Below are 57,671 nucleotides of genomic sequence, written 5' to 3' on the forward strand. Positions count from 1 at the left end.
GTCCGATGGAACTTAGGGAGCTTGCGGAAGAGCGGGGCATTCCGGTATTTCAGACCGAGCATCCGACGACGCGGTTTTCGGGCATGCTGACAAATTTCCTGGAAGGCCAGTTGGCGCCGATGACGACAGTTCATGGAGTGCTTGTCGATGTGTATGGGATCGGTGTTTTGATTACGGGGAAGAGCGGTGTAGGGAAAAGTGAAACCGCTTTGGAGCTCGTGAAACGCGGCCATCGTCTCGTCGCGGACGATGCCGTTGAAATCAGGCAAGTCGCGAAGAACGTATTAATTGGAAATGCGCCAAAAATTCTGACCCATATGCTTGAAATACGGGGTGTCGGCATTATCGATATGATGACGTTGTTCGGTGCGAGTGCCGTGAAGGATGACAAGCGGATACTGATGGTCATCGACTTGGAAGTGTGGGATCCGGATAAAGTGTATGACCGCTTAGGCATCGACGAAGAGAAGATGAAAATTATGGATTCGGATTTGACGAAGCTCACCGTTCCTGTAAGACCAGGACGGAATCTATCGGTCATCATTGAAGTTGCCGCGATGGATTATCGGATGAAGCGATTAGGCATCAATGCGGCAGAAACATTTTCGAAAAAGCTGGATTTGGCAATCAGCCAACATGCAGGGAATTCTGATACAGAGGGGATAGAGTAGACTTATGTTCGATTTACTGACGATTGACCCGACGGCCTTCAGTCTGGGGCCGATAGATATCCGGTGGTATGGAATTTTAATCACAACCGGAATTATCCTCGCATTTATTGTCGTTCAAAAAGAGATGGTGAAGCGGGGGATGCATCCGGACTTCTTAACGGACCTGCTCATTTGGGCGGTCCCGATTTCGATTGTTTCCGCAAGAATTTACTATGTCATATTTTCTTGGGACTCCTATAAGGATAACCCGGTTGATGTGATCAAAATATGGGAGGGCGGCATAGCCATCCATGGAGCTTTGATCGGTGCCTTCCTAACGACATATATTTATACGAAACGCCGCGGGATATCCTTCTGGAAAGTGGTGGACATCGCTGTCCCAGGCATTTTGATTGGTCAAATCATCGGCCGATGGGGGAACTTCGTCAATCAGGAAGCGCACGGCGGTCCTGTTTCACAAACGTTTCTCGAAAACACATGGATTCCCGACTGGATAATGAACCAAATGACAATCAACGGCGTAACCTATCATCCGACATTCCTCTATGAATCGTTGTGGAACGTCGTCGGACTTATTATCATTCTGTTATTAAGGAAAGTTCCATTGAAACGGGGAGAGATGTTCTTCTTCTATTTAACCTGGTATTCAATCGGAAGATTCTTTATCGAAGGGATGAGGACGGACAGTTTGTACGGCGGAGATCTCCGTGCTGCGCAGATCGTATCCATCATCGCGATTCTGTTTTCAGTGACAATGTTTATTTGGAGAAGATTCGTTCAGAAAGTCAATGTGAACTATCAAGATAAATAAAAGAGGGATTGGGAAATGCAGACGCTTCGAAATGGGTTTACAGCGGGGTTAAAGACGACGTGGACGTTAGGGAAAATCATCTTCCCGATCACTGTCCTCGTTGTCATTTTGCAACATACACCTGTATTGCCTTGGATCGTGAAATTGATATCACCGTTCATGGGACTCTTCGGATTGAGCGGGGAAGCTGCGATTCCGTTAGTGCTCGGCAATGCATTGAATTTATACGCAGGCATCGCCGGAATCCTTTCACTCGATCTGACGGTGAAGGAAGTTTTCATTTTGGCTGTTATGCTCAGTTTTGCACATAATATGTTCATCGAGACGGGTGTGGCTTTAAAGGTCGGCGTGAAACTATGGATTGTGCTCGTTGTGCGATTTGGTTTGGCGGCGTTCTCCGGCATCATCATCAATTTGTTCTGGAAGGGCGGCGGCGAAATGGCCAAGTATGGCATGGCGCCGGACGTGGCAGCTGTTCCGGACGGATGGCTGGAAATCGGATTGCTCGGATTGCAGAAAGCGTCGTTTGGCGTCTTGCAGCTTGCACTAATTGTCATTCCGCTCATGATCATCGTCCAGTTTTTGAAGGACCGCAATTACTTGCAGAAGTTTTCGGAAAAACTCGCACCGTTCACGAAGGTTATCGGCGTACAGCCGAACGCGTCCATGACATTGGTCGCCGGACTTGTCATCGGTCTTGCCTACGGTGCAGGCGTCATGATCCAGGCGGTTCAGGAAGATGGCGTCAGCAAAAAGGATGCGACGCTCGCTTTCATTTTCCTCGTTGCCTGCCATGCCGTCGTTGAAGATACGCTCATTTTCGTGCCTTTAGGCATTCCGGTCCTGCCGCTGCTCATCATCCGCCTTGTCACTGCGTTCGTGTTGACGATTGTGGTGGCGTACATGTGGAATCAGGCAGAACGGAAAAGAGAGAAGGAGGTTACAGTTCTAGATGGATAAAATCACAACTTTGCTATTTGATTTCGATGGAACGTTGCTTGACACGAATGAACTCATCATTCAAACGTTCCAAACGGTTTTGAACACCCATTATCCGGGAAGATACGAAAGGGAAGACATCCTTCCATTTCTTGGACCGACTTTGAGAGAGACATTCGAAAGTATCGATCCTGAAAAAACGGAACAACTGATGGCCGAATATCGTACATGGAATATAGCGAATCATGATGCTTTCGCCACCGAATTCGATGGGGTGAGCGAAACATTGCGGCAGTTGAAAAACGCCGGCTTCAAAATGGCGATCGTATCGACGAAACGAAATGATATGGTCATGAAAGGCTTGCAGCTCATTAAGGCTGAGGATTTATTTGATACCGTTGTCGGGTTGGATGATGTGCAACACGCGAAGCCGCATCCTGAACCGCTGCTCCTTGCAATGGAACGATTGAACTCGACCCCTGAGGAGACAATGATGATCGGCGATAACATGCACGATATTCTCGGTGGGAAAAATGCCGGTGTTCGCACGGCCGGAGTGGCTTGGTCTGCTAAAGGCGAGCAATTCATCCAGGCGCAGGACCCTGATTTTGTCTTGCAGCATATTTCGGACCTGCTGCACATAACAGCAGGAGTGGAAGCTTGAGACGAACGGAGCGCTATCGTGCTGGAGGAAATGCGAACTCCCTTTGGCATATATACAAGACGGTTTCGTTTTTTAAAGTGGCGAAGAACTTCGTTTTTATCCAAATCGGACGGTATACGCCTTTCATTCCGCTGAAGAATTTCATCTATCGGACGTTTTTAGGAATGAAGATCGGAGAAAAAACGTCATTCGCATTGATGGTCATGCCGGACACGATGTTTCCTGAGCGTATTACGGTCGGCAACAATTCGATCATCGGATTCAATACGACAATTCTCGCTCATGAGTATTTGATAGAGGAATACCGGATCGGTGACGTCGTCATCGGTGACCGGGTGATGATCGGTGCGAATACGACCATCCTTCCCGGAGTGGAAATCGGGGATGGCGCCATCGTTTCGGCGGCGTCGCTTGTCAACCGTGATATCCCTGCAGGCGCGATGGCAGGCGGCAATCCGGTGCGGATCATATATACCGCGGAACAATTGGAGGAGCGTCGAAGGACTACCCAACAATTGGACATTGACAAGAAATAGGATGACGGAAATCGAAGTTATGATATAATGAAGCCAGCTGATTGGAGGGACGTGCATAGCGTTCCTTCTAATTTTTTTCGGAGGAATTTGATTGGACAAAAAGTATAAGAACATAGATAAGAAAGTCATTTCTTTTATCCCGGACGGTGAATTCTACTATCAGAAAGGCGTTAAAGCGATGCAGCGCGAACGCTTTGACGATGCCCATAAATACTTGCAGCGGGCAGTCGAACTGAGCCCGAATGATCCACTCATCCTTATGCAATACGGCATCCTCATCATGGAGGAAGGCATGTTCGAAGAAGCTTATGAAATTCTTGCGGCGGCACATGGCCTCGATCCGGAAGAAGAGGACATCATCTTTTACTTGGCGGAAGTCCATGCACATCTGGGTCTTCTTCGTGATGCAAAGATTTATGCGGAGAAGTATATCGCATTGGCACCGGACGGACCATTGGCCGATGATTCGATGGAGATCATCGACTTTGCCGAGCAGGAGGAAGGCTTTTTCAATGACGAGGAAATGCCGGACGGCGAAGTGTATTTCCTACAGGAAAAAGCAAGAAGACTGATGGAAGACGGCTCGTTTGATGAGGCGATCGAAATTCTGGAGTCGATCATCGTCGACTATCCTGATTTTTGGGCTGCCTATAATAACTTGGCGCTCGCCTATTTTTATATCGGTAAAATCGAACCGGCGAAGGAATTGCTATTTGATGTGCTTGAGAAAAACAAAGGGAATCTCCATGCTTTATGCAATCTCGCCGTCTTTTATTATTACGAGAAAGATAAAGAGGAATTGGACTCGATGCTCGAGCTTCTCATGAAAATCAAGCCCTATCAATTTGTGCAACGCTATAAATTGGGAGCGACATTTGCATTGGTCGGCAAACATAAAGAAGCGTACGGATGGCTCAGAAGCTTGCAAAAACGGGGCTTTGAAGGGGACGCCGGCTATTATTTCTGGCTTGCGCATTCCGCTTATTTTTCCGGACATGAACAAGTGGCGAAGGAATCATATGAAAAGCTCGTGGAACTCGATCCGTCGAAAGCGGGTTTTGAACCGTGGAAAGACGTTCATCCATCGGCCAAACCGGAGTCCTATGAACAGGACCGGGAATTCATCTTAAATAAAATTACGAATAAATATAGAAGTGAAAGACTGTTAGGGTTTTATTTATTAGGAAAATCTGCACATAAACAAGAGATTGTCTCACATCCTACGTACATCGACCTTGATAAGCTCAGTGTCATTGAGCAGCTGTTTTTGGCGCATAGCCTCAATTATGAATTCACGACTGAAAATGAATTCGATCATTCGTTCATGCGCGCTTTGGAAACGACGGAATTGATTTATGAAAAATATAAGCCATTGGAACGTCAAGGGACCCATCTGTTTCAAATGTGGTTCACTCTTTGCGAAGTCGGCTTGATGCGTTCCTATCATTTCAGGAATCCGGCAGCGCTTGCTGCAGCGGCGGATTATATGTTCCAATCTTCCCGTTATAAAGGCGTTACAAAAGCGGCAATTGCTCGCAATTACGGCATTTCAGTCCCGACGTTGACGAAATATGTCGGCGACTTGATGGAGTTTTTGCCTCAATTCAATGCGTGAGTTGCGCTGCAGATCGTGTAAGCATATATATTGATTGGCTGCAAGGAATCTTATACGATTTGGTCAGTGGTATATGTACTGGAGGAGGAAAATGTATGACAACCGAGAAAATATACGACGTCATCATCGTTGGCGCCGGTCCGGCTGGAATGACTGCTGCAGTTTACACATCCAGAGGGAGTTTATCGACTCTTATGCTGGAGCGCGGCATCCCGGGCGGACAAATGGCAAACACGGAAGAGATTGAAAACTACCCTGGATTTGAAACGATCCTCGGTCCTGATCTTTCGACAAAAATGTTTGAACATGCGAAAGCTTTCGGCGCGGAATACGCTTATGGCGACGTAACCGAAATTATAGATGAAGGAAACTTCAAAACGATCAAAGCAGGCAATAAAGAATATAAAGCGCGTGCCATCATCATTTCAACCGGTGCCGAGTATAGAAAAATGGGCGTGCCGGGAGAGCAGGAACTGACTGGTCGCGGTGTCAGCTATTGCGCAGTTTGTGACGGAGCATTTTTCAAAAAGAAAGAAATCGTTGTCATCGGCGGCGGGGATTCCGCAGTCGAGGAAGGTGCATATTTGACGCGCTTTGCCGATAAAGTGACGATCATTCACCGGCGCGATGAGCTTCGCGCGCAAAAAATCCTTCAAGATCGCGCGTTCGCGAATGAGAAGATTAACTTCATCTGGAACTCGACTGTTAAGCAAGTGAATGAAAAGGACGGCAAGATCGGCTCCATTACACTTGTCAACACAAAGGACGGCACTGAAACAGTGATGGATACAGAAGGCATGTTCGTCTATATAGGCATGGATCCGCTGACCGCACCATTCAAACACTTGGGCATTTTAGATGAACACGGCTATGTCGTGACGAACGAAGAAATGGAAACGAAAGTGCCTGGCATCTACGCAGCAGGCGACGTCCGCCAAAAAATGCTTCGCCAAGTCGTCACAGCAACAGGCGACGGCAGCATCGCAGCACAAGCATGCCAGAAATACATCGAAGAACTCGAGGAGAAAATGGCTGCTGAGGTTTGATTATCAAGGAGATCCTGTACAGGGGTCTCTTTTTTGAAAAAGAAATGCAAGGATTGTAACGAAAGGCGGCGACTCCTGCGGGAACAGCGCGAGCTGAAAGCCCCGCAGGAACGCAGTGACGAGGAGATTGAAGCCGTGCCCGCGGAAAGCGTCCGCCTGTAGTGGAAATCCGAGTTAACAACATTAATCTAACCTTAATCTTGTTGTAACCGTCCTGCAATACAAAAAGGTTATGATAAGAATATCAATTGACCCCCCTTTTTAATATAGCAACATTTTAAAGACGATCTGCCCTTCAAACGGCAGGTGGTCTTCTTTTTTTGTCGTTTACTTTCAAAACATTGTATAATGGAATTATGCGCAATGATAGAAGTGAGGAAATGGTCATGCAAAGAATCGCAAACTTACTAGTCATTAAAGATAACCAAGTTCTTTTATTGAAAAAACCGCGACGGGATTGGTACGTGGCACCTGGCGGCAAGATGGACTCCGGTGAATCGATTTATAACGCTGCCATCCGGGAGTTCGAGGAAGAAACCGGAGCCACACCCGTAAACCCGCACGTTAAAGGCATTTACACAATGATGATCGTTGATAAAGAATCAAAGGAATTGCTGAACGAATGGATGCTTTACACGTTCGCTGCGCAAGACCTGATCGGAACGCCTTACGAATCAAACAGGGAAGGCCTGCTCGAATGGCATCCTGTTGAGAGTCTGAAGATCCTCCCAATGGCGGAAGGGGATCGGACGAATTTATTATTTGCAGCCTCCCAAACAGGCGTGCAATATGGTACATTTTATTATACAGAAGAGTTTGAACTATTAGAGGAACATATACAAAACTCAATGGAAGGTGATCGGGATTAATGGAGAATGAATTGCCGAACAGCGATGTCGAATTAGTTATCATCACTGGCATGTCAGGGGCCGGGAAAACAGTTGCGATGCAAAGCTTCGAAGACCTGGGGTTCTATTGTATCGATAATTTGCCTCCAGAGCTGCTCGTCACTTTTCTGGATCTCATGATGAAGTCGGAAAACAAGATGAGGCGGATTGCCGCTGTCATGGATACGCGAGGGGGCGACCTGTTTGACGCCTTGATCGGAGCTTTAGATAACTTGCTGCAAATGGAAGGCGTATCCACAAAGCTGCTCTTCCTCGATGCGGATGACGAGACGCTCGTCAGGCGCTACAAGGAAACGAGAAGGTCCCACCCGCTTGCTGAAGGCGGGCTGCCGCTCACAGGCATCCGCAAGGAAAGGAGCCTCTTATCCGAACTAAGGGGCCGGGCCCGATCGATCTACAATACATCCGATTTGAAGCCGCGTGAATTGCGGGAAAAAATCATTTCGGAATTCTCCTCTAAGGGAGATGCAGCCTTCACCCTCAACTTCATCTCTTTCGGTTTCAAGCATGGCATGCCGATTGATGCGGACGTCGTCTTTGACGTGCGCTTTTTACCAAACCCCTATTACATCGAAGAGCTGAAGCCGATGACCGGTTTAGAGAAAGAAGTATACGAGTACGTGTTAAAATGGAATGATACACAAGTGTTGATTGAAAAGTTGACAGATCTGTTCAAATTCATCATCCCGCAATATAAGAATGAAGGAAAATCCCAGGTGGTCGTCGCGTTCGGATGCACAGGCGGACAACATCGGTCCGTTTCGCTTGCGGAGTATTTCGGAAATCGTTTCAAAGAGGAATACAAGACGTTGATTACCCATCGGGATGTAGAGAAAAGGAAGGGTTGACACTATGTTGCAATCCGGGAAAATGAAAAAGATTGTTGTCTTTGGAGGCGGGACCGGATTGTCCACGTTGCTTCGGGGATTGAAAGCCTATCCGGTGGATCTCACCGCGATCGTGACGGTCGCGGATGACGGCGGAAGCTCGGGCAGGCTGTTGGATCAATACAATATCCCACCTCCAGGAGATATCCGTCAAGTGATGGCAGCGCTTTCAGATGTTGAGCCATTGATTGAGAAAATGTTCCAATACCGGTTTTCCAACTCGGACGATTTAAAAGGGCACTCCCTCGGGAACCTCATGCTCGCTGCGCTGACGGACATTACAGGCGACTTTGCCCGCGCTGTGGAAAAGATGGGCAGAGTTTTGAATATTAAGGGAAAAGTCTTGCCAGCCGCAAACCAAAAGATCACCTTGCATGCGGAGCTCGATGATGGCACAATTGTAACCGGTGAGTCTAAAATCCCGGTGTACGGCCGAAAAATCCGGAAAGTCTATGTATCTCCGCAGGAGGTCGAACCTTTAGCGGAAACGGTGCAAGCCATCACGGAAGCGGACCTGATTGTTTTTGGACCAGGAAGCTTATATACGAGCATATTGCCGACAATACTTGTAAGGGATATCCGTGACGCTGTCCTTGCGTCTCAAGCAAAGAAAGTATACATCAATAACTTGACGACACAGGAAGGCGAAACGTATCAATATACAGCGTCCGAGCATGTCAAGGCATTATACGATCATGCAGGCAGTCAATTCATCGATACAGTGCTGTTGAACAAAACGGATTTCCAAACATTATTGAACGGAGAAGAGCCATCCGATGTTCAGCTTCCTGTAGAAAATGACATTGAAGCATTGCAATTGCTCGTCCCGACAATCGTATTAGGGGACTTTTCAACGGTTTCGGACGGACGAATCATACATGATGCGGGGAAAGTCGCATCTTGGATCATGGGTTATATGGAAGGTACGATCGTTAGCGAGGAGACCTGATCATCGCCGAGAGAGAGGGGGAAAATCATGTCTTTTGCATCTGAAGTGAAGAAGGAACTGACACAAATCGACTCCAAGGAATGCTGTGTGAAAGCGGAAATCGCCGCCTTCATCAGAATGAACGGAGCGCTGTCGTTTTCAAATAAACAACTAAGCCTGGACGTACAAACAGAAAATGCGGCAATCGCGAGAAGGCTTTATTCAAACATAAAGCGATTATATCCATATAAAGTCGAACTGCTCGTCCGCAAAAAAATGCGCCTGAAGAAGAACAACGTCTACATATGCCGAATTCGCGATGGAGCGAAGCAGTTATTGGAGGACTTGTATATACTGACAGGAACCTTTCAATTTAAAAATGAGATTGTAGAACAATTGGTAAAAAAGAAATGCTGCCAGAAATCCTATATACGCGGGGCATTCCTCGCCGGAGGTTCTGTCAATAATCCCGAAACTTCCTCCTATCATTTGGAGATTTTCTCTTTTTATAAAGAGCATAGCGAAGCGCTAGTGGATTTGATGAATAAATACCAATTGAATGCAAAATCGATTGAACGGAAGAAAGGCTATATTGCCTATTTGAAAGAAGCAGAGAAGATTTCGGATTTCCTAGGATTGATCGGAGCACACGTATCTTTGATGAAATTCGAAGATGTCCGGATCCTCAGGGATATGCGGAATAGCGTGAATCGCCTTGTCAATTGTGAAACCGCTAACCTGAATAAAACAATCGGGGCGGCACAACGGCAAGTTGAAAATATCAAATTCATCCAGAGCACAATCGGATTGGATCAATTGCCCGATCGTTTACAGGAGATCGCGCAGCTGCGCATCGAAAACCAGGACGTCACGTTGAAGGAACTTGGTGAAATGGTGAGCGGCGGCACGGTAAGCAAATCCGGAGTGAATCATCGTCTTCGGAAGATTGAAGAAATCGCAGAAAATCTCCGCGCAGGAGGAATTGCAAGCCAATAAGGTTGGAAAGGAGTCGAATAGTATGGCGGAAAAAACGGTTGAAGTGAAAATGAAGACAGGATTACAAGCACGACAAGCTGCACTTTTCGTGCAAGAAGCTAATCGGTTCACATCAGATGTCTTTCTGAAAAGAGATGAGCGTCAAGTGAACGCGAAAAGCATCATGGGTGTCATGAGCTTGGCAATTGCCCGAGGTGCCGAAGTGACGTTGATCGCGGAAGGCGTCGACGAAGACCAAGCAATCGATACGCTCTCCACACTTGTTGAGAAGGAAAATTAATAAACATAACAGCCGTTTCACTACATAGAATAGGAAACGGCTGAAAAATAAAAAAAGCCGTAAACATGAAATTCATGTTTACAGGCTTCTTTACAAACTCATTTACGCCCTCGGCAGGAGTCGAACCCACATTTCAAGAACCGGAATCTTGCGTGCTATCCATTGCACCACGAGGGCAAACGTTTATTGCTATCAGCAACAGACAAGATTAATTATACAAAGAAAGTGGTATGATTGCAATACCTAAATTAAAAGCGTTATATTTGACCTTTATTGACCATAATATGTATGATAGACGTACAGTTGAAACAACTGGTTTCAGCAGAACGAAAATCCTGACCCATTCATAAGGAGGAAATGAACATGAATCTAATACCTACAGTTATTGAGCAAACGAACCGGGGAGAACGTGCTTATGATATCTACTCCCGTTTATTGAAAGACCGGATCATCATGCTGGGCAGCGCAATCGACGACAACGTCGCAAACTCGATTGTCGCACAATTGCTATTCCTTGAAGCGGAAGATCCAGAGAAAGATGTATCGATCTACATCAATAGCCCGGGAGGCAGCATCACAGCGGGCATGGCGATTTACGATACAATGCAATTCATCAAGCCGGACATCCAAACAATCTGTATCGGCATGGCCGCTTCAATGGGAGCTTTCCTTTTGACAGCAGGAACTGAAGGGAAACGCTATGCGCTTCCTAACGCAGAAGTGATGATCCACCAACCACTTGGCGGAGCGCAAGGGCAAGCGACCGAAATCGAAATCGCAGCAAAACGCATCCTCTTTCTACGCGAAAAATTGAACACAATCCTTTCCGAGCGCACAGGCCAGCCGATTGACGTAATCGCGAAAGACACAGACCGCGATAACTTCATGACTGCTGAACGCGCGAAGGAATATGGTTTGATCGACCACATCATCACACGCAGCGATATGAAAGAACTTGACGCAAAGAAATAATAAATGATTGATGGCCGACCCGGGCGAACCGGGTCGGTTTTTTTGTGCACTTTGCGGGTTATCGATCATTTCCCGAGATATATGGTCATTTTGGGACGTTTGATGCGTACGGTTATTGACGTAGTGTTCCTAGTTTGCGGCCAGGGTCCATTCTTTACGTCTCAAGGTCCATTCTTACGGGTTCTGGGTCCATTCTTTTGTACAAGGGCCCATTCTTTCGCCGTCAGGGCCCATTCTTTTGTACAAGGGTCCATTAATTCCTCAAAGTTCTCGTTCACATACGTGGAGTTCTCGTTGATCGACGAAGAGTTCTCATTCACGCGCTCTGAGTTCTCATTCATCACTGGAGAGTTCTCATTCACGCGCTAGGATTTCTCGTTAATCAATGGAGAGTTCAAATTCTCGCCTTAAAAGTTCTCATTCATCGCCAAGTTCCATTCTTCGACCCCTTAAACTCGATTTATTTCCGCGAGGTTTGAAACCTTTTCGAGGGACATACGATAAATAATGTATACCTGCCCAAGTGTTTCAGATGTGATGACGGTTGGGTATTGCAAATATATCGAATGGAGTGTGAAAAGATGAAAAAAATATTAGGACCCATCGCTATTATTGTGGTCATTCTAGTCATCCTTGGCGTCATGTTGGTGCCGAGCTACAACAAATTTGTCAATCTGGAAGAGAACGTAGATCAATCATATGCGCAAGTGGAGAATCAGCTGCAGCGCCGGCTTGATTTGATTCCAAACTTGGTAAGCACCGTAAAAGGATATGCGAGTCATGAGAAAGAAGTGATCGCTGAAATATCCGATGCACGTGCGAAACTTGCAGGAGCAAGAGGGCCGGAGGAGCAGGCGACCGCTGATACGGAGCTTTCGAACGCGCTTGGCAGATTGCTCGTCGTTGTGGAAAATTACCCCGATTTGAAAGCGAATCAGAACTTCACGCAATTGATGGATGAGCTTGCCGGAACGGAAAACCGAATTGGCGTTGCAAGGATGGACTATAACAACGTCGTGGCGGATTACAATCGACAGACCAAGCGTTTCCCAGGCAGACTCGTCGCTTCAATCTTCGGATTCCACGAGAAGGAATATTTCAAAGCAGACGCAGCTGCGAATGAAGCACCTAAAGTCGATTTCGGAGATGACAGCAAGTGATCCGTAAGACATTCCGATGCATGATTGCTGTATGCCTTAGCATTATGATCATGCCGGCATTGGCGTTGGCAGCTGACGTCCCGCCATGGAATGCAACGGATTATTATATACAAGATCATGCAAATATCCTGTCGCCGGAACAGAAAGCCGAGCTGAATCAGTTAGGCGGACAGTTGAATAAAGCGACAGGGGCTGAGCTTGCGGTTCTCACCTTACCGAGCATCGGGGATGACCCGGTAGAAATGTACGCGTTAAAAGCACTGCGGGAGTATAAACTTGGTAAAAAAGGCGAGGACAATGGGGCATTGCTCGTCGTGACGACGATTCCGAATTCAGACGATGACAGACACTTTGAATTAAGCGTAGGATACGGACTCGAAGGCGCGTTGCCAGACGGGAAAGTCGGCCGGATTATGGATGAAGTTGCCGTGCCATATTTGAAAAATGAACAACCCGATATGGCGATCATGAACGCATACAAGTCTTATTACAATGAAATTGCTAAGGAATACGGTTGGAATGGGGAATTTGCAGAAGTGAATACGCTCGCTGACCAAGGCGGTTCAGGCATCGGCATCCCTTCCCCGATTATCATTTTCATCATCATTTATTTTCTGTTCCGTTTCATGGGCGGCGGCCGCGGTGGTGGCGGTCCAGGTGGACGTAGAAGAGGCAGAAGCGGTCCGATCTTTTTCCCTGGCTCCTTTGGAGGCGGTGGAGGTTTCGGTGGTGGCGGCTTCGGCGGAGGCGGCTTCTCCGGTGGCGGCGGTTCCGGAGGCGGAGGCGGCGCTGGACGGAGTTGGTGAACACAAAAGCGCAGGGCGCACGCTTAGCAGCGACAGGCATAAGACAGCTCTGCGAAACGACGCTTTTTGCCGTGCAGTAGAGCTGGCTTATGACCCGAGCCAATCGAACAGCGAAGGGTTCGACTTGCCGTATTTCTGCGGTTTTTGCAGAAATTAAGGCAGCCTTCTAGCGCCCGGAGTCTAGACGACATGAAAACGGCGTTCCGCATAACTTTTTGCGGAACGCCGTTTTTCATTTATACTAAAAGAAAACCCCACACGAGGTGTTCCACATGCACATTCAATTTTACACAAAAAAAGGCTGTCATTTATGTGACGAGGCGGAAGCGATGATGAAGCTCGTGCAAGAGGATTATCCGTTGACGTGGTCGACGATCGATATTGAAACGGACGATGAGAGCCATGAAAAATATATGTTGATGATTCCTGTCGTTGAGAAAGATGGCGAAGTTCTTTTATGCGGCTCGATCGGCTATATCGACTTGATCGATTTATTCGAAAATGAATGAAGAAGTTTGAATTTATTGGCGGAGAGGTATATACTAATAATAAGATTTATATTTTTTTACACTAGGTGGGACAAATAATTTATAGGTGGGCAGAAAATGTCCTATATCGAAAGAGGGGCTTGTCCATGATCCCGAAAATTATAGAGGCACAGCGAAAGCTTGTGCCAGAAATGATGGAGTTATTACATCAGCGGTACAAAGTTTTGAAGTTCATCGAAGTCGCGGGTCCGATCGGAAGACGACCGCTTGGCCAGATGGCGGATATTTCGGAACGTGAATGCCGGAATCTGATGGAGATTTTGCGGAATGAAGGATTGATCCGCGTTGCGAAAGAAGGCGCCACGATTACGAATGAAGGGGCAGCCGTCCTCGATACGCTCGGGTCGACAATTGAAGAATGGACCGGACACGGATTGGTTGAAAGGAAATTGGGAGAGTTGTTAGGGATTCATTGCGTGCAAATCGTTCCCGGCGACTGTGATGAAAACCCTGCCGTGAAAAGTCTGATTGGGAAAGAAGCTGCAGAGGAATTCATGAGTCGGATCGGCGATGGCCATCTTATTGCCGTCACAGGCGGGAGCTCGGTAGCGGCAATTCCGCAGCACATCCATTCAATCGAAAATGCGGGTCGTTTGCACTTCATTGCCGCAAGGGGCGGTGTCGGCGACGATATCGGATTGCAGGCGAACGTCATCGCCGCTTCTTTCGCAGAAGCGAGCGGGGGGACGTACAGCACGTTTTATTACCCTGAATCGCTTAGCGCCGAGGCGCATGAAGTGTTCAAACGTGAGCCTACGGCGATTCAAATGATGGAGCAGTATGAACAGACGGATTGCGTCCTCCATGGAATCGGCGACGCACTCCGGATGGCGGAAATCCGAAACACGCCTGAAACTGAATGTCTCCATATCCAAGAGCAAGGCGCGAAAGGCGAAGCATTTGGATACTATTTTGACGACAACGGCAATGTCGTCCATCGGATCCGAACGGTCGGCATCCAGACGGAACAGTTGCAGAAAGTGCCGCTCATCATCGCCGTTGCAGGCGGGAAGAGTAAAGCTGAAGCAATCATGTCCTATATGGCAAGCGCCCCCCGACAAACGATTCTTATTACCGACGAGGGAGCGGCTCGTGACATTTTAGCGAAAATTGAAGGTTAACTTGCTTGTGAATGTAAATACTTGAATTGAATCATAGGAGGTAATGGAAATGACGATTAAAATGGCAATCAACGGATTTGGACGTATCGGAAGAGTTGTGATGAGGGAAGCAAGGAAGCATGATGAAATCGAAATCGTGGCAGTAAACGATTTGACGGATGCACAAATGCTTGCGCATCTACTGAAATACGATTCCGTTCACGGAATTTTTGACGCTGAAGTCAGTTCAGAGGAAGACTATCTCATCGTCGATGGGAAGAAGATTAAAGTGTACGCTGAAAAGGATCCTTCCCAATTGCCTTGGGGCGAATTGGATGTCGATGTCGTCATCGAATCGACAGGCGTATTCCGGGATGAAAAAGCACTCATGAAGCATATCGAAGCGGGTGCGAAAAAAGTAATCTTGTCTGCTCCTGCAAAAGGGGATTTGAAAACACTCGTTATGGGTGTGAATGAAGAATCGTACGATCCGGAAAATGACAAGATCGTTTCCAATGCATCCTGTACGACGAACTGCCTTGCGCCTGTCGTCAAAGTGTTGCAAGACAAATTCGGCATTAAGCGCGGGATGATGACAACTGTCCATTCATACACGAATGACCAACGGATCTTGGATCTGCCGCATTCCGACTACCGACGCGCACGTGCAGCTGCTGAGTCGATGATCCCTACAACGACAGGTGCGGCTTCGGCAGTGACGAAAGTTATCCCTGAATTGAAAGGGAAATTGGATGGGATGGCAGTTCGTGTACCGACGCCGAACGTGTCACTTGTTGACTTCGTGGCTGATCTTGAAACAGAAGTGACAGTGGAAGATGTGAACGCCGCTTTGAAAAAGGCTTCTGAAAATGAATTGAAGGGCATCCTCTTCTATAATGAGATCCCGCTCGTATCGACGGATTACAACGGAAACACTGCGTCCTCAACTGTTGACGGGCTATCGACGATGGTATTGGACAACAATATGGTGAAAGTCATCTCTTGGTATGATAATGAAACAGGCTATTCCGCCCGCTGTATCGATTTGGCCCTATTCATGAACAAAAAAGGCATCTAAGCTATAAATTATAGCTAATCCAATGGCAACCCATTATAATGTATAGTTGGGTAGGAGGAACGGAGAGACCCGTTCCTCCATTTTATATTCCTCGCCGTTTTTGGCGCTCAACTTTCTTGGAAGGGTGCGGTTAACATGATAGCCAAACAAACAATCAAAGATATTGACCTGAACGGGAAACGCGTTTTTTGCCGTGTCGATTTCAATGTACCGATGGAAAACGGTGAAGTGGCGGATGATACGAGGATTCGCGCTGCTGTTCCGACGATTTCATTCATGGCGGAACAAGGGGCGAAAGTGATTCTCGCCAGTCATCTCGGCAGGCCAAAAGGTGAAGTGAATGAGGAAATGCGACTCACTGCAGCCGGGAAAAGATTATCGGAGCTCCTTGGGAAAGACGTGAAAAAGCTTGATTCTTCCATTGGGGAAGAAGTTGAACAAGCGGTTGCCGACATGCAGGCTGGCGACATCATCCTTCTGGAAAACGTCAGATTCCACGCCGGGGAAGAGAAGAACGATCCGGAGCTGGCGAAAAAGTTCGCGGATCTCGCAGATGTCTTCGTCAACGATGCATTCGGTGCAGCCCACCGTGCACACGCTTCCACAGCAGGAATCGCACAGTACATTCCGGCAGTGAGCGGATTTTTGCTTGAGAAGGAATTGGAAGTCCTCGGGAAGGCGTTGTCTAACCCGGAGCGGCCGTTCACAGCGATTATCGGCGGCGCGAAGGTAAAGGATAAGATTGGCGTCATCGACAATCTGTTGGACAATGTGGACCATTTATTGATTGGCGGGGGCCTTTCCTATACGTTCACCAGAGCGGAAGGGTATGAAACAGGCAACTCCTTAGTCGAAGAAGACAAAATCGAGCTTGCGCAATCATTCATTCAAAAAGCGAAAGAGAAGAACGTCAAACTCCATTTGCCGATTGATGCGGTAGTGGCAGATGCGTTCTCTGAAGATGCAAATGTGAAAACAGTGAAGATCGATGAAATCCCGGACGGGTGGATGGGACTCGACATCGGACCGGAAACGGCTGAACTGTATGCGGACGTCATCAAGAATTCCAAACTCATCATCTGGAATGGACCGATGGGAGTATTCGAAATGGAACCGTTCGCTGCAGGCACGAAAAAGATCGCGCATGCGATGGCTGAAACGGAAGCGTATACAGTGATCGGCGGAGGAGATTCCGCTGCGGCAGTCGAAAAATTCGACGTTGCGGACAAAATGGATCATGTATCAACAGGCGGCGGTGCGTCATTGGAATTCATGGAAGGGAAAGAATTGCCTGGCGTGACTGCGCTGAATGATAAGTGATGGAGGAATAAAAATGCGAAAACGTATCATTGCAGGAAACTGGAAAATGTATAAGACGATAGGTGAAGCAAAGAGCTTTGTAACAGAAGTGAAAGACCGCTTACCGGAGACGGACAATGTCGACGCGGTCATTTGTCCACCTTCTCTTTATCTGTCTGAGCTTGTAAAATTGACGGAAGGCACGCCATTGGAAATTGGAGCGCAAACGATGCATGACGTCGACGAAGGGGCATTCACGGGGGAAGTGAGCCCGAAAATGCTTGCGGATCTGAACGTGCCATACGTCATCCTCGGCCATTCCGAACGACGCCAGTATTTCAATGAAACGGATGAAGCGGTGAACCGCAAAACGTTGGCGGCGTTTTCAAAAGGATTGACGCCAATCGTCTGTGTCGGAGAAAGTCTTGAAGAACGTGAAGCCGGGAAAACTGTCGAGACAGTTGCAGGCCAAGTGATAAAAGCGTTCGAAGGTGTCAATGCTGAGCAAGCGAAAGAAGCGATCATCGCCTACGAGCCTATCTGGGCAATCGGAACAGGCAAAACGGCGACTGCACAAGACGCGAATGAAGTGTGCGGGGAAATCCGTGCAGAAATCGGCAAGCTATACGATGACGAGACAGCATCAGCGATCCGCATCCAATATGGAGGCAGCGTGAAACCAGGCAATATTGGCGAGTTGCTGTCGATGGAGCATATCGATGGGGCACTTGTCGGAGGAGCGAGCCTTGAGCCGGAATCATTCCTTGAAATGATCGGGGTTGCAGCGAATGAGTAAAGCGCCTGTCGCATTGATCATCCTCGATGGCTTCGGGCTGCGGGAGGAGCGGTTCGGCAATGCAGTCGCACAAGCGAAGACGCCGAACTTCGATATTTTGTGGAATGAATATCCGCATTCGACACTAACCGCTTGCGGTGAAGCTGTCGGCCTTCCAGAAGGACAGATGGGGAATTCCGAAGTCGGCCATCTGAATATCGGCGCCGGCCGGATCGTCTATCAAAGCCTGACACGAATCAATAAGTCCATCAAGGACGGAGACTTCATGACGAATCCGGCGCTGCTCGGGGCGATTGAACACGTCAAACAGCAAGATTCTTCCCTTCATCTGATGGGGCTGCTTTCGGATGGCGGCGTACATAGCCATTATGAGCATTTATTCGCCCTCCTTCGCCTCGCCAAAATGAATGGAGTTTCAAAAGTGTTTGTCCATGCATTCCTTGATGGAAGGGATGTCGGGCCACAGACGGCTCCCGGTTATATCGAGCAGACCGAAAAGGTGATGGAAGGGCTGGAAGTCGGTAAAATCGCGACGGTGTCCGGACGTTTCTACGCGATGGACCGCGATAAAAGATGGGAGCGTGTCGAGCGCGCATACCGGACAATCGTTGACGGTACGGGTGCAACATACAAAAACGCGACGGAAGGCGTCCTGTCTTCGTATGAGAAAGGCGTCCATGATGAGTTCGTGGAACCGTTCATCATCGAGGAGGAAGGCAAGCCGGTCGCAACGGTGAAAGACGGAGATGCAGTCGTCTTCTTCAATTTCCGTCCTGACCGCGCGATTCAACTGTCGAAGGCATTTACGGATCCGGCGTTTGACGGCTTCCATACCGGACCTGAGACGTTCGAAAACTTGAAGTTCGTCACATTCACACACTATAGTGATGAAGTTAGGGCGGATGTTGTTTTCGGAAATGAAAATCTGGAGAACACACTCGGTGAAGTGATTTCGAAAAACGGTCTCCGGCAACTGCGGATTGCCGAAACGGAGAAATATCCGCATGTTACGTTCTTCATGAGTGGCGGCAAGGAAGACGAATTCGAAGGCGAAAAGAGGATCTTGATTGCGAGTCCGAAAGTCGCGACATATGACTTGAAGCCGGAAATGAGTGCCGTCGAAGTGACGGAGGCATTATTGAAAGAGATCGAGGACGAAACACAGGACGCGATCATCCTTAACTTCGCGAACCCTGACATGGTTGGTCATAGCGGGATGCTTGAGCCGACGATCAAAGCGATCGAGACAGTCGATGCATGCCTTGGAAGGATCATCGACGCCCTCCTGCTGAAAGGCGGAACGGCGATCGTCACGGCGGATCACGGGAATTCCGACGAGGTCGTGACGATGGAAGGAAAGCCGATGACCGCGCATACGACGAATCCTGTACCGGTCATCATTACTAAGCCTGAGGTCGAATTGCGGGAAGGCGGCATCCTATCGGATCTTGCCCCAACGATGTTGAAGCTTCTAGAAATTGAACAGCCGGCAGAAATGTCCGGAACACCATTATTCTAATTAAGGGAGAGATTGAAATGCCAATCATTACTCATATCCAAGCTAGAGAAGTTCTTGATTCACGCGGAAACCCGACTGTTGAAGTCGAAGTGTTCACAGAAAGCGGTGCGTTCGGCCGCGCCATCGTTCCTTCAGGCGCTTCCACAGGTGAATATGAAGCGGTCGAGCTGCGCGATGGCGACGCATCCCGCTACCTTGGAAAAGGAGTATTGAAAGCGGTCGATCACGTCAATGAAATCATTGCGGATGAACTCGTGGACAATTATTCAGTTCTTGATCAAGTCGTTGTCGACAATGCGCTGATTGAACTGGATGGCACGAAAAACAAAGGCAAGCTCGGCGCAAACGCGATCCTTGGTGTTTCAATGGCTGTCGCACACGCTGCAGCGGATTATTTGGACCTTCCGCTTTACCAATACCTTGGCGGCGTCAACGCGAAGCAACTGCCAGTTCCGATGATGAACATTTTGAACGGTGGAGAGCACGCGGATAACAACGTCGATATCCAGGAATTCATGGTCATGCCGGTTGGTGCGGAATCATTCCGTCACGGTCTTCGCATGGGAACTGAGATCTTCCATAGCCTGAAAGACGTTTTGAAATCGAAAGGCCTTAACACAGCGGTTGGTGATGAAGGCGGATTCGCACCGAACTTGGCATCCAATGAAGAAGCTCTTTCTACAATTATGGAAGCAATCGAAAAAGCAGGATACAAACCGGGCGAAGAAGTATTGCTCGCAATGGATGTCGCTTCTTCCGAGTTCTACGACAGCGAAGCGAAGACATACCGTTTGGCGGGTGAAGGAATTACGAAGACATCCGAGGAAATGGTCGCTTGGTATGAAGAGCTTTGCTCGAAATATCCGATCGTCTCCATCGAAGACGGTCTCGACGAAAACGACTGGGCGGGTCATAAGCTATTGACGGAGCGCCTCGGAGCTAAAGTCCAATTGGTCGGCGACGATCTATTCGTCACGAACACAGAAAAATTGGAGCGCGGCATTGAAGAAGGCGTCGGCAACTCGATCCTTATCAAAGTGAACCAAATCGGTACGTTGACTGAAACATTCGACGCGATCGAAATGGCGAAACGCGCGGGCTATACAGCCGTCATCTCCCACCGTTCCGGAGAATCCGAAGATACGACAATCGCAGACATCGCAGTTGCGACAAATGCGGGTCAAATCAAGACTGGTGCCCCTTCACGTACGGACCGCGTCGCGAAATACAACCAATTGCTCCGCATCGAGGACCAATTGGATGAAACAGCAGTGTACCTAGGTGCAAAATCGTTCTATAACATTAAAAAATGATGAACTGAACCAGCCGGCTCAGGTCGGCTGGTTGGTTTTAAGTGGGGAACTTGGAAGCTTGAGCGCAGAACTATAACACGCATAACCGCATTCTTCCCGAAACTTGTTGTAACAGTGAAAAATGTTTGATAGAATATAAATGTTGAGATGCTCTATGCAGGAGGTGGAACAAAGTGCATGCTTTGTTAATGACGTTGCTATTAATCGTATCATTGGCGTTGATTGTGGTTGTATTGTTGCAATCCGGAAAAAGTGCAGGTCTGTCAGGAGCCATCTCCGGTGGTGCTGAACAACTTTTTGGTAAACAGAAAGCACGTGGGTTGGACTTAGTGCTTCAAAGAGTGACAATTGTACTTTCAATTTTATTTTTCATTTTGGCAATCGCCATCGTGAAAGTTTAATCGGAATTATATAATCGCATAACTGACAAACGCCTGGCCACCCGTATGGTCGGGCGTTTTTTTCACCATGAAAAGGGAAAGATACTATACATAAGGTTATTTTTATTTAATTGTACATATTGAAAGGGTGAAGGATATGAGAATTGCACAGCCGAAGCCATTCTTTTTTGAGAGTGGCAAACGGGCCGTACTGCTGCTCCACGGCTTCACAGGCACATCCGCGGACGTCCGCATGCTCGGCCGTTTTCTGGAAAAGAATGGGTACACATCACTGGCACCGCATTATAAAGGACATGGCGTACCGCCTGAACAACTGATCGAAACTGGACCAGACGAATGGTGGGAAGACGTCATCTCCGGTTACAATCAATTGAAGGAAGCCGGATACGAAGAAATCGCAGTTGGCGGATTATCACTAGGCGGCGTATTTTCATTGAAATTAGGGGTTAAAATGCCAGTGAAGGGTATTGTAACTATGTGCTCGCCGATGGTCATGAAAACACCCGACAAATTATATGAAGGCGTATTGAAATATGCTTCGGATTATAAACGATATGAAGGAAAAACGGCAGCTGAAATCGAAGAGGAAGTCGGTGCATTGCGCGGCAAAACGATGCCGTCGCTCGCCGAATTGAAGCCGCTTGTCGATGATGTCAAAGATCAGCTTCCTGATATCGATGCACCGCTACTCGTCATCCAATCACGGAATGACGACGTGATCGATCCGGATTCCGCGAATATCATCTACGAAAATGCCTCTTCTGAGGAGAAGCAGATTGAGTGGTACGAGAAATCCGGCCATGTCATTACACTCGGTCCGGAAAAAGAACAGCTGCATGAACAAGTATATCAATTTCTTGAATCACTCGACTGGAACGTGTGAAAATGGAATCAGTTGACGATAGTGAAGAATGGAGGGATGGTAATTGGATTTTATTGATGAAGAATTAAAAACAAGGCTATTGAATTTCATGAAAGAGGAATCGTATAAACCATTGACGGTTCAGGAAATCCAGGAGTCATTAGGAATTGAAGGGGCTGCAGAGTTCAAGGAACTCGTTAAAATGCTCGTGCAGCTTGAACAAACAGGTGAAATTGTCCGCTCCCGTACGAATCGCTACGGCGTTCCGGAGCGCATGAACCTGGTAAGAGGAAAATTCATCGGACATGCCAAAGGGTTCGGGTTTGTCGCACCTGAAACGGAAGGGATGGATGATATCTTCATTCCGCCGCATGAAGTGAACGGGGCGATGAACGGGGATATCGTACTCGTACGAGTTTCTAAAGGAGACTTCGGCGACAGACGCGAAGGCGCAATCATCCGGATTGCTGAACGGAAAACGACGAAGGTTGTCGGCACGTATCAGGATAATCGAGGCTTCGGCTTCGTCATCCCGGACGATAAGAAGCTCCCGATGGATATTTTCATCGGAAAAGGGAATTCGCTCGACGCCGTCGATGGACATAAAGTCGTCGTGGAAATCACGGATTGGCCGAGCGAGCTGAAATCGGCCACGGGTATGGTCGTACAGATTCTCGGGCATAAGAACGACCCGGGTGTCGACATACTTTCAATCATCCATAAGCACGGCATTGAAGTCGAGTTCCCACCTGAAGTGATGGAGCAAGCCAATAAAACGCCGGATGAAGTGCAGGAGAAGGATCTGTTCAAACGAACCGACCTGAGAGAGGACCTTGTCATTACAATTGACGGGGCAGATGCGAAGGACTTGGATGACGCCATTTCGCTTGTGAAGAATGAGGATGGGACCTATACATTATCCGTCCATATCGCCGATGTCAGTTATTATGTGCAGGAGAACACGCCGCTAGATGACGAAGCATATGATCGGGCGACGAGCGTCTATTTGACGGACCGAGTCATCCCGATGCTTCCACATAAGCTGTCGAACGGCATCTGTTCTTTGAATCCTCACGTGGATCGTCTGACGATGTCATGTCGTATGACAATTGACCGGAACGGTAAAGTAGTCCACCATGAAATATTTGAAAGCGTCATCCAATCGAAGGAGCGGATGACGTATACAGACGTCTATAAAATCATTGAATTAAAAGACGAAGAGCTCATGAAAAAATACGAGCATATCGTTCCGATGCTGAATGATATGGCGGAGCTCGCTTCCATCTTGAGACAAAAACGTATCGACCGCGGAGCCATTGACTTTGATTTCAAGGAATCAAAAGTGATTGTCGATGAAAATGGATGGCCGATTGATATCGTGCTACGCGAACGTACTGCGGCGGAACGCCTCATTGAGGAATTCATGCTCGCTGCGAACGAAACGGTTGCAGAACACTTCCACTGGATGCAAGTGCCGTTCCTCTACAGGATCCACGAGGACCCGAAAGCGGAAAAGCTTCAACGGTTCTTTGAGTTTCTGACAAACTTCGGAATCGTCGTGAAGGGTACAGGGAATAAAGTGCATCCTCGTGCATTGCAGGAAATTGTCGAGTCGATCGAAGGCATGCCGGAAGAGACAGTCATTTCAACAATGCTTCTCCGCTCGATGCAACAGGCGAAGTACTTCGAGGAAAGCCTCGGCCACTTCGGATTATCAGCCGATTTCTACACGCATTTCACGTCGCCGATCAGACGTTATCCGGACTTGATCGTCCACAGGCTGATCCGTACGTATTTGATCAATAAGGACGTATCGTCCGAGACGATCGCGCATTGGAACGCCAACATGTCTGAAATCGCGCAGCACACGTCAGAGCGTGAACGCCGTGCAGTCGACGCAGAACGCGATACAGACGCATTGAAGAAGGCACAGTACATGCTTGATAAGATCGGCGAGGAATTCGACGGCGTCATTTCGTCTGTGACAAACTTCGGTATGTTCGTGGAACTGGAGAATACCGTTGAAGGACTTGTCCATGTCAGCTATATGACAGATGATTATTACCGCTTCGACGACCGTCAAATGATGATGATCGGTGAGCATACCGGCAAACAGTTCAGAATCGGTGATGAAGTGACAATCCGTGTCGTTTCCGTCAAACCTGAGGAATCGGCGATCGACTTTGAAATTGCTGGCATGAAGCAGTCATTCCACCGCGCGCGGAAAGAGACGCCGAAAGTCATCCATGCGAAGAAGCCATCAAGTGGCGGAGGTCGAAGCGACCGAGGCGGCCGTGGTGATTCTAGCAAGCCTAAAGGCGAGAAGAAAAAAGGTGCACCAAGCCAGAAAAAGAAGTTCTATGAAGGTGTAGCGAAAAAGAAGAAGAAACAGGCTCCAAGAAAGAGAAAATAAACGTGGCGGCATCCATTCCGATGGATGCCGAGCATTTCCACTATTAATCGCCTGTAATATGGTAATGAGGGGGAGATCTACATGGCGAAAGGTCAAGGTAAAGTTCTTGCAATCAACAAGAAGGCGAATCACGACTATGCAATAGAAGAAACAATTGAGGCGGGAATTGTTCTACAAGGGACGGAAATCAAATCGATCCGTAATGGCAAAGTGCAATTGCGCGATGCTTTCGTCCTGATTCGGAATAATGAAGCATGGATATCCAACATGCATATCAGTCCGTACGAACAAGGAAATCAATTCAACCACGACCCATTGCGTTCGCGAAAGCTGCTGCTCCATAAGAGACAGATTGCATCACTAGTCGGGCAGGTAAAGCAGGAGGGCTATTCAATCGTGCCACTGAAGATGTACTTGAAGGACGGCTTCGCGAAAGTATTGATCGGCGTCGGTAAAGGGAAGAAGCTCTACGACAAACGTGAGGATCTGAAGAAGAAGGAAGCGAAACGCGAAGTGGAACGTGCTTTCAAAGCAAAACAGCAGTATTGATTTTTACGTCAAAATGTAGTATGATACTAGTAGAGATATAGTTCAGAAGCCTTCCAATAGGCATTCCTGACATCCCTTTAAGGTGTAACAACCTTTTATAACGGGGACGTTACGGATTCGACAGGGGTGGTCTGGGCTTGAGCTGCGCGTCGGAGGGATCGACTCCGTCAGAAACGACAGTTAATAATAACTGGCAAAACAAACAACAACCTAGCATTCGCAGCTTAATAAGCTGATGAATCTGCCTAGCAGTTCCATCGCCCATGTGGCATTGTTAGGCTCACCTATTAGTGGGATACGGTAACGGTCGCCTCCTGAGGCCGTTGCAAGAGACAATCAGGATAGCGCTCAAGACGCCTTGATTGACGGCATAATGCAGCGCGAACCGCAAGTAGTCAATCTACACGCGTAGACGCTGAAGTAGCAGAGCCTTTGGACGCGGGTTCGACTCCCGCCGTCTCCATAATGTGAAATCAATGGATTTCAATGAGTGTCAAAACCCTTGTATATCAAGGGTTTTTTCTTTTTCCAATGTCATCTGCTTTCATTGAATATCAAATGACCATGGTCAAAACCATGGTCATTTTTTCACCTGGTCATGTACGTCTCTAGTTTACTGACAGCCCCGTCTTTCGCTTCGTTAGAAACATGCGCGTAAATATTCATCGTGGTCTTTACATCGGAATGTCCCAAGCGATCTTGCACTTCTAAAATTGTTGCACCTGCTTCAAACATTAAGGAACAGTGTGTATGTCGAAATCCATGGGTTGTGATTTTAGGCAGATCATATTTGTTGAGTACATGTTCAAGCCATTTTCGTGTTTTCGTTGGTTGCAAAAACTCATTTCGCTCATTATTGAATACCAGTTGATTAGGTTGGGGCTTGTTGAAACCCAATAATTTGTTTTCTTCTCGTTGTTTTACTTCCCATTCTTTTAGAATCGAAATGGTTTCGGGATACATTTTAATTGTTCTGGTGACTCCAGTCTTGGTTGTCTTCAGATAAGTGTGGTTGTTTTTACCTCGTGAAATTGCTTTTTTAATGCGAATACTGTTCTTTGTGAAATCAATGTCTCTCCAGGTTAAAGCAAGGGCTTCTCCTTTCCGCATACCAGTAAAAGCAAGTAGATGAAAAAGGACATACGCTTTGACATTCGTCTCCTTTTTCATGCAATTCAAGAATTCAAGGAGTTGATCTTTTGTGTAAAAGTTTTCAGGTTCATCTCCATCATCCAGCCGAATCTTATTTTTTTTAATCGTTAGCTCCACTAAAGAAAAAGGATTCTTTTGGATATAGTCATATTTGATTGCGTAATCAAACACTTTTGAAGCATATGCTTTTACCATTCGGAAATTCTTTAAGACATTCGCCCATTTATCCACAGCCTCTTGGGCAGTCTGCAAGTCGATCTTATCGATTTTGGAACTGCCAAGCGCAGGTAAAATGTGGTTGCGGAAAATCCCGATTGTCTTAACATAGGTACTTTCTTCTACTGTTCGTTCATAGTGGTTTACCCATAAATCATACACGTCCTGGTATGTCTCAACTCGTGGCTTGCGGAATGTTCCTTCGCTTATCTCAAGTTCAATACGTCCTAAGGCGGTTCGAGCTTCGCTTTTTGTTTTAAACCCGCGTCGAGTTGTATCCCGTTCTTTTCCAGTTAGGGGGTCAACTCCAACATAGAATTTAATCATGAAATACGTTTTGCCATCTTTTTTCTTGTACGGTATGATTGTTCCCATCGTCATCCTCCTCTTATCTTACGGAGACAAGATTTAAGGGGATAGAAAAATGCTATCATGACTTAACATAATAGCATCATCTACATTTTACAAAACGAGGGGGTGACATGCTACTGGTAATTGTCACCGACCTCAATTTCATCCCTTCACTTGCGTCTCAGTTTTAATTCAAATTAATAGCTGTGTGTGTTCATGAAACTATCAATTTCTTTCTTAGAAACCCTCTTCACTCCACCGTCTAATTCAAAAACCTTCAATCCATGAAGTCGAAAATTGTTGAAAGTGTTAATAGAGACACCAGCATAACTTGTAGCCTCCTTAAGGGTCATCCAATCCTTCGAAGGACTTAGTTGAAGCTTGTAAGTTGCATCTTCGATCGCTCTTGAAACAATATCCCGCAATTGTTCTTCTAAGAATGACGGTAAGCTAAGTTCGATTTGCATAATTTTCCTCCTTGTAATAAACAAAGATTTTTTGAAAACATCTCTTCTTTCCTAAACAAACTTTCTTTCCTGCTATTCAGTTTTCAAGGTCCGAGTTGCAAAAAACGATTCAATCTAACCAAAAATCAGCACAAAAAAACGCTTATCTAACTCATCCTCCTTAAAATTGGACAGACTGGTAGTGCGTGTCCAATTTAGGTAAGGAATGTAGTTAAATAAGCGTTTGGATTTCAGTCGCTTTAATTTATATATAGTCATAATAAACCACAATTAATTCGATGTAAATAGTTTTTGAATAATTGTAACTAAAAGGCTATTTTAATAGAATTCATTTATTTCTATTTCATAGGTCTTATAGTACATGCTTTATATCGGTGAATTGATGAATCTCCATTATATTCGTTTGTCAAGTTCGTCAATTAGGGAATACATCCATCTTGATACACCCAAATAATTGAAATGACCTTTCAAGAAAATTTAGTAGTTTTACACAGGACATTTAAGAATCCCTTTGAAAGGAAGATGAATGATTTTTCAAGGGAGAGAAGAATGTGGAAACATCTAAGTGGGCTATCGTTAATATTGAAACAGGTGAAATAATTAATGATGTAGCAAGTTTTCGAACTAGAAAACAGCAAGTTAGTTATGAAAAAATAAAGAGGTTTCAGAATTACAAGCTCATGGATAGTAGACGATTTGTACAGTGCTATCATGATCCGATTAAACAAGTTTCAAGTAACTTATCGTTATCAGAATGTGGCGCTATAATGAAGTTATTGGTCCACGTGCAATTTAATAGTGGGGGACTACTTCAAAAAGACGGAGAACCGCTCAAACAGAGAGATCTGGAGTTGATTTTGGGGAGGAGCAAACGACAAGTAGCAACCATTATCAGCAGTTTAGAGTATGCTTCAATTATTAAAGCCACGAAAAATGGACGGTCTAAATTGTTCTATATAAATGAAAAATTTCATATGAAAGGAAAACGTTTAAAGAAAATATATTTTACAAAGCTATTATCAAAGAAATTAAAAGAAATTGCTGAAGAACTAAGGTTAGAAGAATTAGGATTCTTGTACAAAGTACTGCCCTATTTTCATTTTCAAACCTGTGCACTAGCTCACAATCCAAATGAAGAAGAAGAGGACCGAATTAAGTATATGAACAGAAGAGAGTTATCGACTGCCGTTGGTTACACGGAAGACAATGTTACGCTTCTGGTAAAGAAACTTAGAAACAAGGGGCTTGTAATGAGTATCAATAGTTGTGGTAATGTCCTTTACTACATACATCCTGACTTGATGTTTAGACAGACCAATGATGGCAATTCGGAAAGGTTTAATGCATTACGTGCGCTATTTGAAGCACATAAAGTAAACGCTAATAATAGAACGCACAACTCAAAAGGCTGATCAGTTTCAGTCTTTTTTATTGTTATAATCGAATTCAAGCGATACGATAAAAACTGCTCCTATTTGGCATTCTATACGATAAATGTTGCACCTATTAAATTCACTAAGAGAACAATGGTGCCAAGGTTTGCAGTCATCTATGATTAGTTCATGCTCTTTATTCTTCCAAGTAGTATACCAATCTAGGAAATAGAATGTCTGTGCTTTTTGGGTTTGCTGACACAACATTGAGCTGTTAACGCTGAGGTGTCATTTTAGTCTAATGTTTCTTATGTAAGGAGTTAGTACCTTTCCATCTAAGAGTCTTCGAATTTTGAAGCATATTAATTTAATGGATGGTAGGCGCGGTTTCGGGAGGTATCACTATATTAAGGGTATTAGATAGCTGTCTCCATGCTTATTTCTATATCCTCGCAAGTGTGCTTTAATTAAGTTGTTGAAACTTTTCTGAAACTAAAACAATTAGGGAGCATCAAATGCCATGGATAAGAGAATGACTGAAATAGAATTGGTAAATCACTACAAAGGACTGGATGTTAGAGAACACATTGAAGAGTTGATTCTAAATGAAACTGAAAGCTATTCATTTCCAGAGATGCAGGTTGAAATGTTTATGACTGTTTTTGAAAAGAGTTCTCTAAAACCTGAAGTATATAATGTTCTTTTGGACTTCTGTTATAGTGTTTCAGGTCTATTGGTCCTGCCTAATGTTTCGAATATGGTGAACCGCTGGGAAAGCTTACAAATCTCTACTGCATATAAAGCGTTGCTCCAAGCAAAATCGGATAACGAAGTCCTCTCAATCTTTGGATTACAGGATGGATAACTTCTTTACATCTAAATGTCAGTTAACTAACTGAATCATAGTGCGGGCGCGGCACTAGCTTCCGTGGTTCGGTTAGGGTAACACGGAGATCCTAGTTTACTAAGAAATTATACTAACAATTAAAATTAATAAAATTAAAGGTGGAGAAAATGCATGCGACCAATTGAATTATGTAAAGATGGATATAAAATGAGAGAAATCAGGGATAATGTCAATTCCTTAGCTATAATTTCACTAAGGACAGCGTTGAAAGCCTATTACTCTACATATAGCAGTATAAAAAATACTGGGGGATGGAATGAAAGCGATGAAACGGGGCGAATAGATGATGATTTTAACCTAAAGTATATTGAAAGTTATGCTGAAACAATAGTCCATTTTCAACATTTTTTTGAGCTAATACTTAAAGATATTTTAAGGAAGAAAAATGAATTGTTAGCTTTAAGAATAGAGACTCAACACGAAGTCTTTGCAAACTTAGTCTTAGGAAACGAAATTGAACAGTCGAAGATTGATAACATTAAAACAGTCGAATTTGATACTGCGTTTAAAAGGGTCCAAAAAATAATTGAAAGTAACGAAATTGGAGGAGAATATAGTTTTTTAACAGAGAGTAACAATATTGAAGCGCTAAATCAATTAAATATTATGAGAAATAGAATTTGGCATAGAGGAAGTTATGTACTTCGATATAAATCCCTAGATTTATTCATAGGTAGGTATATTTTCCCGATTTTGGAACAGTTAATGTGCTTAGAAGGATATGATGAAATTGAGTCTTGGTGGAAGGGGCGTAAAAATCGTTTAAATATTGATCCAATTAAAGAAATAATAAAAGAAAATAGAGAAATAAACCCATCATTCGATAAAATAGCTTTCCTTAAAGAGTTTGGAAGAGCTAACTATAACAATCCATTAGGTTATGGCTTTGGTATTTTCGAAAATGACATTAAAGATCAGGCAAAACGTATTGCCGAAGGTGCCCATGGTGTCGTTATCCATAATTGTCCTGTTTGTGGAGTTGACTCATTAGTAGGATACGAAGATACAGAGGTTGACTATGAAGAAGATGGAGAGGTCGTGGATGCATGGAGATTTATATACCAAGTGAAATGTCATTGTTGTCATTTTGAAATGAGGAATCTAGGAATGAGAAACCTTGAAGAATATGGATATGATGAACCAGACTATTGGCAAGTTGAAAAATTATTTGGTGAATCAGATTGAAATGACATTTGGAAAGAATCAACTTCTGATTTCTTTACCGATGTCTGCATGATTATCCATCGTTTAATTTTAATATACCTCTTAACCAGAAATAGATTGTATCTCTGAAAGCAGAAGATTAGTGAAAAAAGGTGATAGTAGCTATCACCTTTTTTGCGTTGTTCTTCCAATCGATTCTCATTAAATCGATTTGGGTAGAGGATAAAATGTGGGGAAGGAAATAAAGTCAATTTTAACCGCAAATTTGCCATTTGAAAAAACAACAAAACAGGGACAAGCTTAATTTTAGTAGACAATAAATGATTTTCCTGGGTTTTCAGCAAGGATTTTCTTTTTCAATTGCTGTTTGGTATCTTCGTTCCGATTCGTTGTAGCCTTTTGGGAAAGATTGTAGAACTCACAGATGTTAGGATAGATTTCAACGCCGTTTATCCAATAGCCAGGGGAATAAAATGAGTTTTTCATGCGATTTAAGAAGTCCGCATACTGCTCGATTAACTTATTTTCTTCACCGCTTCTGTTCGATTGTCTGACAGCATCGAGGAGATTCAATCTTTCGGTCTGGTCCGTCAAATCGCTCAATTTCTTTTCGATTTCGCCGATGATAGGAACCATCTTTTCATAAGCAAAATCGGAGAGTTCTCTCAGGTGATTTTTCAACTCGAAAAAAGGCTTCGATGCATCGATTAATTTTTTAAAGTTCAAAAGAACTTCGCGATATGTTGCGTCGCCCCTAAGCACAGTGGATTGAACTTCTCGTTTTACCAGTTTTCGAGCCTGGAAGTAATGTTTATGCAGTTCCCGAACCTCTACACTCTTGCAAAACTCATCAATCTTAGATTTTTCCTCCTCAAATCGCTCGGGTTTCTGTTGGAATCTCCATCGCTTTTCTTCGAAGTCATACATAAAATGAAAAACGTTTGCCCCCAATTTGATTTTATTGCAGAATTTCTCTTCGGTCTGCTTTAGTACCTTTACACCGAATCGCTGTGATACTTTTACCAAATGAACCTTCTGATACTCGATGCAATAATCCACGTAATTACAGTGGGTTCCATGTTCGATTTGCTTCTCCCTTTTTGTTTCAATGTATGGAATCCCCGTCATTTCCTCATCGCTAAATATCGGGATTTGAAGCATCTTTCGGATAGTTAACTGCTCCCTGCTGTGATTGACTGCAAAATTTACGCATCCTCGGTCGATCAATCCTCCCCATTTGACGTCCTCACTGTCCACTTCCCTGGTCGTTATCAATAATTCGGGACATTTCAACTCTTTGATTTTATCGAAATCCATTAAAACCACCTCCAATCACTAAACACTATACTAATTTACTTAATAATTTCCACGTAAATAAGAAAACGCTGTAAAATATGTTGGACTACACAACTTCGGGAAAGCTTCTGCTGACCGACCGCGATAAAAAGACGGGGAACGTGGCAAACCACATCTGGCTCGTGCTGTTCTTTTGTCTTTTTCGATTTAAGAAAATGGGGCGAACAAGAAAACAACTCCTTGTTATCTTAAGATCCAAATACGAGTCCCAAAAAGAAAATGAATACAGATCACACAATCTATTCATTTTGGCACTCTGAATGAGTTAGCGCTACCGTTTCAACAAAAATTAGAAAAGGAGATGGAAAGATGATGACAATCTATGACGGGAGCTAGGCTCCCATAGGGAGAAAGCTCGCAATGCATCAAAAAATTGAAAAGGGAGAGAGATAATGAAGAGTTCGACGGATTAGGTCGCATTAATTGCAACAAGAAAAATCCATGATAAGTAGCAACCTTATATTGTTCAGAGACTCTCAAGACGAGACATCTGCTTGTAAGAAGATGCGAACATCAGAATACATCATGGTTATTAAATAGTCATTTTTGTTTCGAAAGCAAGAAGGCGACGTATTAAAAGATTGTCATGAAAAAGAAACAATCTACACAATGGATGAATAAACGTACGGCTGGAATCGTCTGGTTTACCAGGCACTGCGGTAAAACGCGCTTGCCCACCCTCCTAAGTCCAATTTGGATATGGAGTCCTCTTAAATGAGGTGCAGCGGTTCACTCTTGAAAGAGGTGAATCGGTCTTCCCTATCAGTGATGGGAAGATTCCGTGGAGTGAATTCGGGGTTGGGACCGAAGGAACTGTGAAGCGGCTGCAACAACTCAGGAGCGTTGGCTTCCCTCACTAGTCATTTGGCATGAGTGAACGATTACTGATTGTACGCCGATGCCAGGCGACAATGGGCAGTCATATTCGGATTCTACTGGGTTGCGGATTCCAGAGTCCGTAATACGATGTATGACAATCCTTGGCTGATCTTTTGCCTTTAGAAGTGAAGCAGATCCTTGCTTGCAAGGAGATGTTTCATAAAGAGCGGTCTTCGACGACCTATGTCGGCGCGTTGTGGGAAGGGACCCACAACGTGACGGCATGCGAGGAGGAGATCCGATCCGCGCAGTTTCCTTTCGTTTTTGGAATGGAGGAAGAGCTGAGGCTCGATAGATTGTGCGCGATAGCGCGCAATCTATCGTCGAAGCGATTTCTGAAATGAACAAAACACGAAGGAAACTGCGACATGGCAAAATTTCAGGGTACGGTTTTTCGCACGTAAGAATTCAATGCTTTTGGATCCTTTTCTTGAATTGTCAGGGGGAATTAGGATGAAAAAAGAGCACTTAATCGTCATGATTGAAAAAACATTTGAAAAGGCACGTAAGAAAAACGGGGGGGAATACGCAGATAACTCATATTTGAGCAGAATGAAAACATACGTGAACCAGAAGATCACTGAGAAAGTGATCGAACTGGGGAATGAAAAATACTACAACCCGAAATTCTGGAAAGGTTCGTGGATGGATGAGTACGTGGAGGAAAGCATCGATCGATATCATGCTGATGAACTAAGTGCCACGCGTATAGAGGGAATGATACATGCCGTCCATGCTTTTGCAAGTGCTGTGAAAGAATTCAAGACTTTCGGGAAAGGGACGAAAAAAGTGAGGGTTGGCTTGAAGGGTGGCGTGAAGCAGAAAGAGGGTCAGCTGAATCGTCTTCATGAGGAGGGTGTTATCGACAGTAAAGATCATGTCACATCCATGAAACCAAAGGGCGATGAGTTGGAGCGTGTCAAAGCAGCCATACCGAATACAGTTCGAAATTATGATTCCATAATCAAAGCTCTGGATTCCCAGTCCCACACAGGGGGGAGAATCAAGGCAGAACTTCGTCTTCGTGTTGGTGACATTGATTACGTCAACAAAACGAAAAAATATAAGAAAGATAAGCATGGCTTCAATCGACGGGTCCAGATCAAAGATGAATTCTTAGATTTTTATAGAGAGATGGAGCGCGGAAAGCCAAAAGGGGCTCCATTGTATCCCTTCTTCGATAGACAAGGTAAACAAATGGATGATGACAGTGCATCTCGACATGCTCAGGAGATTTTAAAAATTGCTGTGGACAAAGCAGGAGTCAATTATGAAAAGGTCATCGAAAAGCAGAATCGGGATGGAAGCAAAAGAGAGGTGACCGTAGAAATGCGGTTCACGAGTCACTCAAATCGAAGAGGATTTGCGCAAGGTGAGTATGATAAGACTCGGTATTGGAAGAAATCGAAAATTATAGAAGCAATCGGGGAATATTTGAACCTGCAAGGCTCCAATAAAGAGAAAATCATTGCCAGGATTGACAACGAAAGAGATCGATTGAACTACCGAAATATTAAATACAGGAAGCCGAAAAGGGATTTCACTTGGGAACAGCTTAGAATGCTCTACGTGGCGCTTCAACTTGGACACAGTCGAATCGACATTGGAAAAAGGTATGTCGATACTGACGAACCAATCTGGAAAAGAAAGAAAAAGTTAAAAACGGAATAAGAACCATTACGAGAAAAGCCAGTTGATTTTTATTAACGGGTTCGGTTGATGGGGAGAAAACAATAAAAACCACAGCATTTGGGGAAACAATTCGCATATGAATTGGTGTCCCCATTTTTGTTGTTATATCAACGTTTAGATGATTTATATAGACAAAATGGAACCGCAATTAGCACAGGGATTAACAAGAGCACATAAATTTATGTGCCTTTGCTAATTCACTTGTTAAAACACTTGCTGATTGGATTTTGGATAGAAAAATATAGAAGGAAGATGAGAAATCTATGTTAAAATATATTGAAGATTATGAAATGAAGTTCTTCAACTAACGGAGCAGTTTAGTTGAATAAAAGAATCTTTTTAGCCACTAATCCGTATATATTTTCAAATAATTCTATGGGGTGTTAACTTGAAAAAAATTTATCTCTTTATCTTTGAATAGTACTTTTCTTGATGGGGTGTAGTTCCGACAATAAATACCTTGATTTTGCTGGAGAAAGCGAAAATTGGCAGGGTGTATATACAACAACCATAAATACAGAAAAAAGTAGTGAAAACGGGAAGTATCTTCTTAGCTTTAAGGAAACTTCTGAAGAAGTTGAATTTAAAAACTTTGAAATCATTATCGATAATGGAGAAGTAGAACAAAAAGAGGTTATTCATAAAGGAAGTACTGTAGAAATACCAGTAAGTTGTTCGGGTTGTGCTGTAACAGATGAGAATGAAGATATCAGAGTTACTATTAAATGGGACGACGTATATGAGGAAACCATTCTACTGGAGAGGAAGTAATATGGAACTAAAGCGGCAGTTTAGTATTAGAGAAAGGGGGATATGTAATGAGACCAAAAAAGAAAATGGTGTTTCTTGTTACTTTAGCTTTAGTTCTATCTTTATTAGGTTATTTTGGTTCCATTAATGCTGTTGGTGAATCCACTACAGTAAATATAGAGGTTATTAAAAAGGATAAATCATCTCAAGAGCAGTGGATCGTACTTTCTAATGACAGAAAAATATATATTGAAGAATTTAGTATTTGGGCTTTAATTGAAGAAAATGAAAAATACACAATTGTCTATGATCAAATGAAGAAAACAGGAAGATATAAATTAAGGATAATTGTTCCAGGTGATTATCAAGGACAATTTTAATTTCCACCATACTTTAACTAAAGGGGCAGTTTAGTTAATTTTTTATTCAACTAACGGGTGCTTTAGTTCAATAAGGACAGTAGAATATTACGCTAAAAAGCGCTCAGATTACTGAGCGCTTTTACTTGTTTTTATATGGCTATTTCACTGTTGAAATAAATGCTGATTAACCTGCTATTTACGTTGTTAATTGCAATTTTCTCCCCATCAACCGAACCCGTTAGATTTTTATCAACTGGCTTTTTTGAGCCTGGAAAAGAAAATCGGAGTCAAACAAGTCTTGTCTTTCAATATAAGGTTTATATAGGAAAGATATAGTTCCTATATATTCTTTATATAACTTTTATATGTGAGAGAAGGGTTTATTACTTAATTATCCAATGCATAACGAAAGGGGGAATGTTTGGTTATGAGCTATTCGATTTCTGTCATCAGTACAAAAGGTGGCGTCGGAAAAAGCACGTTGACGAAATTCTTATCGATCGCCTTTGCGGAGTTAGGAAAAACGGTTTGCGTTATTGACCTTTGCCAAAACGGAAGTGTTCCGACGGGCTTCTTGAGGGATAGGGATGCTTTTGAGCATACGACATACGACTGGTTAACAGGAGCATCTGAGCCGAGCCAGGTAATTAATCAGTTCGTAGATTCAGGGATATATTTCATCCCTGCAAATGAAACAATCGATGACTTTGAAGCTTTCACAGAAAAGAAACTTACGGCATCGAGAAGACTTTTTGCGATTAAGGAAAAAATAGCGCCACTAAAGAATATATTTGACGTGATAATATTCGATACACATCCATCCGAGAATAGCGATTTGGTGTCTTACGCCATTGCCGCAAGTGATTTCTGTTTAATTCCATTAGAGACGGATCTAGATTCAGTAATTGGGGCAAAAAGAAGTGTAGAGATTATTAATGAGTTCATGGAGATGCAAACTCTCGATTACGGAATCGTTCCAAACAAGGTTTCACAAACGAATTTCAAGCTACGAAAGCAACTGGAAACGTTCATAACAGAATTGGTCGACGAAGGGATACCAGAAGAAAAATTCCTGTCATGGGTTCGTCATTCTGACATCGTTACAACGTCTAAAAATGAAAAAATGATGTTGAAGGATTACAAGAACAACAAGTATGCAAAAAAGCTCATTAAAGATTTTGAACAAGTGGCGAAAGAGGTCGATTCTGTCCTCAGAAAAAGAGGTCATACCAATGGCTAAAATAGATTTGAATAAACTGGACGAGGTGGACAAGCGAGAAAAGGAAAAAATAAAACAGGGATCAGGAAGAAGAAATGTGACAGATCGGTTCAAGGACGACAAGAAGAAGACCGTTACAACGATTTCTGTTCCCACTCCTCTGCTTCGTGCCATCAATGAGTATTGCAAGAAAGCAGGAATCAGCAAAGCTGCGTTTTTCTCTCAGTTAGCACATGAAAGATTGAAAAATGAGGATTTGGAAACGTAGTTTTGAATTATTATGTATGTTTAATTTAATTGCGATGGGGAAAATCCAATTAGGTGATACTATGGCTGATAATATGTCAAAAGAGCAACGCAGCTATACCATGAGTAGAATAAAATCTAAATCTAAACTTGAGGATATATTTGCAAGTATGCTCTGGAGAAAAGGATTACGTTTTCGGCGAAACGTCAAAACATTAAAAGGTAAGCCAGACATCGCAATCGCTAAATATAAAGTCGTCATTTTCGTTGATTCATGTTTCTGGCATGTGTGTCCCCTGCATTTCATTCAGCCGAAGAGCAATAAAGACTATTGGGATAAGAAGTTGAAGCGCAATCAGGAAAGAGACTTGGAAAAATAAATACTTTTTACCTTGAAAAGGGCTGGCATTTGAAAAGAATTTGGGAGCATGAAATACGGAGCGATATTGAAAAGGTCACAAATGAAACAATTGACTTCATTAACTCTGTGAAGAGCCGAAATATTGGATGATTTAATTATAGAAGTTGATCTGGCGGTTGTCCGCTATCTTGAAGTGTGGCAAGCATAAATTATTCCGACCTCTTCTTTGTTAAGTAACAGTCGTCTTTCCTTCCACTAAGAAAAATCCTCCCCTTCAGAATGGGAGGATTTTCAATCTCATTTGGCAAGACCGAACGAAGATGGGAACACTTATCCATTGTCGAGTAATGAATAAAGATATACAATAGTAAATAGGTCATCTATGAGGACAAGGAAGTAGGAGAGATACAATGAAATTTAAAAAGGGAGAATTATTCTGTGGTCCAGGCGGATTGTCACTGGGTGCAAGTCAGGCGAAAGTGAAGAATGAAGCAGGTGAATTATTTTCCGTTGAACATGCATGGGCTAATGACTTTGATGAGAACACATGCGAAACATTTAGAAAGAACATATGTCCAGAACGACCAGAGTCTGTTATCTGTGAGGACGTTCGGAAATTAGATATAACTAAACTTGAACCCATTGACGCGTTTTCCTTTGGATTCCCGTGCAATGATTTCAGCAATGTTGGCGAGAAAAAGGGATTTGATGGTGAGTATGGTCCGCTCTATACATACGGTATAAAAGTATTGAATCAGTTCAGTCCGAAATGGTTTTTGGCAGAGAACGTTGGAGGGCTTGAAAGTGCCAATGATGGAAATGCCTTTTTACAAATATTAACCGACATGGCGAATGCTGGAGAGCACGGTTACGAATTGACCCCTCATTTGTATAAATTTGAACAATATGGCGTACCGCAGGCACGTCACCGTATCATCATAGTAGGTATCAGGAAGGACTTAGACGTGGTTTTCAAAATACCAAAACCAAAATATGAAGACCCAGCGTTGTGGGTTAGTTCCAAACATGCATTGGAAGATGATCCAATTCGAGATGATGCCTTGAACCACGATTTCACTCGCCACCAAAATAAAGTGGTTGAGATGCTTTCATATATACCCCCAGGCGGAAACGCGTGGTCTGAAGAGATTCCTGAACACCTTCGTTTAAATGTGAAGGGAGCCCGTTTAAGCAATATCTATCGTCGCCTTCACCCAGATTTACCTTCTTATACCGTGACAGGTTCAGGAGGCGGCGGAACGCATATGTATCATTACGATGAACTCAGGGCACTTACAAACAGAGAGCGTGCAAGGCTTCAAACATTCCCTGATGAATTTGAATTTATTGGCGGAAAAGAGTCGGTACGAAAACAGATAGGCATGGCTGTTCCTCCTCTTGGCGCGAAAATTATTGTGGAAGCAATATTGAATTCTTTTGCCAAGGTTACGTACCCTTCAGTGGAGTCAAAATGGAGCGGCGATATTAAAAAGACCCTAGAAGAGAACATAAAAAAAAGAAAAGACAGAGCTGCTGGAAAACAGCTTGACTTAGATAAAGAACTTCAAGAAGCGGCTAAGTAGAGGTGAGTTTATGATATGTAATTGCGGAGGCGTCCTAAATGTAATTGCCGTGGAAGAGCCGCCTGAAACATTATCAAAAGAAGAGAAACTCATATACAATCGTGTGTGTGAGGTCGAATGCTTAACGTGCGGCAAGATTTATTTTTCCCAACCTTACGACTTTGGTAAAAAGCTCAATCTTGTTAAAGGCAATATGAAAAAAGTGTAAGAAAAGGCAACATCATTTGATAACTGCTTCGGTTGATGGGGAGAAAACAGTAAATCACACCATATTTGGGGACACAATTCGCAAGAATTGGTGTCCCTCTTTTCATTTTTATTTAGGAAAGTGTCGTACTGACAAAGTGGTTTTCAATGAAATTTACCATACTTCAGTTAAGGCGGACCCAGCAATGCCATAATCCATAAAGTATGTTTCCGAATCAATCTTGTAAATCCTTACCGACGTCCTTGAATAGTTTAAAACATCCTGCACATCTACCCTTGCTCCATAAGCAACTCCCAATCTTTCCCTAAAGTATCTCCCCATAATACTGTTATTCTCAGTAGTCTGGATTGCTTTTCGGTTTTGCTGAGCCATTTTGCAAATGAGTTGCTCACCATCGTCCGTTAGAATTGTAAATGCCTGTTCAAGAGGAGGAAAGAAATTAGGATTATGTCGATTGAATGTAGTGGACACAGGTATGTATGCTTCATTTGTATTTCTTCCTGGTCTTTGCCCCCAGTTTAAACCTGCTGTTTCTTGAATTGAGGTATCATTATTTGTTAGGAGAGGAAGATCTACAAAATCCAAGTCATTAAGAGTTATTGTATCTACATCTTCGCCATTCGGTATTTCCATTTCTAATTGCACCCTTGAAGTTTGGGGACCAGTTAGAGCAGTTATAACCCTTCGACCTCTTAAGCTAAAGAACCTTATATAATTCTCCACATTTGAATCCCTGCAATCAATTGTTTCTGCAACGTCAAACACATCCTCTATATTAGGATAGTCTACTTGGGCTAATAATTCATTTTGATCACGGAAACCATTCCAAGAAAAATTAGCAGAACCTATAAAAGTAATAGAGTTTCCTCCAAAGGGGTCATCCCAATGATAGATTTTTGTATGTATTCCAGGTGTTTCTCTTTGGTAGCTGATGGTAATCATTTGGTTACTATATGCTATTTCTTGGTACCTAATATGATCCCATCTATTGATCCCGCCTGTTCTTGCCATGCCGATAATAAGTTCAATTTCTAAATCTGGGTAGTTTGTTAAAATATGCATGAGAAATGCAGACGACGCATATCCCGATAAGATTCGGATTCTCCGAAAGCCACTTTGATAAGGGATTTCAAAAACATGATAATCTAGATCTGTTAATAAAAACATCTGTTTATCGCTCCAATCCAACTAATTTTATATTATTAAATCGATATTATTAATTATATTTTAGCTAAATTTGGAAGCGTAGACAATAGAAAACAAGAGAATATAAACTGACAATATATTTTCTGTACTTTTTATGGGTTTTTTCATTGTGGAGAAAAGCCAGTTCTCACCATTTCTTTTTTTGAAAAGTTTTTTGCAGGTAACCTCTTCGATAAGCAGTATAAAAAAGCCCCGAAGGTAATATCTGTTGATTAAGCCCTACTAAATAGTATGATATATTTAGATAAATAACTTTTTTTATAGAAAACACTGGGGGATAAGTCATGAATCAACTATCACTGGAAATGGAAGAAAACAATAATGAAGAGTTATATAAAACATATTACAGCATAAGAACAAAAGATCCAGATACCGTACAGAAAATATTAGGTGGAGAATCTGGGATCGTAATAGAAGGTATTAATTTATTCGAAGATTCTCTGACAGTAGAACAACCTGTTTTTATTGTGCTAGGCGGCGATAAAGGGAAATCGGAAGTATTCTGGGATACTGGTCTGATTGGCATTGGGAAAATCGTCAGAATGCCTTTTGACTCAGGTTACTCTGGAAAAAATTATCGAATAGAAGTCGATATAGAATTATTATTGGACAATCCCATGACTAGGCATGATTTCTTGCATTATGCCAATGCCTACAACGTCATCGGTATTGGACCGATGACTAAATGGGAACCCAACCAAGCTATCTCAAGAATCGAAAGAAACAAAGCTGTAACTCTTGTAAGGGCTATGTTGGATAATGATTCCGATTTGGAAGAAAGAGTGTGCTCTATTTTCGGCAGAAAGTTTTTGCATGAGGCAATGAAAGAGAATGAATATTTGATTTCACAATACTCGAGTTACGGTTATCGGATTCCGTTAAAAGAATTTATCGAGAATGATGAAGTATATAAATATGAGGATGTTTATGAACCAGATTTAGACAGGATAACAGAAGGTTTACTAATGGATCAGAAATCCTTGCTCTCATTTAAAAATTATATAAATATCGGAAAACATGTCATTTTTACTGGTCCTCCTGGGACAGGGAAGACCACTCTGGCGGAAAACGCTGCTTTAGAGGCTCAACGAATAGGTTTTGTGAACGGCTATATAATGACCACGGCTACCGCCGACTGGAACACCTTCGAAACCATCGGCGGTTACATGCCGAACAACGATGGTAAATTGGAGTTTGAGGAAGGGATCTTCCTTAAAAGTATCAGGGAGAACAAATGGATCATCATTGACGAATTCAACCGTGCAGAAATAGATAAAGCATTTGGTCAAATCTTTACAGTATTGTCAGGGAAAAGTGTCGAACTTCCATTTAAAGATGTGAAAACACAAAGAAATATTTGCATTAAAACGTATGATGGTCTTAGAAGTTATTATGAAGAAGCAACCACGACATATTGGATTGGAAAAAATTGGCGCGTGCTCGGAACAATGAATACGTTTGATAAAAACAGTCTATTTGAGATGTCATTTGCTCTCATGAGGAGATTTGCTTTTGTCAATATTCCAATCCCAGGGGAAAGCCATTTACAGAACATAATAAGCAATAGTGGTATAAATGATGTGAGCAAAGACTATGTTTCAGATGTTATAAGGCATTCACCTAAACCTTTGGGACCAGCCATTATCAACGAGATGCTCTCCTATATAAAAATCACAGAAGGCGATGGATTAGCAGAAACTTTATGCAGTTCGGTTCTTCCTCAGTTTGAAGGACTGCTTATAAATGAGATCGAAGAGTTTTATGATCAGATCAAAAAGCATTTAAGCAGAGTTCAAAGAGTGGTTGTAACCCAATATATCAGTGATTTTTTTGAATTGAATATTGCTATGGATGAGGAGTTTGAAGATGAGCTTAATGACGATTAATGACTGTTGGTCGTCGCAGGATTATGAAAAAGTCCTTGAATCCACTAGTGCGAAGCTTTGGCGTTTTATACAGGAACACTCTTCAATTGTAGAACGGGACAAAATAGTGGAAAATTTAACAGGTCTAGATTTCAACCAAATGAATCAATTGGCTTCAATACACCTTTTATTATCTAAAGAAGTGCAAGAGCTTGTCGAACAGACAGCTCCAAACATCATGAGAAGACTGTCGAAATCGTCTCGTCAACGTACCGAAGTGGAGAGGGGACGAATAAAAGGTAAAGTTAATTGGACCAGGACAATCCTAACGCAACAAACAGAAAAGAACCCTTCACTGTTTGTCTGCATCGACCGTTCTCCTGTCTTTGACCTTATTGAAAATAAGGTTCTGCTATATTGCCTTCGCTATGTTTTTCAGATTGGTCAGAGAGTCATCAAAAGGGAAATCGAACCAAGTGACTCCATCTCAGATGATTATATAAATGATCTGAAAAAATGGATGAAGAAGGTTGAAGACATTCACCTTAAATGCAAGAGATTGTTAAAGAGTCCTTTACTACGGGATATTACTGAACTTCATGGAATAAATATGCATCAGATAGAGAAGACGCGCAAAGCCAGGGGGCGGGAGTATAAGTCATTAGCTGACATCGCAAAGTTGATTTATGTACAAACCAACCAACCTCTAGAATTTTTATACGAGATTTTTTCCAAACAGCTATTGCGACCGTTAAGCAGGGACACATTGTATGAAGTGGCGGTTGCATTTAAAATCATTGAAGTCTTTAAAATGAATGGATGGAAGGAAAAAAGATTCTCCCTGATTGGAGAAGGGCGAAAGTATTTAAGTTCATTGCAGAAAGGAAATTCGAGTATTAATATTTCATATCAGCACATCCCTTCCCACTTTGTAACAGGTAGTAGCTATAAGGAATTGATGCAAGAGTCGAAACTAAGCACACATCATCGCAGACCTGATATTCTTCTGGAATGGGAGAACGATGGAAATGGCAGAAGATATACGATTATCGAAGTGAAGCGTTCTCAAAACAGAGGCTATCTAGCAGACGGGGTATACAAAGTGCTTGGATACCTAAAGGACTTCGAAAAACCATTGCAAGATTCCCCTGATTCAGTCGGTCTGTTGGTTGGTTGGAGAATTCAAGGTTTACAAGCCCCGAAAGATAATAAAGAAGTATACACGTCCGATTGGGATAGGCTTCCCACATATCTTAGTCTAATTGAAAAGAATTTACAGGTCTTCTTGTCAGGGCAACTTCCAGATCAAGAACCTCAAGTCTAAATCGGACTTGGGGTTCTTGTTTTTCTTCTTATTTTTTCAAATCTCTTCTTGGCTAGTAAAGCGACGTATGAACATTCATATGAGGCGCTTATTTTCTTCTGATTGCTCTTGTTCTTTGCATGTACCAGGACCTCACTGTTTTATGAAGTTCATCTTTTCCTCTTTGTCGGATAACGGCAACAAGATCTTCTTTTTCGATGTGATCACCGAATTCAAAGACGTGTACCAAATCCAATGTCTTATCCAAGCTCCCTGTGAGCGCATACTTTTTGATAATAAATTTTTCTAAGGTGTCAGCTTCATATGATTCAACTAAATCGACATATCGTTGCAACCTTTGAATTTCTTCTCTAGCTCTATCAACTGTCATATATCTCATAATTTACACCCCCTTGTTTTTTATATGTGATCCTTTATAGCTATCCAATCAATTATACCAAATTAACTAAAAATTAAAAACACCTCATACATTATTCCTATTTGAGGTTTTTATTAATAGTTCGGAAAAATGCTATTTTTGTTATGAATATGAAATACAAATCAAAAGTTGTTGCGCTATACTGACGAAAAGATGTCTCTTAAGCAGGACGCCTTGAAACAGAACCTTAATCCATATTTATCGAAGGAGTGAAGTGAATTACTTACTCTATAAAAAAGTAATTCACTAAGACTAGAAAGAGAGGATTGAAACTCAATTGTCTGTTTTCAAACGAGGATTAAATCGGGTATAGGAAAACGAAGAAGGATTGTTTGTAGTTTCCGTAAGTATGGGGAAGTCATTGAATCACTTGTAGGAAGCCAGAATCCAGGAGGAGATTATATGTATTTTATCGACCAAGAACACAAAGGGAATTATGAATGGATGATGGAAAGAATGAAATTGATTTCAAATCAAGACGTTCAATTTGAATCGACTGTTTACATTGGAGCCATACCAGATATTTTTCGTAAACTCGATAAATTCAAAATGAAACCAAGCGATTCCCCGTTATGGCAGCTGACAGAATGGGATGAAGAGAAGGGGGAGCATAAGTTCACTCATCCTGCATTGACAGGTTCAACGAGGAGAATGTGTGAATTCGCTGTATCGCTGTTTAACGGCTATCCCGTGGGCTTGGATGAGGTGCTAGGCAGTGTAACGAGTGAGAAATTCAGAAAGTCGTTGGTTCAGGCTTTTAAAATCCGAGCTCAGATAAAATAAAAAAGATCTATAAAGAAACGAATCGCTCGTTTCTTTTTTTATGTGTTAAACTCCCCTTTTTAGTGGATATTGGAAGGGAATCCTTATTAACTTGCTCTTGGCGCAATGCTAATAGCTGTCAGATGAAACAAGAGACTCTATTTTGAGTTTCGTCAGGCGACACTTGTGTAGTCACTAAAATATCGAGATGCCTTATCAAACTCAAGAAAGTTGGATGAGATTGCGTAAAGAAAACTGCAATATTCTTATGAATAAGGGGGGGCGGTATATCATACATATTGATTTGTTTACATGTTATACCTTACGATCTATTGATCTATTAAACGCTTATTGAGGAAAAGGATTCTAGTAAGAATTGGAGAATATCAAAAAAGATAGCTTCTTTTTTAAAATGAAATAAATAACGCTCATTGGCAATGACGTTATGACACTATTTTAGAAGGAATGAAGTAAATGAGGATAGGATTAGACAAACACAATGTGAAAGTTAACGCGATGTAGAATGGATAAAGGTCATTAGAATGGTTCTTAAGGGGGAGATATATGAAGAAAGCAGTGGCTTATTACAGAAAATCCATAGAAAAGGATGCAACCAAATCCATTGCAAACCAAAAAGAAGTTGTGCATCTGTATGCAGTGGAAAATAGAATTGAAATTGTAAGTGAATATGAAGAGGTAGCATCTTCTGCCACATTGAAAAGAGATGAATTCCAGAGGATGTTCCAAGATTTGACAGACCGAAATGACATTGATTTTATACTGGTTCATCGATTCGACCGAATCACGAGAGAAATTGACGGTTTTGGTTGGATCCTGGCGCAGTTGAAAGATATTCTATCGGTCAAGACTCGCTTACATTCTGTGACCGAGAACAATGATTACGGGGACGATCCTAGCAAGTTGTTGATGAGAGTCTTTGAAACTTATGGGGCAACGATTGAAAGAAACAACTCTGTTGAGCGCATGCAAGCTGCAAGAAGACGAAAAAAAGCAACAGGTGGTTTTATTGGGGGGACCCCCCCAATGGGATATAAGGCAGTCATGGGAACTGGGAATTTAACTATTCAGGAAAAAGAGGTTTCAATTGTTAGAGACGCCCTACGCTATCGTTCAGAAGGGTTATCGATGAGCGAAATCGCTGAAGAACTTAACAAAAAAGGTTATAAGACAAGGAAAAACAAATCCTTTTATGCTATGACTGTACAGCGAATACTCAAGTATGAAGAATGGTACTTGGGGAAGGGGCAGGTTCCAGGAATCTACAAATAAGTCAAACTAATCCCTGATTTAACCTCCTTCTAATAAGTGAGGTTTTTCTTCTTTATTTGATCTCTATACATTATGAGTTCCAATTAAAGAAAGAGACCGAAATGAAGAAACAATCATTAGCTAGTTGGTTATAAAACAACTACTATGTGTACCTCCTCGTATGTGGGATTTATTAGTATTGAATAATCATGTATTAAACACGTCTATTAAGCCATAATAAGCTAACTATATTTTAGGAGGCTTTTTGATGGCAAGACATGAGAAAAATAATCCTACAAATAATAGTAGGAATTTACTTGTCCCTGGAATTGATACCTACTTCAGAGATCAGATAGAGATACCATTAAGTGAATGGTTCGAATTTGAAAATAGAAAAGACTATCTTCCAGAAATGCTAAGGAAAGATCAGTTTTTGCATGAAGTTGATAAGTTGGAGATGCCTTTAAAGAAATATCTCTTTCATATAAACAACAATTTGGGACAAACCAGAGTTACAAAAGACGTAGTTAATGGCTGTAAAGTATGTAATGGTCCTCTTTGCAAAGGTCGAAGGCGTAAAGAAACGAATTTTGGAAACAGTTATTGCAAGCAGTGTAAGAAGTATTTAGATCTCTATGGAATTCACAAAATATTCAACAAGGTGGATCTACATTCTCGAACTAGAGAAAAAAATAATCGACATAAGAAAGAGTTCGTAGGTGTAGGGGAAGTAAGTGAATTTATAAGGTTGGAAGTGTTTTGCAAATTGTGGGAAGGGAATTATAGCTGTGCTATTACTGGTGCGGATTTAGATGACTTTACTGGCTTGTTTTTACGTGATCGCCCGAAAAAACTCAACGAAGTTAAACAAGGTGGCAAGCGTTGGAATTCCCATTGGTCAATTGACAGAATAGACCATAGAAAAGGTTATGTTTTTGAGAATATCCAAATAGTGACTCGTGAGATTAACGGAATTAAAGGATCTATAGAAAAACTTTATACAAGCCAAAAAGTAGAGGCTACAAGTCAATATGAGTGGAAGCTAGCCAAAATATTCGAACAGGTTACTTTAATTTACAGATAGTAAACTGTTCGGTGTATCACATGAAAAACATTAGACACAAATGAAAGCAGAGCAACTGTGTTTACAAGTCAGTTGCAAATTGAAAAAAGAAGCAAGGGTCATGAAAAAATCTGTCTCCGTAAGTATTTCTTCAATCCCTGGTTGAAACCACGGTCAAAAATTTTAATGAACCAAAAATAACGTTATAAACACTATTGGTAAAACACTTATAAGAATTTGTGGTTCGACTCCCACCGTCTCCATAGTTAAATAGCATGGAGTTTCATTGAACGTCATAAACCTTGTACTATCAAGGTTTGTGGCGTTTTTTAATGTCATACGATTTCATTGGATTTCAGCGAAAAATAGTCAATCCATAGTCAAAAACAAAGCCGAAACGTCGTCAGCCTGTTTCCATGTTTGATTAGGAAACGGATAATTTATATTGAAGTGAACCATCATAAGACGGATTGAAAGGAGGAGTTTGGCTTGTTCCGCTTGGTTCTATTGTTCGGAATGACTTTATTAGTCGGGCTGATTCCATTGAATGCTTATAAAACTTTTGCTCAAGAGGATTACGACAAAAGTGAGGTTGCTTCTTTCCTGACACAGTTGTTTGTTGATCGTAATGCCTTTCTTGTCAATCGGCTTCCGGAATCCATTAACAAGTATTATATCCATACGGAGAAGATAAGCCGCTACGCTTATCAAATGGAATTAAGACGTGGAAAGTACATCAATACTTGGGCAGATAAACGTGGCATACGGCTTATAGGAGCAGAACCCACCATTCGTATTACTCGTTTCAACAAAGATGGGGATGTAGCGTATGTTTCCCTGATACAGATGGCCAAAATATCGTATGACTACAATACTGTTTATCCACCACCCCAATCCTTTGGTGTCGGTACGCGGCATGCTCTTACATTGAAGAAAATAGACGGTAATTGGATGGTATTAAAGGAATGGTATTTGGATCCGCTTGAAGAAAACTCAGAGTTAATTGCGGATTCACCAGTGGGCTTCCCCCATCTTTCTCCCGACAACGAAACTTCGCAGAATAAAGGGCGATATAATCGTGAACGTGCAGTGGCCTATGCCAATAAGTACGCGGGCCTAGCTTGGGGAGCCGGGAATAATAACCGTTACAATTCGAAATATATGGATTACACACCACTTGGCGGAGACTGTACCAACTTTGTATCCCAAGTTCTTGGCGACGAGGAGGAAGGCGGCGGCTTGCAGAAAACGCGCAATTGGAGAAGTGGAAGTAAAGCGTGGGTACAAACGGATGCTTTTGAACATTTCTTGCTCTATTCCGGATATGGACGTTTGATTGCAAAGGGGACATTTACAGAAGTTACTGAATCAAGCGACAAACATCCACATGGAGCAATCTCAAAATTAAAGCCAGGTGACGTGATCGGCTACACGCTAGATGGAGATACGGACCATTTTTCGGTTGTGGTAGGGCAAGATGCTAACGGCTATCCGTTAGTCAATTCCCATACTGCGGATCGGTATCGTGTACCGTTTGACCTCGGCTGGGATAAAACAACGAAATATATCCTCGTTCAAATCAATGATTAATCGAAAAATCGAAAAAGGTCTTGGTAAAAAGTCTCCGTAGTCTACCCCTGTGATCTTGTTCATATAGTTATTAGGACAAGGTCACTTGGGGTGAAAAGATGAGGCTGCCTACCTTTATTAAACAAACAGCGCTGCGTACTGGTGCTATATTTCTCGTTAAAGTCATCGGCCTCGCCGTTCGCATTCCTTTGTTTAGGCTTCTCGGCTCAGAAGGAATGGGAATTTATCAAATTGTTTATTCTGTTTATGGATTCGCACTTACGTTGCTCTCAGGTGGTTTTCCTACATCGTTGGCATTATTGACCGCTAAGAATAAAAAACAGGGTTGGCTTGTTTATAAAAGTCTGGCTGTACCCATTCTGTTCCTTGGAACTGTTTCCAGTTTGATTTGTTTCGCCATAGCGCCTAATATTGCACATATTCTCGGAGATAACAGCTTGACGTTTCCTATCCGCTGTCTAGCTCCGGCGCTTTTTATTGTTCCACTGCTTCAGCTATACCGAGGATTCTTACAAGGTGTGGAGTTCTACGGATATGTGGCCGTTTCTGAACTAATAGAACAAACGGTTCGTGTTGGAACAATGGTTTTGCTTGTCGTTCTCTGGATGAAACAAGGCACTTATGCTGCCGCAGGGGGTGCCGTTTTCGGTGCATTTACAGGTGCCTGTATCGCATTATTGTTTCTTTGGTTGCTGAAATATAATAAAAGATTGAAGCTGATACCTGCCACCAATAACGGAACATATAATAAATCCGCCCGGTGGCTGCTCCTTGGACCTGGAATTTTTTTGTTTTTCAAATCATCCTTTGCTATTACATTAACGCGTTTCGTTATGCCTGCGTCCGATTTTCTTGATGCATTAATCATTCCTAACCGTCTGCAAGTTTCTGGCCTAAGTCAATCAGAGGCTATTGCCATTTTCGGACAAGTATTCGGAATCGCGACGACTATCGTGTATCTACCTACTATTGTTACCGCGGCAATATCATATACGATGGCTGCTAAGTTAACGGCCAATTGGCAAAACGGGAAAAAAAGTAGTTTTGTTGAGCGTTCCAGTCTGTCCTTAGAAATCGGGGGGTTCTGGGGGATCAGTTCCATGTTACTCCTTTTTTTTCATGCGGATGATTTATCTAAGCTAATTGTGGGTAGTCAAGAGGCAACCGAAGCAATACGCTACATGTCTTTTGCTCCTCTTATTGCCGGCATGCGGGAGCTAACGACAACGATCCTTTGGGCGGCTGATCAAAAAAAGGCTCCCCTAGTCGGTTTACTAGTAGGTCTTATTTGTTCTGCCATCGCCGCTTATTATTTAACGGCAATACCGGGATTCGGTTATGCAGGTGTTGCGATTAGTTTTTTTATTTTGGAAATAACATCCCTCCTCTGGAATGCGCTCATTATACAAAAAAGATGCAAAGGCGCGTTTCCTGTAATGATGTTATTGGCATATTTAATTTTTCTTGCGTCAATAGGCTTTCTTAACGTTCCGTTCGAAAACTTTCTGTTGTATATCGGTATAGAATCAGAAACCATGCAATCGCTCGGCAGCATGCTATTTTGTACAGGATGCATTGCCTTATTCTTGCTGCTACGATTTTGGGGAAGGGGAAGCTTTAGAAGGTATCGCTAACTACGTGAGAAGGTAATGATATTCTCATTAAAAGACGAGTGCTTCCACGAGAATGACTATGATGAGCAAAAGTCCCGGATCCTTGCCGCCACAAGGAAAGAATTAGGACATGCTGTTTCAGGCCTTCCTATGCAATTGCCTACTAGCGACTTCCTAGATGCTTACCATGCACTTATCCAAGTCGGGATAGACCGCTTTACCCTATCACTAAGCTTGAACATGGAGTGAGTGAATTACGGTTCGTGATCAACTATACAATTTCGCCGTCTCCATAGTTTAATGGACTGGTAAAAATAGTCGTATAGCAATTGGGGTATTGAGCGAGAGCTGGACTCTCGGGCAATACCCCAATTTTTATGCTTTAGGATGGATTTTTATCAAAAGTAAGCGAATTAGAATGAAGGTTACTAATAAAGATTAGTGGTATACTTCATTAATATAAGCACATTATATTTATTGAATGGGTTCTCTTTATAGACGAGAATAGAAAAGTGGGTGAACAAAGTGGGGAAGTATCAATTGGATAACAAAGGTAAAACGGCTGTGACAAAGTATCATGAAAAAAACAAGCCGGCTAAATTTGATAAAAAGCAGCATCTGGAAAAATTACGTGCGGAGTATTTGAAAAAGAAGCAAAAACAAACAGATAAATAATAGGCATGAAAACATAGGAAGACTAAAATCTCCCTATGTTTTTTCTTATTCTAAGTTCTATTTTTCAAATTAAATTGTACTGCATATTTTTCGATTTGGATTAAAAAAGAAATAGAAGAGAGACCTTCTATTTCTTAAAGGGAATATTCAACAATTCCGGAACTGTGACAAACTCGTACCCTTGCTCTTGCAGTGCCGGGATTATCTGGCGAAGCGATTCGATCGTATTGGTTCGATCTCCGCCCGATTCAGCCCCATCGTGCATGAGAATAATCGCGCCTGGATGAATAATGTCCAACACATTTGAAGCAATGACTTCCGGCGGTTCTTCCTGCCAATCCAGCGAGTCAACCGACCAGCCAATTACGTAATAGTTCATATCGCGTAGCTTTTCGACTAATTCATTGTATAAGAAGCCATATGGCGGCCTAAATAATTTTGTCCGGTACCCAATAATCTCGTTAAGAGCGTCTTCCGTTCTAGTCACTTCCTGCTCAAGGGTAGCGAGGTCGGATTCTTTGACAAGGTTAGGATGGGTGTACGTATGGTTTCCGATTACATACCCCTCGTTTTGCATTCGCTTGACAATCTCGGGATTGGCAACGGCTCTTGAACCTAATACGAAGAATGTTGCTGGTACATTGTACTGTTTCAATACATCTAATACACCATTTGAAAAACGTGGGTCAGGACCATCATCAAAAGTTAAAGCAACTCGTTTTTGATCAGTAGGACCTTGCAAGAAAAATATATCCGGATACCGCTGTTGTAAAATTCTTAGGTCAACGGGCTGCTGAGGGTCTCGACCCGAACTTTCAGATCCTCCATCAAGGTCAGGAAAATCTTCTTCCTGATCATTTTGTAGGACTGCTTTCGACCATTCCTGCGATACATATACCAAGGGTTCGTCATTCGCATAAACAGTCGTGATATCTGTTATATGCAAACAAAATAAAAACCCCGTTAGCAACAACCACTTGAATATACGAACTTGCATCCATTCATCTCCTTTTTTTATTCCTTAACAGAGACTTTTTATTATCATCATTGTTATTTTGGATGAAAGCGGGTTATTTATTCAAAAATAAGTGAACGTGGTTTTAATTCCTTAGTCTAATAAACTTTTCTAAATGGGGGACGTTACGGATTCTACTGGGGTGGTCTGAGCATGAGCGCGCGTTGGAGGGCTCTTCTCCGTCAGAAACGGGCAGCTAATCTGGCAAAACAAACAACAACCTAGCATTCGTAGCTTAATAGCTGATGAATCTGCCTAGCAGTTCCATCGGCCATGTGGCATTGTTAGGCTCACCTATTAGTGGGAAACGGGAACGGTAGCCTCCTGAGGCCGTTGCAAAAGATTATCAGGATAGCCCTCAAGACGCCTTGATTGACGGTATAGTGTAGCGCGAATCGCAAGTAGTCAATCTACAGCGACTAATTGTAGTGCTCTTTTTATTCTGTCTAACCATGTCGGTGACAATCATTTCCACTTACGCTATGATTAAATTAAGGGTATAGATGGTGGAGGGGAAATAAATTGCAAAATGATAATATTATAGATGTGTTAAATGATATGAAATATAGGATTGAAATTACAAAGAGAGCTAGAATAAAAGCATCTGCTAGGTTAAGATCAAAACATTTAATATATGAAAAGATAATCCATTTATATTCGATCCTAATCTTAATTTTAACTATTTGGTTTCTAGGAAATGACGAGTTAAATACACAAAGCACAAAAATTCTTTTGATTCTTTCTTTAACAATAACTTTTCTATCAATGTACTTAAACATGCAAAACTATAAAGAACGCGCAGGGAGTTTTGAGACTAACTATCAAAATTTAGATATCCTTTTAAATAGAATCAAAAGGAAATTACTAAGTGACGAGGTTATAGGTATTGGTGATATAAAAGAGTTTCAGAGAGAATATGAGAAGTTATTAATTGATAAAGAAAACCATTCAGATATAGATTATAAAAAAGCATTTGAAGATTATACAAGAAGCCAAAGCAGAAAAAGTAAAGATAATATTCTCACTGACGAGGGTGAAGAAAAAAACAAAGCGAAAGATGAAATTCAAAAGGTTTATAACGTAGTAATAAAAAAAATCAATAATATTCAATGGTTTGAGATAATGAAATATATCTGTTTAGCGATATTCCCTGTGATTATTATATTGATTTTGTTAGTTTTTGAATTCTTAATGAAAAAGTTTTTGTAACTAAGGCATCCTGAAGCTTCTAACAAGGCTTATGAAAAAACTTTTGCATGGATAATTTCAAAATTCTTCATGAAGTATGATGATTTATTACTAAATGAAGCACTCCAAGACAAATCAGCGTTTTGTGGTAAAATTTTCTCGTTGTAATTCACTTTGGTTTCTATGCTAAACTTGTATGTTCGAAAGGCAATAAAGAAGGTGGAATTCATATGGGAAGAACAGAACACAAACAACAACAGAAACAAATGAACAGAAAGAAGAACTGGTCTAACATACAAAAACCTATCAAGATACTATTACTTGTAATGCTACTTGTAGTCCTTGGTGGATTGATCATGGTGAATCAATTAATTGCATCAAGTGATGTGAGTAAACTAGAAGAACTTGAACCGAGACCGACGTTTATTTACGATCAAAATGGAGAGATCGTGAGTAAGATTTCGAATTCCAACATTGAAGGAGTTCGTCTAGACCAAATACCAAAAGAGTTGATTGAAGCAGTCATTTCTGTTGAGGATCAGCAATTTTACAAACATCATGGGATTAATTATTTCGGGATTGCGCGGGCATTTACCCAAAATACATTAAAAGGTGAAGTTGTTGCTGGTGGGAGTACAATCACTCAACAGCTTACAAAAAATGCATTTTTAACGCAGGACCGGACTTACTCCCGTAAATTTAAAGAATTGCTTATCGCGATGAAAATTGAGAGAACGTATTCAAAAGATGACATATTGGAACGTTACCTGAATCAAATCTATTTTGGCGAAGGCGCGTGGGGTGTTCAACGAGCGGCGCAAGTCTATTTTGGAAAAGATGTAAGCGAGTTAACGTTAAGCGAATCCGCTACATTGGCGGGATTAATTAAAGCACCTACTCATTTATCTCCTTATAAAAACTTGGAAAAGTCGGTGCAACGGCGCAATATTGTTTTATCGTTAATGAAAAATGAAAAGTATATTAGTCAAGCGGAGTACGAGGAAGCAATCGGACAAGAAATGATGTTAGCGGATTCAACATTGCCGGATTATACAGGGAAATATCCATATTATATTGACCATATCATCGACGAGGCGGTCAACAAGTATGGGTTAACGAAAAATGAAGTGCTCTCTGGAGGACTACATATATATACGGAGTTAAATCCTGTCATCCAGGATGCCCTTGAAGAAGTCTATGAGGATGATCGTTATTTCCCAGAGAGTAAGCCCGATCAACTCATTCAAAGCGCTTCAGTCTTCTTGAATCCTAAAACGGGCGGAATAAGTGCCTTAGTTGGGGGCAGAGGAGAATACACGTATGGACGCTTTAATAATGCGACCCAGCTCGTTAGACAGCCGGGGTCGACCTTGAAACCACTTGTCTACACAGCTGCATTGGAGCAAGGCTATCATATCTCGGATCTACTCGTTGACCAGCCAATCAACATTGATGGATATTCTCCGAAGAATTTCGATAAGCGATATAGAGGGCAAGTGACAATGTACGATGCAGTCGCTCAATCGTATAATATCCCTCCCGTCTGGCTCTTACATAACATCGGAATTGAAAATGGTGTACGCACCGTGGAACGGTTCGGAATCCCATTGGATGAACAAGACCATAATGTTGGCCTGCCATTAGGGGGCTTGCACCAAGGTACTTCACCCCTGCGAATGGCTCAAGCTTTTTCTGCATTCGCGAATAATGGAGTCATGATGGAAGCGCATGCTATTGTAGAAATAGAAGATTCAGAAGGCGAAGTCATTGGAAAGTGGCGAGAACAGTCTGTAGAAGTGACAGATGCGGAAGTTGCTCAGCAAATGACCTATATGCTGAAAGGGGCTGTCGAAGTTGGCACTGCCAAGAAAGCTCAAATTACAGGGATGGAAATAGCCGGTAAGACAGGCACCACTCAGCTGCCATTCGCGGGTGTGAATGGATCAAAGGATCATTGGTTCGTCGGGTACACACCAGACATCGTAGGTGCAGTTTGGTTAGGCTATGATAAAACGGATGCTGAACATTACTTAAATTCGACTAGTAGTTTCACAGCGCCGCCAATTTTCGGGCAAGTCCTATCAAAATCGATCAGTGAATACCCTACGAAGAAATTTAATTTGCCGTTGATCGCGAAAATGAAAAAAGAGCTAGAGGATCAGAAAGAAAAGTTGAGGGAGAAAGAACGAAAACTAGAAAAAGAGAAAAGAGAACAGAAGAAGAAAGAAGAGAAAGAACGGAAGAAAAGAGAGAAGAAAGACAAGAAGGATAGAGAGAAAGAACGGAAAGATAGAGAGAAGAAATCCGAGAAGGACAGAGAGAAAGAAAAGAAAAAGAGAGAGAAGAAAGAAAAGAAGAAACGGGAAAAAGAAAAATAAAGAATAAAACCTGCTCTAATCATAAAAGCAAGATGATTGGAGCCGTTTTTTTCCTTGAACTCGGAGGTATGAATTACGGGAAAGTAAATTCACAAAAATGCTACGGTATTCCTGTAAATAAGTTTGTATGTATGGACTCACCTGAAGCCGCTGGTTCAAGTCGAAATGCAAATCCTTTTCCAGATCAACATACGGTTTTTTGTCGTTGTCTCGACCATTCATTTCCCTCTGGTCACCGAAGGGTACGACTCATAGCATCGGACCCAAATGTTAATGTATTAGTTGAAAAACAAACTATTAACTAATTGTTAACGTGGTATTAATCATTACTTAATATTGCTCACTTATACTAGTAGTGAATTGACAAATAAATTTTTTTCGCGCTTATAATAAAACACTCACGAAGGGGGAATGTGTTTGATTAAGAAAAAATATACGCAAATACTACAGATTTTCCCTACATCCGTGCAAGTTTTCTTGAACATCATGCTTGTTGTTCTAGCAATTATTTTGTCTGTTGTATTGATTAAAGAATTATTTGTCTTTGCTCAGCTTTTGATAGTGGGTGATCATACTGACTATCAAACTTACTTGGCGAATATTCTGATCTTCTTTTTGTATTTTGAATTTATCGCGATGATTGTTAAATACTTTAAAGAGAATTATCATTTTCCGCTTCGTTATTTTATTTATATTGGGATTACTGCGATGGTAAGATTGGTAATTGTTGATCATAGTCATCCCTTACACACATTAATCTATACCTTTGTCATTCTGTTGTTGATTATTGGGTACTTTATTATCAATATGACGCCGCGCGATCGCCCTGATAGTAAGTGGTATTTCAGAGAGCGATAAATTCTATAGTTGAAATCACTAATGCCCGTTATCCAAATTTGACTCGTTTGGATGACGGGCATTATTTTTTGTACCAGGCACCCGTAAAGATATCTGGAACCATTGTGTGCTATGGCCCCAATTTTTAGTCCTAACAGCCCTGTCAAGCCACATCGAGTTATCATTATCTCTTTTCCTGTTAGTGGATTAAAAATGAAACAGCAAAATTAAAGGAAATAATATGAACTTTGTGATAATATGTTAACAATTGAGAGAATAATAGCAATTCTCAACCGTTATTTTTTTAAAGAGTGGGGGGACAAGTCCACAGAATTGATTCTGTAAACGCAAAATCTTTCATACAGTAGTAGGAAAGTAGATTGGATTTCGTTCATTATGAAAAGGAGGTTTCATATATGAGAAATGAAGTAAGCGTCAGTGAAAAGTTGAGTGAGGCACACACATTGCCATCTTGGCTGTATACAGACCCGGAAGTGTTGGACTTCGAATTGAAAGAAATCTTCAGTAAAACCTGGCAGTATGTTGGACATGTCAGCGAGTTCAAAAAAGTGGGCGATTACATTACGACGGAAATTGTAGGCAAGCCGATTTTTGTGACGTTGGGCAACGATGGGGAGATTCGTGCCTTTTATAATGTCTGCAGTCACCGGGCAGCGAAGCTGCTCGAAGGGGAAGGGAATAAGCGCATTATCACTTGCCCGTACCATGCTTGGTCGTACCGGCTGGATGGTTCGCTTAACCGTGCTCCGAATATGAAAGGCGTCGAGAACTTCGATGAATCTGCCTTTTGTTTGCACGATGTCAGATTGGAGATTTTCGAGTCGTTCATCTTTGTGAATCTCGATCCGGATGCAGAACCGATGACGAAGACGTTCGGTGGATTGTTTGAACATGTGAAAAAAGACAATTTGGATCAATTCAAGAAAATCCGGGTGAAAGAAACGGTCTGTCATTCCAATTGGAAGATCGGTATCGACAATTATCTGGAATGCGATCATTGTCCTGGCGTCCATAAATCACTCGTTTCCAAAGTGGATATGAAGCAATATGAATCGAGCCTACAC

At 42.5% G+C, this 57,671-nt stretch carries 55 protein-coding genes, 1 tRNA gene and 1 other RNA gene (2 of these 57 running past the window's edge); 50 read left to right on the forward strand and 7 right to left on the reverse strand.

Annotation, left to right across the window (positions count from 1 at the left end; all coding sequences use genetic code 11):
* The 12 genes from hprK to ACFPTP_RS04240 form a co-directional block, all read left to right on the forward strand.
* Positions 1-671: the 3' portion of an HPr(Ser) kinase/phosphatase gene (gene hprK, locus ACFPTP_RS04185; protein WP_381442470.1), read on the forward strand. Its footprint begins 280 nt before the window's first position; only the last 671 of its 951 coding nucleotides appear in the window; its start codon lies beyond the left edge, outside the window; its stop codon occupies positions 669-671.
* Between the two features lie 4 nt (positions 672-675).
* The gene (gene lgt / locus ACFPTP_RS04190; RefSeq protein ID WP_381442472.1) at positions 676-1,482 is read left to right on the forward strand and encodes a prolipoprotein diacylglyceryl transferase; all 807 of its coding nucleotides are present in this window, start codon (positions 676-678) and stop codon (positions 1,480-1,482) included.
* Between the two features lie 15 nt (positions 1,483-1,497).
* Positions 1,498-2,442: a nucleoside recognition domain-containing protein gene (locus tag ACFPTP_RS04195; protein ID WP_381442473.1), complete on the forward strand. Its 945-nt coding sequence runs from the start codon at positions 1,498-1,500 to the stop codon at positions 2,440-2,442.
* Positions 2,435-3,085: a pyrophosphatase PpaX gene (gene ppaX / locus ACFPTP_RS04200; RefSeq protein ID WP_381442475.1), complete on the forward strand. Its 651-nt coding sequence runs from the start codon at positions 2,435-2,437 to the stop codon at positions 3,083-3,085. The genes ACFPTP_RS04195 and ppaX overlap by 8 nt, the downstream gene beginning before the upstream one ends.
* Positions 3,082-3,621 (forward strand): acyltransferase, encoded by a 540-nt coding sequence (locus ACFPTP_RS04205; protein WP_381442477.1) that lies wholly within the window; start codon positions 3,082-3,084, stop codon positions 3,619-3,621. The genes ppaX and ACFPTP_RS04205 overlap by 4 nt, the downstream gene beginning before the upstream one ends.
* 91 nt (positions 3,622-3,712) lie before the next feature.
* Entirely contained in the window at positions 3,713-5,236 is a 1,524-nt protein-coding gene (locus ACFPTP_RS04210) for a tetratricopeptide repeat protein (protein WP_381442478.1), read from the forward strand.
* A gap of 95 nt (positions 5,237-5,331) precedes the next feature.
* Positions 5,332-6,282, forward strand: a complete 951-nt coding sequence (gene trxB, locus ACFPTP_RS04215; RefSeq protein ID WP_381442479.1) for a thioredoxin-disulfide reductase — start codon at positions 5,332-5,334, stop codon at positions 6,280-6,282.
* A 386-nt stretch (positions 6,283-6,668) separates the two neighbouring features.
* Positions 6,669-7,151 carry an NUDIX domain-containing protein gene (locus tag ACFPTP_RS04220; protein ID WP_381442481.1) on the forward strand — a complete coding sequence of 161 codons (483 nt, stop codon included), beginning with the start codon at positions 6,669-6,671 and terminating at the stop codon, positions 7,149-7,151.
* A complete protein-coding gene (gene rapZ / locus ACFPTP_RS04225) occupies positions 7,151-8,038 on the forward strand; it encodes an RNase adapter RapZ (protein ID WP_381442484.1) in 888 nt (295 codons plus the stop codon). Before ACFPTP_RS04220 ends, rapZ begins: the two co-directional genes overlap by 1 nt.
* Positions 8,039-8,042: 4 nt before the next feature.
* Positions 8,043-9,026, forward strand: a complete 984-nt coding sequence (locus ACFPTP_RS04230; RefSeq protein ID WP_381442485.1) for a gluconeogenesis factor YvcK family protein — start codon at positions 8,043-8,045, stop codon at positions 9,024-9,026.
* A 27-nt stretch (positions 9,027-9,053) separates the two neighbouring features.
* Entirely contained in the window at positions 9,054-10,001 is a 948-nt protein-coding gene (whiA, locus tag ACFPTP_RS04235) for a DNA-binding protein WhiA (RefSeq protein ID WP_381442489.1), read from the forward strand.
* A gap of 22 nt (positions 10,002-10,023) precedes the next feature.
* On the forward strand, positions 10,024-10,281 hold the full coding sequence (locus ACFPTP_RS04240; RefSeq protein WP_381442491.1) for an HPr family phosphocarrier protein: 258 nt from the start codon (positions 10,024-10,026) through the stop codon (positions 10,279-10,281).
* Between the two features lie 105 nt (positions 10,282-10,386).
* Here ACFPTP_RS04240 and ACFPTP_RS04245 read toward each other — a convergent pair.
* A tRNA-Arg gene (locus tag ACFPTP_RS04245) sits at positions 10,387-10,458 on the reverse strand.
* Positions 10,459-10,638: 180 nt separating this feature from the next.
* Between ACFPTP_RS04245 and clpP the strand changes: the two genes are divergently transcribed.
* The 15 genes from clpP (at position 10,639) to ssrA (ending at position 25,563) form a co-directional block, all read left to right on the forward strand.
* The gene (clpP, locus tag ACFPTP_RS04250) at positions 10,639-11,253 is read left to right on the forward strand and encodes an ATP-dependent Clp endopeptidase proteolytic subunit ClpP (protein WP_381442493.1); all 615 of its coding nucleotides are present in this window, start codon (positions 10,639-10,641) and stop codon (positions 11,251-11,253) included.
* 581 nt (positions 11,254-11,834) lie between these two features.
* Entirely contained in the window at positions 11,835-12,413 is a 579-nt protein-coding gene (locus tag ACFPTP_RS04255) for a LemA family protein (RefSeq protein ID WP_381442496.1), read from the forward strand.
* Complete coding sequence (locus tag ACFPTP_RS04260) at positions 12,410-13,219, forward strand: TPM domain-containing protein (protein ID WP_381442498.1); 810 nt, start codon at positions 12,410-12,412, stop codon at positions 13,217-13,219. Before ACFPTP_RS04255 ends, ACFPTP_RS04260 begins: the two co-directional genes overlap by 4 nt.
* A gap of 272 nt (positions 13,220-13,491) precedes the next feature.
* The gene (locus tag ACFPTP_RS04265; protein WP_381442499.1) at positions 13,492-13,728 is read left to right on the forward strand and encodes a glutaredoxin family protein; all 237 of its coding nucleotides are present in this window, start codon (positions 13,492-13,494) and stop codon (positions 13,726-13,728) included.
* A 125-nt stretch (positions 13,729-13,853) separates the two neighbouring features.
* A complete protein-coding gene (locus tag ACFPTP_RS04270) occupies positions 13,854-14,888 on the forward strand; it encodes a sugar-binding transcriptional regulator (RefSeq protein WP_381442500.1) in 1,035 nt (344 codons plus the stop codon).
* Between the two features lie 49 nt (positions 14,889-14,937).
* The gene (gap, locus tag ACFPTP_RS04275) at positions 14,938-15,945 is read left to right on the forward strand and encodes a type I glyceraldehyde-3-phosphate dehydrogenase (RefSeq protein WP_381442503.1); all 1,008 of its coding nucleotides are present in this window, start codon (positions 14,938-14,940) and stop codon (positions 15,943-15,945) included.
* Between the two features lie 135 nt (positions 15,946-16,080).
* Entirely contained in the window at positions 16,081-17,265 is a 1,185-nt protein-coding gene (locus ACFPTP_RS04280; RefSeq protein ID WP_381442506.1) for a phosphoglycerate kinase, read from the forward strand.
* A 13-nt stretch (positions 17,266-17,278) separates the two neighbouring features.
* The gene (gene tpiA, locus ACFPTP_RS04285) at positions 17,279-18,040 is read left to right on the forward strand and encodes a triose-phosphate isomerase (RefSeq protein WP_381442507.1); all 762 of its coding nucleotides are present in this window, start codon (positions 17,279-17,281) and stop codon (positions 18,038-18,040) included.
* The gene (gene gpmI / locus ACFPTP_RS04290; protein ID WP_381442510.1) at positions 18,033-19,559 is read left to right on the forward strand and encodes a 2,3-bisphosphoglycerate-independent phosphoglycerate mutase; all 1,527 of its coding nucleotides are present in this window, start codon (positions 18,033-18,035) and stop codon (positions 19,557-19,559) included. The genes tpiA and gpmI overlap by 8 nt, the downstream gene beginning before the upstream one ends.
* Before the next feature lie 17 nt (positions 19,560-19,576).
* Positions 19,577-20,872 carry a phosphopyruvate hydratase gene (eno, locus tag ACFPTP_RS04295; RefSeq protein ID WP_381442512.1) on the forward strand — a complete coding sequence of 432 codons (1,296 nt, stop codon included), beginning with the start codon at positions 19,577-19,579 and terminating at the stop codon, positions 20,870-20,872.
* Between the two features lie 173 nt (positions 20,873-21,045).
* The gene (gene secG, locus ACFPTP_RS04300; protein WP_251629144.1) at positions 21,046-21,273 is read left to right on the forward strand and encodes a preprotein translocase subunit SecG; all 228 of its coding nucleotides are present in this window, start codon (positions 21,046-21,048) and stop codon (positions 21,271-21,273) included.
* A 136-nt stretch (positions 21,274-21,409) separates the two neighbouring features.
* Complete coding sequence (locus ACFPTP_RS04305; protein WP_381442515.1) at positions 21,410-22,156, forward strand: alpha/beta hydrolase; 747 nt, start codon at positions 21,410-21,412, stop codon at positions 22,154-22,156.
* 52 nt (positions 22,157-22,208) lie between these two features.
* Positions 22,209-24,548 carry a ribonuclease R gene (gene rnr / locus ACFPTP_RS04310; RefSeq protein WP_381442724.1) on the forward strand — a complete coding sequence of 780 codons (2,340 nt, stop codon included), beginning with the start codon at positions 22,209-22,211 and terminating at the stop codon, positions 24,546-24,548.
* An 81-nt stretch (positions 24,549-24,629) separates the two neighbouring features.
* The gene (smpB, locus tag ACFPTP_RS04315; RefSeq protein ID WP_381442517.1) at positions 24,630-25,097 is read left to right on the forward strand and encodes an SsrA-binding protein SmpB; all 468 of its coding nucleotides are present in this window, start codon (positions 24,630-24,632) and stop codon (positions 25,095-25,097) included.
* A gap of 102 nt (positions 25,098-25,199) precedes the next feature.
* Positions 25,200-25,563, forward strand: a transfer-messenger RNA (tmRNA) gene (gene ssrA / locus ACFPTP_RS04320).
* A 122-nt stretch (positions 25,564-25,685) separates the two neighbouring features.
* Here the strand turns inward: ssrA and ACFPTP_RS04325 are convergent.
* Both ACFPTP_RS04325 and ACFPTP_RS04330 read right to left on the reverse strand, forming a co-directional pair.
* Positions 25,686-26,840: a site-specific integrase gene (locus ACFPTP_RS04325; RefSeq protein WP_381442520.1), complete on the reverse strand. Its 1,155-nt coding sequence runs from the start codon at positions 26,838-26,840 to the stop codon at positions 25,686-25,688.
* Between the two features lie 173 nt (positions 26,841-27,013).
* Positions 27,014-27,283: a DNA-binding protein gene (locus ACFPTP_RS04330; RefSeq protein WP_381442522.1), complete on the reverse strand. Its 270-nt coding sequence runs from the start codon at positions 27,281-27,283 to the stop codon at positions 27,014-27,016.
* A 551-nt stretch (positions 27,284-27,834) separates the two neighbouring features.
* On the opposite strand from ACFPTP_RS04330, the gene ACFPTP_RS04335 reads away from it, so the two are divergent.
* The 3 genes from ACFPTP_RS04335 (at position 27,835) to ACFPTP_RS04345 (ending at position 30,748) form a co-directional block, all read left to right on the forward strand.
* Entirely contained in the window at positions 27,835-28,695 is an 861-nt protein-coding gene (locus tag ACFPTP_RS04335; RefSeq protein ID WP_381442525.1) for a hypothetical protein, read from the forward strand.
* 481 nt (positions 28,696-29,176) lie between these two features.
* Positions 29,177-29,521 (forward strand): hypothetical protein, encoded by a 345-nt coding sequence (locus ACFPTP_RS04340; RefSeq protein WP_381442527.1) that lies wholly within the window; start codon positions 29,177-29,179, stop codon positions 29,519-29,521.
* Positions 29,522-29,674: 153 nt separating this feature from the next.
* Entirely contained in the window at positions 29,675-30,748 is a 1,074-nt protein-coding gene (locus ACFPTP_RS04345) for a hypothetical protein (protein ID WP_381442529.1), read from the forward strand.
* 285 nt (positions 30,749-31,033) lie between these two features.
* Here ACFPTP_RS04345 and ACFPTP_RS04350 read toward each other — a convergent pair whose 3' ends face one another.
* Positions 31,034-32,044 carry a hypothetical protein gene (locus tag ACFPTP_RS04350; protein ID WP_381442531.1) on the reverse strand — a complete coding sequence of 337 codons (1,011 nt, stop codon included), beginning with the start codon at positions 32,042-32,044 and terminating at the stop codon, positions 31,034-31,036.
* 1,019 nt (positions 32,045-33,063) lie between these two features.
* Here ACFPTP_RS04350 and ACFPTP_RS04355 point away from each other — a divergent pair.
* The 8 genes from ACFPTP_RS04355 to ACFPTP_RS04390 all read left to right on the forward strand — a co-directional run bounded on the left by ACFPTP_RS04355 (position 33,064) and on the right by ACFPTP_RS04390 (position 39,175).
* Positions 33,064-33,306: a hypothetical protein gene (locus ACFPTP_RS04355; protein ID WP_381442533.1), complete on the forward strand. Its 243-nt coding sequence runs from the start codon at positions 33,064-33,066 to the stop codon at positions 33,304-33,306.
* 109 nt (positions 33,307-33,415) lie between these two features.
* The gene (locus tag ACFPTP_RS04360; RefSeq protein WP_381442534.1) at positions 33,416-34,633 is read left to right on the forward strand and encodes a hypothetical protein; all 1,218 of its coding nucleotides are present in this window, start codon (positions 33,416-33,418) and stop codon (positions 34,631-34,633) included.
* Between the two features lie 453 nt (positions 34,634-35,086).
* Positions 35,087-35,425, forward strand: a complete 339-nt coding sequence (locus ACFPTP_RS04365; RefSeq protein WP_381442725.1) for a hypothetical protein — start codon at positions 35,087-35,089, stop codon at positions 35,423-35,425.
* A gap of 47 nt (positions 35,426-35,472) precedes the next feature.
* Complete coding sequence (locus ACFPTP_RS04370; protein WP_381442535.1) at positions 35,473-35,784, forward strand: hypothetical protein; 312 nt, start codon at positions 35,473-35,475, stop codon at positions 35,782-35,784.
* A 409-nt stretch (positions 35,785-36,193) separates the two neighbouring features.
* Positions 36,194-37,006 (forward strand): ParA family protein, encoded by an 813-nt coding sequence (locus ACFPTP_RS04375; protein WP_381442537.1) that lies wholly within the window; start codon positions 36,194-36,196, stop codon positions 37,004-37,006.
* Complete coding sequence (locus ACFPTP_RS04380) at positions 36,999-37,253, forward strand: hypothetical protein (RefSeq protein WP_381442538.1); 255 nt, start codon at positions 36,999-37,001, stop codon at positions 37,251-37,253. The genes ACFPTP_RS04375 and ACFPTP_RS04380 overlap by 8 nt, the downstream gene beginning before the upstream one ends.
* Positions 37,234-37,611 (forward strand): very short patch repair endonuclease, encoded by a 378-nt coding sequence (locus ACFPTP_RS04385; protein ID WP_381442540.1) that lies wholly within the window; start codon positions 37,234-37,236, stop codon positions 37,609-37,611. The genes ACFPTP_RS04380 and ACFPTP_RS04385 overlap by 20 nt, the downstream gene beginning before the upstream one ends.
* A 391-nt stretch (positions 37,612-38,002) precedes the next feature.
* Positions 38,003-39,175, forward strand: a complete 1,173-nt coding sequence (locus ACFPTP_RS04390) for a DNA cytosine methyltransferase (protein ID WP_381442541.1) — start codon at positions 38,003-38,005, stop codon at positions 39,173-39,175.
* Positions 39,176-39,536: 361 nt separating this feature from the next.
* Here ACFPTP_RS04390 and ACFPTP_RS04395 read toward each other — a convergent pair whose 3' ends face one another.
* The gene (locus ACFPTP_RS04395; RefSeq protein ID WP_381442543.1) at positions 39,537-40,550 is read right to left on the reverse strand and encodes a restriction endonuclease PLD domain-containing protein; all 1,014 of its coding nucleotides are present in this window, start codon (positions 40,548-40,550) and stop codon (positions 39,537-39,539) included.
* 323 nt (positions 40,551-40,873) lie between these two features.
* On the opposite strand from ACFPTP_RS04395, the gene ACFPTP_RS04400 reads away from it, so the two are divergent.
* Entirely contained in the window at positions 40,874-42,475 is a 1,602-nt protein-coding gene (locus ACFPTP_RS04400; protein ID WP_381442545.1) for an AAA family ATPase, read from the forward strand.
* The gene (locus ACFPTP_RS04405; RefSeq protein ID WP_381442546.1) at positions 42,456-43,778 is read left to right on the forward strand and encodes a hypothetical protein; all 1,323 of its coding nucleotides are present in this window, start codon (positions 42,456-42,458) and stop codon (positions 43,776-43,778) included. The genes ACFPTP_RS04400 and ACFPTP_RS04405 overlap by 20 nt, the downstream gene beginning before the upstream one ends.
* Before the next feature lie 88 nt (positions 43,779-43,866).
* Here ACFPTP_RS04405 and ACFPTP_RS04410 read toward each other — a convergent pair whose 3' ends face one another.
* Positions 43,867-44,157, reverse strand: coding sequence for a hypothetical protein (locus ACFPTP_RS04410; protein WP_381442548.1), 291 nt, complete (start codon positions 44,155-44,157; stop codon positions 43,867-43,869).
* Between the two features lie 441 nt (positions 44,158-44,598).
* Between ACFPTP_RS04410 and ACFPTP_RS04415 the strand changes: the two genes are divergently transcribed.
* From ACFPTP_RS04415 to ACFPTP_RS04440, 6 genes are all read left to right on the forward strand, one after another.
* On the forward strand, positions 44,599-44,979 hold the full coding sequence (locus ACFPTP_RS04415) for a hypothetical protein (protein WP_381442549.1): 381 nt from the start codon (positions 44,599-44,601) through the stop codon (positions 44,977-44,979).
* 543 nt (positions 44,980-45,522) lie between these two features.
* Positions 45,523-46,248: a recombinase family protein gene (locus ACFPTP_RS04420; protein ID WP_381442551.1), complete on the forward strand. Its 726-nt coding sequence runs from the start codon at positions 45,523-45,525 to the stop codon at positions 46,246-46,248.
* Positions 46,249-46,495: 247 nt separating this feature from the next.
* On the forward strand, positions 46,496-47,311 hold the full coding sequence (locus tag ACFPTP_RS04425) for a hypothetical protein (RefSeq protein ID WP_381442553.1): 816 nt from the start codon (positions 46,496-46,498) through the stop codon (positions 47,309-47,311).
* Between the two features lie 468 nt (positions 47,312-47,779).
* A complete protein-coding gene (locus ACFPTP_RS04430; protein WP_381442554.1) occupies positions 47,780-48,880 on the forward strand; it encodes an amidase domain-containing protein in 1,101 nt (366 codons plus the stop codon).
* 98 nt (positions 48,881-48,978) lie between these two features.
* On the forward strand, positions 48,979-50,514 hold the full coding sequence (locus ACFPTP_RS04435; RefSeq protein ID WP_381442555.1) for an oligosaccharide flippase family protein: 1,536 nt from the start codon (positions 48,979-48,981) through the stop codon (positions 50,512-50,514).
* Positions 50,515-51,033: 519 nt separating this feature from the next.
* Positions 51,034-51,168: a hypothetical protein gene (locus tag ACFPTP_RS04440; protein WP_381442737.1), complete on the forward strand. Its 135-nt coding sequence runs from the start codon at positions 51,034-51,036 to the stop codon at positions 51,166-51,168.
* A 127-nt stretch (positions 51,169-51,295) separates the two neighbouring features.
* Here the strand turns inward: ACFPTP_RS04440 and ACFPTP_RS04445 are convergent, their stop codons facing one another.
* A complete protein-coding gene (locus tag ACFPTP_RS04445) occupies positions 51,296-52,165 on the reverse strand; it encodes a polysaccharide deacetylase family protein (RefSeq protein WP_381442557.1) in 870 nt (289 codons plus the stop codon).
* 540 nt (positions 52,166-52,705) lie between these two features.
* On the opposite strand from ACFPTP_RS04445, the gene ACFPTP_RS04450 reads away from it, so the two are divergent.
* From ACFPTP_RS04450 to ACFPTP_RS04465, 4 genes are all read left to right on the forward strand, one after another.
* On the forward strand, positions 52,706-53,392 hold the full coding sequence (locus ACFPTP_RS04450; protein ID WP_381442558.1) for an SLATT domain-containing protein: 687 nt from the start codon (positions 52,706-52,708) through the stop codon (positions 53,390-53,392).
* A 209-nt stretch (positions 53,393-53,601) separates the two neighbouring features.
* A complete protein-coding gene (locus ACFPTP_RS04455; RefSeq protein ID WP_381442559.1) occupies positions 53,602-55,749 on the forward strand; it encodes a transglycosylase domain-containing protein in 2,148 nt (715 codons plus the stop codon).
* A 411-nt stretch (positions 55,750-56,160) separates the two neighbouring features.
* On the forward strand, positions 56,161-56,607 hold the full coding sequence (gene psiE / locus ACFPTP_RS04460) for a phosphate-starvation-inducible protein PsiE (RefSeq protein ID WP_381442561.1): 447 nt from the start codon (positions 56,161-56,163) through the stop codon (positions 56,605-56,607).
* A gap of 395 nt (positions 56,608-57,002) precedes the next feature.
* A protein-coding gene (locus ACFPTP_RS04465) for an aromatic ring-hydroxylating oxygenase subunit alpha (RefSeq protein WP_381442562.1) crosses the window boundary here: on the forward strand, positions 57,003-57,671 show its 5' portion. It continues 414 nt past the right edge of the window; the window shows 669 of its 1,083 coding nt (coding positions 1-669); it begins with the start codon at positions 57,003-57,005; its stop codon lies beyond the right edge, outside the window.

Origin of the sequence: Sporosarcina koreensis (assembly GCF_042655825.1) — a bacterium.
In the GTDB taxonomy this organism is placed as follows: domain Bacteria; phylum Bacillota; class Bacilli; order Bacillales_A; family Planococcaceae; genus Sporosarcina; species Sporosarcina koreensis.

Bases quoted from the DNA above. Each gene is read 5' to 3' on its own strand.
- lgt (WP_381442472.1), top strand. From the start codon at position 676: ATGTTCGATTTACTGACGATTGACCCGACGGCCTTCAGTCTGGGGCCG.
- ACFPTP_RS04195 (WP_381442473.1), top strand. From the start codon at position 1,498: ATGCAGACGCTTCGAAATGGGTTTACAGCGGGGTTAAAGACGACGTGG.
- ppaX (WP_381442475.1), top strand. From the start codon at position 2,435: ATGGATAAAATCACAACTTTGCTATTTGATTTCGATGGAACGTTGCTT.
- trxB (WP_381442479.1), top strand. From the start codon at position 5,332: ATGACAACCGAGAAAATATACGACGTCATCATCGTTGGCGCCGGTCCG.
- ACFPTP_RS04220 (WP_381442481.1), top strand. From the start codon at position 6,669: ATGCAAAGAATCGCAAACTTACTAGTCATTAAAGATAACCAAGTTCTT.
- rapZ (WP_381442484.1), top strand. From the start codon at position 7,151: ATGGAGAATGAATTGCCGAACAGCGATGTCGAATTAGTTATCATCACT.
- ACFPTP_RS04230 (WP_381442485.1), top strand. From the start codon at position 8,043: ATGTTGCAATCCGGGAAAATGAAAAAGATTGTTGTCTTTGGAGGCGGG.
- whiA (WP_381442489.1), top strand. From the start codon at position 9,054: ATGTCTTTTGCATCTGAAGTGAAGAAGGAACTGACACAAATCGACTCC.
- ACFPTP_RS04240 (WP_381442491.1), top strand. From the start codon at position 10,024: ATGGCGGAAAAAACGGTTGAAGTGAAAATGAAGACAGGATTACAAGCA.
- clpP (WP_381442493.1), top strand. From the start codon at position 10,639: ATGAACATGAATCTAATACCTACAGTTATTGAGCAAACGAACCGGGGA.
- ACFPTP_RS04255 (WP_381442496.1), top strand. From the start codon at position 11,835: ATGAAAAAAATATTAGGACCCATCGCTATTATTGTGGTCATTCTAGTC.
- ACFPTP_RS04265 (WP_381442499.1), top strand. From the start codon at position 13,492: ATGCACATTCAATTTTACACAAAAAAAGGCTGTCATTTATGTGACGAG.
- ACFPTP_RS04270 (WP_381442500.1), top strand. From the start codon at position 13,854: ATGATCCCGAAAATTATAGAGGCACAGCGAAAGCTTGTGCCAGAAATG.
- gap (WP_381442503.1), top strand. From the start codon at position 14,938: ATGACGATTAAAATGGCAATCAACGGATTTGGACGTATCGGAAGAGTT.
- ACFPTP_RS04280 (WP_381442506.1), top strand. From the start codon at position 16,081: ATGATAGCCAAACAAACAATCAAAGATATTGACCTGAACGGGAAACGC.
- tpiA (WP_381442507.1), top strand. From the start codon at position 17,279: ATGCGAAAACGTATCATTGCAGGAAACTGGAAAATGTATAAGACGATA.
- gpmI (WP_381442510.1), top strand. From the start codon at position 18,033: ATGAGTAAAGCGCCTGTCGCATTGATCATCCTCGATGGCTTCGGGCTG.
- eno (WP_381442512.1), top strand. From the start codon at position 19,577: ATGCCAATCATTACTCATATCCAAGCTAGAGAAGTTCTTGATTCACGC.
- ACFPTP_RS04305 (WP_381442515.1), top strand. From the start codon at position 21,410: ATGAGAATTGCACAGCCGAAGCCATTCTTTTTTGAGAGTGGCAAACGG.
- smpB (WP_381442517.1), top strand. From the start codon at position 24,630: ATGGCGAAAGGTCAAGGTAAAGTTCTTGCAATCAACAAGAAGGCGAAT.
- ACFPTP_RS04325 (WP_381442520.1), bottom strand. From the start codon at position 26,840: ATGGGAACAATCATACCGTACAAGAAAAAAGATGGCAAAACGTATTTC.
- ACFPTP_RS04330 (WP_381442522.1), bottom strand. From the start codon at position 27,283: ATGCAAATCGAACTTAGCTTACCGTCATTCTTAGAAGAACAATTGCGG.
- ACFPTP_RS04340 (WP_381442527.1), top strand. From the start codon at position 29,177: ATGGATAAGAGAATGACTGAAATAGAATTGGTAAATCACTACAAAGGA.
- ACFPTP_RS04345 (WP_381442529.1), top strand. From the start codon at position 29,675: ATGCGACCAATTGAATTATGTAAAGATGGATATAAAATGAGAGAAATC.
- ACFPTP_RS04350 (WP_381442531.1), bottom strand. From the start codon at position 32,044: ATGGATTTCGATAAAATCAAAGAGTTGAAATGTCCCGAATTATTGATA.
- ACFPTP_RS04360 (WP_381442534.1), top strand. From the start codon at position 33,416: ATGAAAAAAGAGCACTTAATCGTCATGATTGAAAAAACATTTGAAAAG.
- ACFPTP_RS04365 (WP_381442725.1), top strand. From the start codon at position 35,087: ATGGGGTGTAGTTCCGACAATAAATACCTTGATTTTGCTGGAGAAAGC.
- ACFPTP_RS04370 (WP_381442535.1), top strand. From the start codon at position 35,473: ATGAGACCAAAAAAGAAAATGGTGTTTCTTGTTACTTTAGCTTTAGTT.
- ACFPTP_RS04375 (WP_381442537.1), top strand. From the start codon at position 36,194: ATGAGCTATTCGATTTCTGTCATCAGTACAAAAGGTGGCGTCGGAAAA.
- ACFPTP_RS04380 (WP_381442538.1), top strand. From the start codon at position 36,999: ATGGCTAAAATAGATTTGAATAAACTGGACGAGGTGGACAAGCGAGAA.
- ACFPTP_RS04385 (WP_381442540.1), top strand. From the start codon at position 37,234: ATGAGGATTTGGAAACGTAGTTTTGAATTATTATGTATGTTTAATTTA.
- ACFPTP_RS04390 (WP_381442541.1), top strand. From the start codon at position 38,003: ATGAAATTTAAAAAGGGAGAATTATTCTGTGGTCCAGGCGGATTGTCA.
- ACFPTP_RS04395 (WP_381442543.1), bottom strand. From the start codon at position 40,550: ATGTTTTTATTAACAGATCTAGATTATCATGTTTTTGAAATCCCTTAT.
- ACFPTP_RS04400 (WP_381442545.1), top strand. From the start codon at position 40,874: ATGAATCAACTATCACTGGAAATGGAAGAAAACAATAATGAAGAGTTA.
- ACFPTP_RS04405 (WP_381442546.1), top strand. From the start codon at position 42,456: ATGAGCTTAATGACGATTAATGACTGTTGGTCGTCGCAGGATTATGAA.
- ACFPTP_RS04410 (WP_381442548.1), bottom strand. From the start codon at position 44,157: ATGAGATATATGACAGTTGATAGAGCTAGAGAAGAAATTCAAAGGTTG.
- ACFPTP_RS04415 (WP_381442549.1), top strand. From the start codon at position 44,599: ATGTATTTTATCGACCAAGAACACAAAGGGAATTATGAATGGATGATG.
- ACFPTP_RS04420 (WP_381442551.1), top strand. From the start codon at position 45,523: ATGAAGAAAGCAGTGGCTTATTACAGAAAATCCATAGAAAAGGATGCA.
- ACFPTP_RS04425 (WP_381442553.1), top strand. From the start codon at position 46,496: ATGGCAAGACATGAGAAAAATAATCCTACAAATAATAGTAGGAATTTA.
- ACFPTP_RS04435 (WP_381442555.1), top strand. From the start codon at position 48,979: ATGAGGCTGCCTACCTTTATTAAACAAACAGCGCTGCGTACTGGTGCT.
- ACFPTP_RS04445 (WP_381442557.1), bottom strand. From the start codon at position 52,165: ATGCAAGTTCGTATATTCAAGTGGTTGTTGCTAACGGGGTTTTTATTT.
- ACFPTP_RS04455 (WP_381442559.1), top strand. From the start codon at position 53,602: ATGGGAAGAACAGAACACAAACAACAACAGAAACAAATGAACAGAAAG.
- psiE (WP_381442561.1), top strand. From the start codon at position 56,161: ATGTGTTTGATTAAGAAAAAATATACGCAAATACTACAGATTTTCCCT.